Below are 57671 nucleotides of genomic sequence, written 5' to 3' on the forward strand. Positions count from 1 at the left end.
ATCCGTGACCAGGCGAACCAGCAGCAGGATGTCAGCGAGCTGAGCCGCGATGTTGAGCATGCGAATCAAAGTATTAGCCCAATCTTTGATAAGGCGAAGGAACAGCAGCGTCTGAGCCAGTTGCGGTTGATTAGCGATATCGCTAATCAGGCCGTCGATATTACTCTCAAGCAGGGTGAAATTATGGCTAACAATGCCGGCATTGAAGAAGCTGGTAAGTGGGATGGTAAAGAAAAGCGTGATGTTTACTGGAATCGTGTCAAAAATACAGACGCTTATAAAAACGTGAGTGACCAGTATAAGGCTGGAGGTGATCTTGACCGCGGAGTTCGCGCTGCTGCTGCTGCAATTACTGCTCTGGCTGGTGGCGACCCAGCGAAAGCACTGGCCGCCGGAGCTGCGCCTTATATGGCTGGAGTAGTAAAAGGCATGACAGTAGGCTTTGATGAAGACCCGACGGCCGGTCAAATTGCAGCAAATGCTATTGGGCATGCTGTATTAGGTGGTGTTGTGGCTGAATTGTCGGGAACAAATGCTGCTGCAGGCGCCATCGGCGCGGCGAGTGGAGAACTCGCTGCACGTGCTATTCGTGAATATTTATACCCTGGTGTTAAAACGGAAGATCTCAAACCGGAACAGCGTACTAAGATTAGCAATCTGGCATCGCTGGCAGGGGCTCTTGCTGGCGGACTCAGCACGGATACTTCTGCTGGCGCTGTCACTGCGCATGATTCCAGTAAAAATGCAGTGGACAACAATGATCTGTTAAGCCCTGGCATGATGTCTTGGGGCTCTGGTGCGGTGTCACTTGCCAAATATGAGATTGAGCATGGCAAAACGCCTGAGCAGGTCAGTGAATCATTACGCATCTACAACAGAGGCACCCTTTCCGAGAATCAGGATCCGGTAAGAGGATTACTGCAAGCCTGGGGCTTCTTTATGGTTAATGCCCTGACACTCGGTGGAGGGAGTACAGTGACGGGTGGAGCAATCACCGTCAATGGACTCATCGGTGGCGCAGCCAATATCAATAACCAGGTAATCACCATGAAACCGGGTGAAAGCATAAGTTACACTGATGCTTTAATTGCTACAGGCGTCAGCGCCGTCACCACAGGGAAGAGTTTCCTGGCAACCCAGGTTTGGGGGATGAGCGGAGCCTATGTTGGCAGTAAAATTAAGGGTGACCAAGACTCTACCGGCGCGGTTACCGGCGCTGGGATCGGTAACGTTGCCGGTGCCACTACGTCGACCATTATCAGTGGTGCAGCGGGTACGAAATTGCCGAAACCTGCAGCGGACATGCTGGGGAGTACTTTTGGAGCCGCTGTTTCTGAAGGTACAGGGACGGTAATCCAGAAAGCGATTGATAAGAAGCCGCAGGATCAACAAGGAAAATAAGCAGTGAGTACAAAAAAACCTGGTTTTAGTACGCTTTTCTATCTGATGGCAGGCTGCTTCCTGGCGCTCTCCTGCACGGTGGCACTCGTCTATTTTGGGGTATGGCTCTACTACCAGTTTATCCTGCAAATGCCATCAGGTATGTATTGGCAACCTTTACTGACTAAGGCTCTGCGAATTGGCATCGCTTCAGGGCCAGTCATTGGCCTGGGTGTCTGGATACATATGCGCATGGAATACAGTAAAGGAGATAAACGGTGAAACGGTTGCTGCGTTCTGCGAACGCAGCGGTCATTCTGACCGCTGCGGGCTGTGCCTTTATTCCAGACCATACTTTTTTCGTCCCCCCACCTCAAAGTGCTCATGCCCCATGGCTGAGGATTGTCGATAACACTGAGCAAACCAGCCTTTATCAAATGCTCAATGGTGAAAGCAAAGGTGGACTGATACGCTCCAGTGAGTGGGTATTACAGAATACAGTGGATCGGGGGATGCCAAAAGTTGCCGGAGAGAAATACAATATTGACTACTACGAAACGCAACTCATTGCAGGTGCAGAAACCGAAGTAGTCAATGTTTACGTTGAAGGTAAGCATACCTGCCTTGTGGATACTTATTTCACGCCCGAAGAAGGGAAGCTTTATCAGTTCCAGTTGGAAACCGATACATTGCGGTTCCGCTGTCGCGTTCATGCCAGTGAAATCGTGAAAGACAGTAATGGTATGTGGCAGTTGAAGCCATTAAATACGGTACGTTACACAGCCAAGGCAGGCAGTGGCTGGCATCCGATGCACAGTGGCATGTAATTTTTAAATATCAAAGCATAGTTGTACTGGATAAAAACTGGGTGCCTGAATTTGGCACCGTTTTCACCTGGTTTGCGATGGATAAACACGGCAGAATCGCCGTTATGGTAAATAACTGCTTTGGCAATTTACCTGATGCCATTCTTGCAATCGCTGATACTGAATCATTACTCGATCAACTAAATGATTACTTATGGGAAGAATCACAGATGAACTGCGTGACAGCCCTGTTCTGATGAAGTTTGTTTATCTCCTTTCAACCGAGCTTAAATCTAACCCTGAGTATGTCATGCAGGTGCAACGATTAACGCTGGATCAATCGAAACCGTTTATGGGACTCAAAGGGACACATGGTCTTTTTGGTTCCAAAGAGTGGTGGGAAAATATCACTCAGGGAAAAATGCGTTTACTGCACAAGTCTGGCACGATCACAAGAACCTATGTGGCGGGACAAGATCCCTCTCCGGTAGATAACTGTTTCAGTTTGCTGCTGGATGATGGTTCTGTCATTGAAGAAAGCATTTATAGCCATATTGATGATGAAGATAAAAAGCTGTTCCGCCCGGGAGCCAGGGTGGATATCGTTTATGCACTTGATGAACTGAAGAGAACATCAGCCAATGGCGATAAATGTTATTCTAATATCGTGCTGGAAATAGCGATTTCTTTACAACCCATTAAATGATAACGAAATACGCTAATTAAAATAATGACGCCTTTATAATATTGCACTCCCCACCTCTGGTGGGGAGCTTTTAGTCTTAAAATCTGAGCGCAGCGTTACTGTAAAATACCCATTACTTTTCAAACCCATTAGGAATGAAACAAGTGAAAAAGTTACTGCGAAATAATCTGGCAATGATAGCACTCCTCTCTTCAGGCTGTTCTATTATGCCAAACAACTCTTTTTTCATTCCGCCCCATGAAACCAATAACTCTCTGTGGGTACGTATCGTAGATAATACCGAACAGACGAGTATCTACAGGTGACGAAAGCGGTTCTGAACGCCAAACGTATCCGAGGTGACATAGCGTTCAATGCTGCGCAGGCGCTGTTCGCTGGCCTGCAAGGTCGCATCCGCCTCATTCAGCAGTTGGCTGGGTGTGCGAGCCGTCTTTTCATCCTCAAATCCCATTCCCGATGGAGCCGGATCGAGCATAAAGGTCAGAATGATGTAAGCCACCATGGTGAAAAAGAACAGGCCGAAAAACATCGACAGCACCACGATTATCCGCAGGAGCTTCACCGGCACGTCAAAATAACGCGCTAAACCAGCACAAACCCCTTTCAGCATGCCTTCTTCCGGTATGCGATATAACGTTTTACCTGACCACGTATTTTTCATTACGATTTTCTCCAGTCCGGGTGTTCTGCATCCAGAATGTCTTCCAGCGCCCTGATACGCTCACGCATACGGTTGGACTCTTCCGTTAAACGTGTCAGACGTTGCATATCGTTTTGTCCCAGTTGAGCACTGTTTTTACGCTGACTGTAATGTAGCCAAAGCCATATCGGTGCCACAAACAACATGAAAATGGTCAGCGGAATGGCAAGAAACAACGCACTCATTGTGTCTCCTTAGTTATTATTCACACGCCGGTGGCTGCCGTTTTCTAACGACAGCCCATCCGATGGCGTTTACGCGTTTATTACTCTGCTGGCTTAACTTTAGCCTTAAGTGCTGCCAACTGCGCGCTGATTTCATCGTCCGCTTTCAGTTCGGCAAACTGCTGATCCAGCGATTTTTGTTTCCCCAATCCGTGGCTTTCAGCTTCCGCTTCCATCGTATCGATACGGCGTTCGAACTGATCGAAACGCGCCATCGCTTCATCCAGCTTACCGCTGTCCAACTGGCGGCGCACATCACGCGACGATGCCGCAGCCTGGTGGCGCAGCGTCAACGCCTGCTGGCGAGCACGAGTTTCACTCAATTTGTTTTCCAGCTCACCAATTTCACGCTTCATGCGCTCCAGCGTTTCATCCACGCTTTCGGCTTCATGCTGCAACACCGCGATCAGGTCGGTCAGCTTCTGCTTTTCAATCAGCGCCGCACGGGCCAGATCGTCTTTATCTTTACGCAGCGCCAGCTCGGCTTTTTCCTGCCACTGATCTTGCTGACCGTGCGCTTGTTCAATACGACGGGCAATCTGTTTCTTTTCTGCCAACGCCCGCGCCGAGGTTGAACGCACTTCAACCAGCGTATCTTCCATTTCCTGAATCATCAGCCGCACCAATTTCTGCGGATCTTCAGCTTTATCCAGCAGTGAATTGATGTTGGCGTTCACGATGTCGGCAAAACGAGAAAAAATACCCATAATTACATCCTCTTCATGATTTCCAGCGTCTGATTACGCCTGATTTATCACCGTGACCAGCCGAGCCAGTCGCGATCTCCCTCTAGATATATCAATAAGCATGCCAACTTTTAATTCAGTTTAACTATCTGAAAATTAAAGAATAGATAATTTTGACTATTTCCCCTTTTCCGCTAGATTAGTCAAATAGACTAATAGTTAGTAAAAATAACACGGTGAAACATCATGCTTCAGGAAAAAGAGAACCTGCTGGGCGAAGCCAACAGCTTTCTGGAGGTTCTGGAACAGGTGTCGCAGCTGGCACAGTTAAATAAGCCCGTGCTGGTGATTGGCGAACGCGGTACCGGTAAAGAGCTGATCGCCAGCCGTCTACATTACCTTTCCCCGCGTTGGCAAGGGCCGTTCGTTTCCCTCAACTGTGCGGCGCTCAACGAGAATCTGCTCGACTCCGAGCTATTTGGTCATGAAGCCGGCGCTTTTACCGGCGCGCAGAAGCGCCATCTGGGTCGCTTCGAACGCGCCGACGGCGGAACGCTGTTTTTGGATGAATTAGCCACCGCACCGATGCTAGTGCAGGAAAAATTACTGCGGGTGATCGAATACGGCATGCTGGAGCGCGTCGGCGGCAGAGATCAGCTACAGGTTGATGTGCGACTAGTGTGTGCGACCAATGACGATCTGCCTGCGCTTGCCGCCAGCGGTAAATTCCGTGCGGACCTGCTCGACCGTCTGGCCTTTGACGTTGTGCAGCTCCCACCGCTGCGTGAACGTCAGCAGGACATCATGCTGCTGGCAGATAATTTTGCGATTCAGATGTGCCGCGAATTGCATCTACCGCTGTTTCCCGGTTTTACGCCTGCCGCGCGCGAAACGCTGCTGAATTACGACTGGCCGGGCAATATTCGTGAGCTGAAAAACGTGGTTGAACGTTCAGTGTACCGTCACGGCGACAGCGAACAGCCTCTTGATGCCATCATTCTGAATCCTTTCCGCCGAACTCCCGCCGTTCAGGAAACGCCACCGCGTGCGGCAACCGGCCAGCCGGATTTACCGCTGGAGATGAAACCGTGGCTATTAGAACAGGAGAAAAGCTTAATTGATCGGGCATTGAATCAGGCAAAGTTTAACCAGCGTAAAGCCGCTGAGCTGCTGGGATTAACCTATCACCAACTGCGTGGATTGCTGAAGAAACACGACATTGCGGTGAATGAGTAAGACGAGGGAAAGAAAATGCGGGCGAATTAACGCCCGCAGAGTAAATGAATTAATGGGTTAACAACACGCGATTACGGCTCCACGCCCCATACCAACGTGCCTTTATCGTGCACGGTGATCTTATCCCAGTTGGTGTAGCTCGTGACGTTAGCACCGTATGAATAGTCATTCGTTTCATTCACGTTGCTCCAGTCACCCGCGTGGATACGCACCTGCACTTCACCGGTTTCCGCGCCCGGCTGAAGGGAACCGGCTCCGCTGCTGAAGGTCACCAGAACGTAGCGGTTGGCTTTGTCGGTGCTGGCGGCTGGGGTTCCTGTGCTGGTCACGATGTTGTGAGGGCCAACGTTCGCCCAGTCAACAAAGAGGTTCGCACCCGGTTTGCCATCATCATGGAAGTAGTAGCGCACTTGCAGATCGCTCAGTTTGATCGGCGTACTTCCGGTATTTTTGATGTTGACGGCCATACGAATCGCATCATCGGAAGGGTTGTTATCCACATTACGATATTGCAGCACGACGTCTCCCGTGGTTCCGCTACCTGGATTGGTCGGTTCCGTTGGCGGAGTCGGCGTATCGCCACCGTTATCGCCATTGCTCAGATCCGCACCCGCGCGAATCTGCTCTCTGACAAATTTACCTGACGTCGACAGATTCTGCTCTGTCCAACCACCTGATTTGCTCGCTCCCGGTGCAAGCGCAGCGGATGCCTCGGCTTTGTCGGTAAGCGACCAGTTCACCCAGCTTACGCCGCGGTTATTCAGAAAATCGATCCAGGTCTGCGATTCAGGCAGGAACGGTCCGCCGTTACCGGACGCATCGCTGGTGCCCCACTCGCTGACGAAAATCGCCGCGCCACGGCTTTGTGCATAATCAATGCGGTCGCGCAGGAATTGTCCGTGCGTACCGGCATAGAAATGCAGCGCGTACATCGTATTCGGATCGGGCAGCTGATTATCTGCCGCGTCGTGGATATCCTGACTCCAGGTGCCCGTACCGACGATAATGAGGTTATCGGGATCTTTGCTACGGATAGTGTCAGTCACTTCCAGCGCATAAGGCCGAATCTGCCCGTTCCATGTCACGCCACCGTTTGGCTCGTTGGCGATTTCATAAATCACGTTCGGCGAGCTGCCATACAGCCCAGCCATTTCGGCAAAGAAGGTTTTTGCCTGTGCTTTATAAATATTAGGATCGTTATCCGACAAGATATGCCAGTCGATGATGATGTAAACGCCGAGGCTTTGCGCCGCTGCAACGGCCTCTTTTACCTTATTGGCGAGAGAGGGATTGGAAATATAGCCATCCGCCGCCGTGTACATGGCGACGCGAAATACGTTAATGCCCCAGTCATCACGCAGCCACTTCATCGAATCTTTGTTGACATAGTCGCCAAACCACTGCAAACCGTGTGAGCTCATCCCACGCAGTTGCACCCTTTTCCCCTTTTCGTCCACCAGTCGTCCGTTTTCGATGGACAGCTGACCATGCGTTTCTACCGGCGTGGCCGATAATGCTGAAAAGCTGAGCGACATCCCCAGCACCGTTGTTACCACTCCTAACGTCAATTTCCTGACGATTTGATTCCTTCTCATCCACATATTCCTTATCTCCATTGTGAACACCCATGATCTTGGGCACAGGCATGATAAGGGAGATTTTTGTTCCCGCCAACAATTTAGGAAACATCCTAACCATATTGATTTTATTAATTATTTATAGAGAAATAGAAAGCAAGGTAAGTATCTGGCGAGGTCATTTTTCAGGCAAAAAAAAGCCAGCACGTTGGCTGGCTAAAATAATACTGGAAGCAATGTGAGCAATGTCGTGCTCTCCTTCAGTGCCTGCGAGAAGCCACCGTCGAAGTGCGAAAGTGATGATAATAGTTATCAGTATCATCTGTAAAGCACTTTGTTGAGAATTTTTCTCATTACCATACTGACTATAGGGTTCCTGCCAGCTTCATTGCTGTCAATAGCAGGCTTAATGTCCTACCGGGTTAAACAGCCTATGACTGTAGAAATCCGGGATCGCCTCAATCAGACGTAGCTGGCTTAACGCGGGATGTAGCGGATTAATCAGCGCATTACGCATGCTGCCAAATGGCTTAACCGTGCTGGTCGGAACCCAGATCACCAGCGATTGTCCTGCGTTCAGGCGGCGCGATCCCAGCGCTTGCACGTCCGGCATAAACGGATAGCGATGCCAGTCTTCAGGCAGCATGTCCAACGTGATGGATTCTTGTGGGACGTCGTCCGGCAGTTCATATACGCCCAAACGATAGCTGGCGGGCAGCAACTGCGGCGAAGGAAGATAATTGCCCATTTCCAGCATTGCGACAGCGGGCGTTTCACTGAAATATAGCACCGGCGTGTTGGGCTGATTGAAACGCGCACCGTGCTGGAAACTTACGCCCGTTTGCCCTGAAAACGCCTCCAGCCAGACCGCTTTAGTAATGCGGTAAAGCCTCATATAAATTCGCCGTATTCAATACGATTCAGCGCGTTATCAACCAACTGACGCCCTTTGTGCGTATCCAGCATTTCCGCCGGCGCTTTCCCGCCAAAGGCCGGAATGCCGCTCTCCATCCACAGTTGCGCCTTCGCTTCATCTTCAAACGTCGTCATGGCTTTCAGCCATAGACGAAACGTCTCCAGCGCGGCCTCCCCCTGCTCCAGCGTTAAATGCTTACGGCGGAATAAACGAGAGATATTAGACGGATCGACGGACAGCGCCGAGCCAATCAGCTTACGGCTTAGCCCGCTGGCATCCGCACCGCGCTTCAGCATCGCACCGGAGATCCCACTGCGCACGACATTAACGAACATTAACGGGTCATGAAACACGCCATCAGGCAACTCGGCTTCACGAGCAAAGTTTTCAACTTTAAGACTGATTTCTGCATTCATAGTTATTTCCTCGTCATTATGACTTAACTATAGCATTCATTATGACGTTTTCAATCATTCGTCTGGTGGCTCAAACGGTTGGAAAGTCGCCAGACGCGCACAACAAGAGTGGGGAGGATGCCAAGAGTGCGATACACTCTGTATATAACCGTCTTGACTGAAAAATCCCGTATGTTCGGAAAAACCTGTTTCGCACTGGCACTCACCTGGCTGGCTTTGCCTGCACTGGCCGCACCACCGTCCGTGCTAACGCCGCCTGCTCCGCTGGAAAATATTCGCCAGAGCGGTTTTGTCTATTGCGTCAATGATGTCCTGAACACGTTTAACCCGCAGATGGCGCGCAGCGGTGTCACCATTGATACGCTGGCGGCGCAGCTTTACGATCGCCTGCTGGATGTCGATCCTTATACCTATCGTCTGATGCCAGAACTGGCTCAGCGCTGGGAAGTCTTGGACAATGGTTCGACATACCGTTTCTACCTGCGCCGCGATGTGCCGTTTCAGCACACCGCCTGGTTCAGCCCAACCCGTAATATGAACGCTGACGACGTGATATTCAGCTTCCAGCGCATGCTGGACAAAAAGCACCCGTATCATGATGTCAACGGCGGCGAATATCCCTATTTCGACAGCCTGCAATTCGCCGATTCGGTGCAAAGCATCCGCAAGCTGGGCGAGTACAGTATTGAGATCCGGCTCAACAGCCCGGACGCGTCTTTCCTCTGGCATCTGGCCACGCACTACGCGCCGATTCTGTCCGCAGAATACGCGCAGCGTCTGGCGCAAGAGGATAAGAAGGAGCTGTTGGATCGCGAACCGGTCGGCACCGGCCCTTATCTGCTCAACGAATACCGCAATGGGCAATATATCCGACTGACGCGCAACGGCGATTATTGGCGCGGCCTGCCACGCATGCGGCAGGTGGTTGTCGATCTCGGCTCCGGCGGGACAGGCCGCTTATCCAAGCTGCTGACCGGTGAATGTGATGTCCTCGCCTATCCGGCGGCCAGCCAGTTGACGATCCTGCGTAACGACCCGCGTCTGCGTCTCTCGCTGCGTCCCGGCATGAACGTCGCTTATCTGGCCTTCAACGTGCGTAAACCGCCATTGGACGACCGCCGCGTGCGGGAAGCCATCGCGCTGGCGATCAATAACGACAGGCTGATGCAGTCGATCTATTACGGCACGGCGGAAACAGCGGCGTCTATTCTGCCCCGCGCGTCGTGGGCGTACGACAATGAATCGCAGATTACGGAATATAACCCGCAAAAAGCGCGGCAAATCTTGCAGGAACTGGGGCTAACGAACCTCAATCTGCGCCTGTGGGTACCCAGCGCGTCACAGTCCTACAACCCCAGTCCGCTGAAAACGGCAGAGTTGATACAGGCCGATCTGGCGCAAATTGGCGTCACCGTGACCATCGTTCCGGTGGAAGGCCGTTTTCAGGAAGCGCGGCTGATGGAGCTTAGCCACGATTTAACGCTGGCAGGCTGGGCGACGGACAGTAACGACCCGGACAGCTTTTTCCGACCGCTGTTAAGCTGCGCGGCGATTCGCTCCCAGAGCAACTACGCGCACTGGTGCGATCCCACTTTTGATGAAGTGCTGCAAAACGCGCTTTCGTCACAGCAGCTTTCTAAGCGGATTGACTATTATCAGCAGGCACAGCGCATTCTGGCGGAACAGTTACCCGTTCTGCCGCTGGCGTCGTCATTACGACTGCTGGCCTACCGCTATGACATGAAAGGGCTGGTATTGAGTCCCTTCGGCAATGCCTCGTTCGCGGGCGTCTTCCGCGAGGACCAACAGGCGCAGCAGAAGCCTTCTGCACCGGAAACCGTGGAGGAAGCACAGCCGTGATTATCTTTACCTTGCGACGTCTGGTGTTACTGATAGTGACCTTGTCACTGCTGACGCTGGTTGGCTTTAGCCTCAGCTACTACACGCCTAACGCCCCGCTCAACGGCGCGGCGTTGTTTGATGCCTATCACTTTTATCTCACCAGTCTGCTTCAGGGGGATTTCGGTCGCTCCAGCATTAACGGACAGGCCATTAGCGAGCTGCTGAAAGAGGTGTTCCCGGCCACGATTGAGCTTTGTCTCTTGGCGTTTGCGCTCTCGCTGCTGGTCGGTATTCCACTGGGCATTACCGCTGGCGTAATGCAGAATCGCGGCGCGGACATTGTGATCAGCACGCTGGCGCTCATCGGATTCTCCCTACCAGTATTCTGGCTGGCGCTGCTGCTGACGCTCTTCTTCTCGCTGCACCTCGGCTGGCTGCCAGTTTCAGGCCGCTTCGACCTGCTCTATCAGGTGAAAACCGTCACCGGATTTGCACTGATTGACGCCTGGCTGTCAGATTCGCCACATCGCGGTGAAATGATCGTCAGCGCCATCCGCCACCTGATTCTGCCGATTACCGTGCTGGCCGTTGGGCCGACCACCGAAGTGATTCGCCTGATGCGCGTCAGCACTACGGAAATTATCAGCAAAAACTACATTAAAGCGGCGGCGACTCGCGGACTGTCGCGCTTTACGATCATTCGCCGCCATCTGATTCATAACGCGCTGCCGCCGATTATTCCCAAACTGGGATTACAATTTTCCACGATGCTGACGCTGACGATGATTACCGAAGTGGTCTTTAACTGGCCGGGTATCGGTCGCTGGCTGGTGAACGCCATTCGCCAGCAGGACTTCGCTGCCATTTCTGCGGGCGTGATGGTGGTTGGTGCAATGGTCATCACAGTCAACATCCTGTCCGATATTTGGGGTGCCATGGCAAATCCGTTGAAACACAAGGAATGGTATGCCCTACGATAACGTTTATAGCGAAAAGCGGCTGCCTAGCCGACTAGGCGATACCTGGCGGGCATTCCATCAGGATATGCTGGCGATGGTCGGGCTATACGGCTTTCTGATCCTGATCGGCTTGTGTCTGTTCGGCAAATTTCTCGTACCTTATGAAGTTGACCAACAATTCTTGGGCTATCAGTTGTTGCCCCCTTCCTGGTCGCACTACGGTGAAGTCTCGTTCTTTCTCGGCACCGATGATTTAGGCCGCGACCAGCTAAGCCGCCTGCTGAGCGGCGCTGCACCGACCGTTGGCGCCTCACTCATCGTCACTTATGCAGCCGCGCTGTGCGGCATCGTGCTGGGCGTTTTTGCGGGCGTCACGCGCGGGCTGCGCTCTGCGATGCTCAATCATATTCTGGATACGCTGCTGTCCATTCCGTCGCTGCTGCTGGCGATTGTCGTCATCGCCTTTATCGGCCCTAAGCTCGAACACGCGATGCTCGCCGTCTGGCTGGCGCTGTTGCCGCGCATGGTACGCACCATCTACAACGCTGTGCACGATGAAATGGACAAAGAGTACGTGATCGCCGCTCGCCTCGACGGCGCTTCCACGCTTTATCTGGTCTGGTACGTCGTGCTGCCAAACATCGCTGCGCTGCTGGTCTCCGAATTTACCCGCGCGCTGTCGATTGCCATTCTGGATATCGCTGCACTGGGCTTTCTCGATTTGGGCGCGCAGCTACCGACGACCGAATGGGGTGCCCTGCTTGGTAACTCACTGGAGCTGGTTTATGCCGCACCGTGGACCGTGATGCTGCCCGGCGCGGCTATCGCGCTGAGCGTGTTAATCGTCAACCTGCTGGGCGACGGCATCCGCCGTGCGCTCGTCGCGGAAACGGAATAAGAGGCGACGACTCCCTATGCCATTACTTGATATCCGTAACCTGACGATTGAATTTCTGACCGCCGACGGCGCGGTAAAAGCTGTCGACCGCGTCAGTATGACGCTGAGCGAAGGGGAAATTCGCGGGCTGGTGGGCGAATCAGGCTCAGGTAAAAGCCTGATCGCCAAAGCCATCTGCGGGATCACCAAAGAGAATTGGCGCGTGACCGCCGATCGCTTCCGCTTCGATGATATCGACCTGCTACAACTGTCGTCGCGCGAGCGGCGTAAGCTGGTCGGCCATAACGTCTCCATGATTTTCCAGGAGCCGCAATCCTGTCTCGATCCGTCCGAAAGTGTGGGCCGTCAGTTGGTACAGGCGATTCCGGGTTGGACGTACAAAGGCCGCTGGTGGCAGCGATTTAACTGGCGCAAGCGCCGCGCGATCGAACTGCTGCACCGCGTCGGGATTAAAGATCATAAAGACATCATGGGCAGCTACCCCTATGAGCTGAGCGACGGCGAGTGTCAGAAGGTGATGATTGCTATCGCGCTGGCAAACCAGCCGCGCCTGCTGATTGCCGATGAACCGACCAACGCGATGGAATCCACCACGCAGGCGCAGATTTTCCGCCTGCTGTCGCGTCTGAACCAGAACAATAACACCACGATTCTGCTCATCAGCCATGACCTGCAAACCATGAGCAAATGGGCCGACCGGATCAACGTGCTCTATTGTGGGCAAACGGTGGAGAGCGCCACCTGTGAAGATTTGATCACCGCGCCGCACCATCCTTATACGCAGGCGCTGATTCGCGCAATGCCCGATTTCGGTCGTTCTCTGCCGCACAAAAGCCGGCTAAACACCCTGAACGGGGCGATTCCGTCGTTAGAGCATCTGCCGATTGGCTGCCGGCTCGGCCCGCGCTGCCCGTATTCACAAAAACAGTGTATGCAAACGCCGCCGCTGCTTTCCGTTAAGAACCACTTATATGCCTGCCACTTCCCGCTCAACATGGAGGAACCGTGATGGTTGAGATGCTGCTTGAAGCCCGCAACCTGACCAAGACGTTCCGCTATCGGACCGGGCTGTTCCGTCGTCAGCATGTTGAGGCGGTGAAATCCGTCAGCTTTACGCTGCGTGAACGGCAAACGCTCGCCATCATCGGCGAGAACGGATCGGGGAAATCAACGCTGGCTAAAATGCTGTCGGGCATGATCGCGCCGACGTCCGGCGAGCTGGTTATCGATGACCATCCGCTGCACTACGGCGATTACCGCTACCGCAGCCAGCGCATCCGCATGATCTTTCAGGATGCGAGCAATGCGCTCAATCCGCGCCAGCGCATCGGGCAACTGCTGGATGTTCCGCTGCGACTGAATACCGATCTCAGCGCCGAAGCGCGTGAAAGAGCGATTAATCAGGCGCTGCATCAGGTCGGGCTACGTCCCGATCACGCCTATTATTATCCGCATGCGCTCGCGCCGGGGCAAAAACAGCGCGTCGGTCTGGCACGTGCGCTAATCCTGCAACCGAAAGTGATTGTCGCCGATGAGGCACTGGCGTCATTGGATATGTCTATGCGGTCACAGATTATTAATCTGATGCTGGAGTTACAGGAAAAGCACGGTATCTCTTATATTTACGTGACGCAGCATCTGGGCATGATGAAGCACATCAGCGACCAGATTCTGGTGATGCAGGCTGGCGAAGTGGTCGAACGCGGCAGTACCGCCGATGTGTTGTCCGCCCCGCTACATGACCTGACGAAACGTTTGATTGCCAGCCACTTCGGCGAAGCGCTCAGCGCCGACGCCTGGCGACGCGACGGCGCACAACGTTAATCTCCGCGCACCACGGCGGCATCCCCGCGACAGCCACAGGGCTGTGGAAAAAGGCGGATACTGCTCGGAGTACCCCTACCGTCCCCAACATGGTAGAATTGCGCGGTTTATTCATCTCGGTCGTCACTTGCCACGTATGTTTACGGGTATAGAGGTGGCGATCGCAGCAACAATGATCACAAGGATTACTGCTATGGGTTTTCTTACCGGTAAGCGCATTCTGGTAACAGGTGTTGCCAGCAACCGTTCTATTGCCTACGGTATTGCACAAGCAATGCAGCGCGAAGGTGCCGAACTGGCCTTCACGTATCAGAACGACAAATTGAAAGCACGCGTTGAAGGCTTTGCCAGCGAACTGGGTTCCAGCATCGTTCTGCCGTGTGATGTCGCTGAAGATGCCAGCATCGAAGCACTGTTTACCGAACTGGCTAACGTATGGCCGAACTTTGATGGCTTCGTGCACTCCATTGCTTACGCACCGGGCGACCAACTGGACGGTGACTACGTTGATGCCGTTACCCGTGAAGGTTTCAGCATTTCTCACGATATCAGCTCTTACAGCTTCGTCGCGATGGCGAAAGCCTGCCGTAAGATGCTGAACCCGAACTCTGCGCTGGTTACCCTGTCCTACCTGGGTGCTGAGCGTGCCATCCCTAACTACAACGTTATGGGTCTGGCAAAAGCGTCTCTGGAAGCAAACGTACGTTACATGGCGAACGCCATGGGTGCTCAGGGCGTGCGCGTTAACGCCATCTCTGCGGGCCCGATTCGTACACTGGCTGCATCCGGCATCAAAGACTTCAAGAAAATGCTGTCGCATTGCGAAGCCGTTACGCCAATCCGCCGTGTCGTTACCATTGAAGACGTGGGCAACTCTGCTGCGTTCCTGTGTTCCGATCTGGCTGCCGGTATCTCCGGTGAAGTTCTGCACGTTGACGGCGGTTTCAGCATCGCTGCAATGAACGAGCTGGAACTGAAATAAGTCATCAAAAGTAGCCTATCTCGGATAGGCTACTTTCCTCTCCGCTGCCTTCCCTTTTCTATTATTCCTCTGGTATCAAACCGCAATCCAGCAGTAACACACCGGGGGATGGCCTAACGGGATGATTATTTACATCCAGTTCAGTCCAATATTCACGTTGTTCCGTTTCGTGATCTTCAATAATACGGTATTCAGATGAGGGGGTTGTGGTCAGGGTGGCAGGTAGCTGAATCACAGTAGCAGCGGCAGTTATTTGATGCTGCTGACAAAATTGCAAACATTGAATGGCATCGTCGAGTTGCAGCTTGCTTTGTAAGGCAGAAGAATCACCTTGTGATAAGCGGCTAACGGCCTGTGTCCGTAAAGCCATTAGCGCATTGAGAGCCTCTGTGAAACGGCATGGTGTTTTATCTTCAGGCATCGTTATTTTTATCTTGCGGTAAACTGTTGCGGATGTGCTGCAATAGGGTAATAAAGGCCTGTTTATCCGCCAGATTATTCAGATAACTGCTGGATATCACAGTGGTATCCAGTAAGGTTATTTGCTCAATGGCGCAGTGTAATGTGTGGCTAAGTTCTGGGGCGTTCAGCTTGCGGGCTGCGGCATAAAGTGTATCCGCATAGAAATCAAAGGCATCAAAGCCACAGCAGGCGGCCACACACTCGGTTTCAATAATCTGCCATAAAGGTAACAAGCCTTCGAGCAAGTCATCAGCATTAACGGCCAAATGATGTCGCCCGGTTAAATCGGGTAAGGTAATACGATCGTTATCCCCTATCGGGATAAAATTTTCTTTAGCAAGTGCCATGTTAGCCTCCTTCCGGCTCCTCTCCATACATGAGGTATTCCCATTGAACGAATTCCTGAAAAGAACCGGTAAATTCTACACGGGGAAAGTTGGCAAATTCTTTTTGCATAGCCCACGTTAGGTGTACAACCGACACGCAGTCAGTCTCTTGGGTCTGTTTCAGCAGAATGTCATCATTACCATCACGATAGGCAATCACTTCAATATCAATGCTATGGAGTGGATGAACGGTTGGCAACTCAAGCTGATATTCAGTCAGTAAAGCCTGCTGTTTTTTGCCGTTGGCATATTCCCATCCGGCAGGAAGTTCTGGTGTAGAGGACATGGTACTTTTTTGTTTAATAGAGAAAAGGCTATTTTGCCGAAATACTGGGGAAATAGTGAGTTAAACAAGCAAATTACTCAGGAGGCACTCATACAATGTTCACGTTCACCGTATAGTCACCGAATAATCCTGATCCAACAACTCAAACACATAATGCTGCTGCGAAGAGAAAATAATCTCTTTATTTTTAGTCACAAAAATAGCTTCGATATCTGGCTGGTTTTGTAGGAAATTAATGCCTGCGCTAGCCCCCATGCCATAGAGCAGCGTGGTGTAGATATCGCCGTCGAGAGAGTCGTTCGAGATAACCGTTACGCTGTGCAATTCATTATCCAGCGGATACCCCGTCCGGGGATCGATAATATGATGATAAATACGGTCGTCCACGGTAAAAAAACGTTCATAGACGCCGGATGTCACCACGGATTTGTTCTTCACCTTAATAATGCCCAGCAGGCTATCGCGATCCGCGAAAGGCTTCTGTAACCCGACGCTCCATAGCCCCTGCTCATCCGTCAACGCGCTGCCGATAGCCAGCACGTTTCCCCCCAGATTGATCAGCGCATCCTGAATCGCATGTTGATGCAGGACGTCTCGGACGATATCGGCGATATAGCCTTTCGCAATCGCGCCCAGGTCGATCTCCATTCCCGCGCTTTCTAGCATCACGGCGCAGTCCTGCTCTCTGAGAATAATGCGCTCGGGGTGCGTTAATGCCAGCGCCCGTTGTATTGATTCGCTGTCAGGCACCGCGCTGCCGCTAAAACCGATTTTCCATAATTTCACGACAGGGCCAATCGCGACGTTAAAGCCGCTGTTTTCAATCAGACTCACCGCTTTGGCGCGTTTAATCAGCTCAAAGACAATTGGGCTGACCGAAACGTACGCTTTTCCCGCCGCATGTTTGATACTCATCACTTCCGACTGTGCCCGATTAACGGTTAGCAGATCTTCGAGCTGTTTGATGCGTTGGAAAACCTGCCTGACTGCGATTTCATCATGGACAAACAGCTTGAGCAGAATGGGGCTGCCCATCAGGTGAACGGAATAGACGTAAGCGTTATCGACAGAAGGCATACGGTGACTCCCATGATCGAATGGCGGTACAGAGAGGAAACGGTCGGAAAAATCGCGAGCGCCCTTTCAGACGCCCACCATTAGCACTACTCTTTTATCACGTTCTTTTCTATCACTTACTCGGCTACCAGCATCGGTTGATTTTCAGCCGTTTTTGCCGTGCTTTTTGACGTAGTTTTCGCAAACTTTGGCTTACGCGCTTTCGTCGGAAAAGCATCGGAACGACGCGGTGCCCGCGCATAGGCCGCTGCCTGAATCCCCGCCTGAATACCGAAGATAATGATATCCGCTACGGCGTTGCCGCCAATACGGTTCGCGCCGTGGATCCCACCAACCACTTCCCCGGCGGCATAAGCTCCAGAGATCGTCTCTTTATAGCGATTCAGCACTTCCGCTTTTTCGTTAATGGTCACGCCACCCATCGTGTGGTGCACGCCCGGTGCCACTTTAATCGCGTAGTACGGTGCCTGATTCAGCTGATCGCGCATCCCCGTGGTACGGCCAAAGTCTTCATCGTGTTTGTCGGCGATAAAGGCATTGTAACGTTCGAGCGTGGCGTGCAGCGCCGCTGGCGGCATATTGAGCTTGTCGGCCAGTTCAGCGACGCTGTCCGCGCTGACGGTCAGCCCTTGTGCAACATACTCTTCGACTGCCCGATTACGGTTTCTGACCTGCTCGTCGAACAGGATGTACGCGTACTCTTCCGGCAGATTGACGATGGCGGACGAAACGTTATCCCGCGTCTCCATTTCGTTAAAGAAACGTTCTCCACGCTGCGACACCAGAATAGCTCCGCCGCCGCGAATGGATTCGGAAATCAGATAAGACGTCGTCTGTTCAACCGTCGGATGGGTTTGAATTTCGCCCATGTCCACCGTATCCGCGCCGATCTGTTCCAGCAGGCGAATGCCACCGCCCATGGCACCTTTGTGGTTGGTGGTGACGAAGCCTTTCAGGTCTGGGCGGTATGACTCCACCATCGCCTGATTGGCACTAAAACCGCCCGTGGCGACAATCACCGTTTTTGTCGCAATCAGGCTCTCTTCCTGATCATCATTGACGACTCTGACGGCACTAACTTTGCCCTTCTCCTGCACAATTTCGGTCACTGACGTTTCCAGCAGCACCTCAATATTGTATTTATTGAGATTCTTAATCAGCCCGCTGACCAGATAGCCGCCCACCGCTGCGCCGTTGGCAGGGCGATGCGTTCTGTCAACGCTCATGCCGCCCGTCGTGGTGATGTCGCTCAGTTCAATCTCGTGCTGCGCCAGCCAGTTAATCGCATCAGAAGCATGATCGACGAAGTATTGCACCAGCGCAGGATTGTTCTTCTGTTTGCCGCTTTTCAGCGTTTCGTCATAGAACAGCGCCTGGCTATCTTCGATACCTTTATGTTGCTGGAAGACGGTTCCCGCCGCGTTCATACCGGCAGAGGCCTTGATGGTGTTACCGCCAATAACCGGCATCTTTTCAATGACGATAACGCGCGCGCCCTCTTCGCTGGCCTGAATCGCCGCCGCCAGCCCCGCACCACCGCTGCCAATCACCACCACATCCGCTTCGCGACGGGCATCTGGGTTACCGCCGTCGGCAATAATGGCGTCTTTGCTCGATTTCACCATCGCCTTGGTGACAGCCTTTTTAATCGCTTCACTCTGCGCCGTTGCACCCGTTACGGCATCAACGTGGGGACTATTGGTATCCAGAATGCGCTCGCGGATAATCTCAAAACTGATTTTCAGTGAATCATCAATCTCGCTATTCTCCAGCGCAATATCAGCGACCCGATTCTGCTCAAAATGAACATGAATTCGCAGCTCGCCACATTCATCCTGAACGTTTTCCTGATAAATCCCGGATTTAAATTTTTTACCGGTTAAATTCACGTCCCGAATCATGGCTTCAACCAATGAAAAGCGCCACAGCGGTTCAGGGATCGTTAATGCTTCACGTTTATCGCTGGCAATATAAAGATCGAGTTTTTCCTGCTCGGCAATGCGATCCGTCCAGTCTGGATAAGCAATACAGGCTCTGCCGACGGCAATCAGGTCATAACCATTTTCCAGCGCCGCATCGGCGTCTGCCTGATTGACAACATCCCCTACGCCAATAACCGGAACTGCCGCTAATGTCGCGGAACGGCGGGCAACATATTTTTTAATCAGCGGCGTCGGATCGTTTGTTTCGACAATGGACGAGCGCAGAATATTTCCCATAGAGAAATGAACGTAATCCAGCCCGCGCGTCGCCAATTTTTCCAGCAGATAGAGTGAATCATCAAAATGAATGCCGGGCTCTTCGATCTCTTCCGGCGAGAAACGATAACCGATGATGAACGAAGGATCGGCGTATTTATCCGCAACCTCGTGGGTGATATCCAACACCGCCAGCGGGAAGGCCGCGCGTTTGTCACGGCTACCGCCCCATTTATCTGAGCGCTGGTTAGAGTGCGGAGAATAGAACTGTTGGATCAGGTAAGTGTTCGCACCGTGAATTTCCACGCCATCGAAACCCGCCTGAATGGCACGATGAACGGCATCGCCAAACTTGCCAATCATGGCCTCAACCTCGTCGCCCGACAGCGCCACCGGAACGATGGCACCCGCGCGCGGCGCGGCAATGGCGCTCGGAGCAACCGGCGTCGCGCCACCGATAAAACGTGGTTCGACCATACGGCCGCCGTGATAAATTTGCAGGATCGCCGTCGAACCTTTTTCTTTAATCGCCGTCGCAATTTTGGTCAGCCCGGCAATTTTTTCGTCGTTGTCGATTCCTATCGCACCGGGAAAAGCCAACCCTTTGTCATCAATAAAACAGCATTCCACAATCACGGTGCCGATGCTGCCAGCTCTGGCCTGATAATATTCCACCAGCTCTTTGGTCACACTCCCATCGTAAAACCCACTACAGGTGGTCATGGGAGCCATAAGTACCCGATTTTTCAGCGTTGCGCCGTTGGGGAGTGTAAAAGCGGTAAATAGATCATGGTGATTATTCTTCATAGCGAATACTCCACTTAAAATAAAAACTCTGTTCGCAAATGAATCAGAAGCCGCCATGTTTGTTTTTATTAATTTTTCTGGCTGATAATTTGCGAACTTATTACTTACCAAGTATCTATTTTTTTTGATGTTATAAAATCTTTTCTTACTATTTAAACTATTTTGTAGATCCGCTTTTATTAAGGGTATTCGCACAACTCTTTTTTATATTTAATATTCCATTCACTTTATTAACATCTCTTTATCCTGAAGATAACCAATCGGATATTATTTATATTCTGCATAACAAAAAAAACGCCCCGGTAAACAATAATACCGAGGCGCAATATACGCGTCATACTTCAAGCCGCAGGTGCGTTGGCTGCATTCGCTCACCCGAATCACTTACCTGAGTAAGCTCATCGGGATTCCCTCTTTTGGCCGCCTTCCTGCAACTCGAATTATTTAGCGTATAGAGAAATGGAGATGATTATTGGTGTTGATAGGTATTCGTATGAACGCCGTTAATGTAGAGCTGGCGTTGCTCGCCCGCCGGCAGGCGCAACGTCGCATGCTGCCAAGCGGGCTGGTATCGCCCTTCCGATGTAAACGTCACGTCAATCCGTTGGCTATCCGTGCGGATTTCCCAGCGCAGCCACAGCGCGTTACCTTCACGCCATTGCCACGTCTCACCATCGTCTTCAAACAGCAGCCCGCTGTCCGTGCCACCCGCGACAGGCGGGAAGAGCAGGAATTCACGCTGATCATCTTCATGCGAACTGACGTGGGCCGTTCGCCCCGACAGCGGAATCATCGCCCCCGCGCGGACCAAAAGCGGCAGACGTTCCAACGGCGCATCCAGCACGACCGTCTGTCCCCCGCTGAACCATTGGCCGGAATGAAAATCGTACCAGCCTGACGTATTCGCCGGCAGGTACACCGTGCGCTGGCGCTGCCCCTGCTCAACCACGCTGGCGACCAGAATGTCTCGTCCCAGCATGAAATCGTCGGTTTCTGCCAGCGTCGCGCTGTCCTGCTCGTGGTCGAGGAACGTCGGGCGCAGCATCGGCTCATCGTCCGCACTGGCCTGCCACAGCAAGGTATAAAAATACGGCAGCAGACGGTAACGAAGCTCAATGGCGCTGCGTATTGCAGGCGTTACCGCGGGGTACATCCACGGTTCGTTCACCGTATGGTCGTCATTCCAGGAATGAATGGTGAAACGCGGGTGCATCACGCCGTTTTGTACCCAGCGCACAAAAAGCTCGGCGTCCGGCTTATCGCCCGAAAACCCGCCGACGTCGTGTCCGACATTAAACAGGCCGGACAGGCTCATTCCGATGCCCATCCGCGTGTTGTAACGCAGCGTCTGCCAGTTGGTGCGGTTATCGCCGCTCCAGGTCTGCACATAGCGCTGCATTCCCGCACAGCCGGAACGCGAGATCAAATAAGGACGCAGCGTCGGCGCAAAGCGCTGCTGCGCCTCCAGCGAGGCGCGCATCATTAACAGCGGCATCAGTGGGCGAATGTGTTTGATCGCCATCGTTTCGCCGAATCCGTGGCAGCGGGCTTCGCCATCCCAGACTTCATATTCGTTATTGTCATTCCACGTTGAATCAATCCCTTTCTCCAGCAGCTGTCGGGTGACGTTCTCCTGCCACCACGCCACCGTTGCCGGATTGGTGAAATCAAGGTGCGAGCCTTCATCATCCCAAAAGCTGGAGCGCTCTGGCACATCGGATTCAGAATCGCGGATAAACAGCCCCTGCGCCGACACCTCGTCGTATTTCGGGTGATCTTGCAGTAAACAGGGTTTGATATTGGCAGCCAGCTTGAGGCCCGCATCGTGGAAGGCCTGCGACATCACCTCCGGCTGGGGGACTTTGTCGTGGTTCCAGTTAAACACATAGCGCTTATTGTTGATCGACGTGTAGCCCGATGAGAGTTGGAACGAATCACAGGGGATATGATGTTCCCGGCACAGCGCGATAAATTTCATCAGCTGCTGCTGTGCATCCGGTGCGTCGGTGTAATGCATAGTGGAACCGCTGTAGCCCAGGCTCCATTTTGGCCCAAAGAGCGTTTTCCCCGTCAGGCGCACAAATGCTTTCGTGACATCCAACACGCGTGGCCCGATGAACAGGTAATAGTCGAGATCGCCCGCCTCCGCCTGATAGCGCCGATAAGCCAGATGATAATTATCGATCTCATTGCCGAGATCGAGCCAGGTCGTGCTCAGGTTATCGTAAAACAGACCGAAGCTGACATCGTCACGTCGGGTAATGGTAAACGGAACATGCTTATACAGCGGATCGGTGCTCGCTGCGTTGTAGCCCATCGCGTCCAGATTGCGGAACTCAAACCGGCGTCCAGTGCGTTCAAGATCGCCCGCCTTCTCACCCAGCCCGTAATAGCGTTCTGTCGGGAAACGGCGCTGATAGTGCGCCACGCCGTCACCGTGTGGGTTGAGCAGATAGGCGCTAGTAGGTCGATCGGCGGCAAACGGCTGCCATTCACCCTGTTCATCGCAATATTCCCACGCTAGCCACAGTGGCTGATGAATCGTAATTCGCATCCGTGCGGTGCTGATACGCAGCGCATCATCCAGCTGTTCCAGCGAGAATCCCGGCAGGCTGAAACCCTCGCTGCTCTCACGGCTGCGCCCCTGCCAGGGGACATCCTGCTGCGGCGCGATGCTCCAGGTGCGGTTCAGCTTCAGCTCGTCATTCTGTTTAACCAGCACGCGGGCCAACATCGGTTCCAGCACGTACAGGCGAAACACATGTTTGTCGTCCACCAGCAGTTCAACATGGTCGGCGCTCTGATGACGGAACACCCAATTTTTCAACGTTTTCATACAGCGTCCTTTTCAGGAAAAAATAAATGAGCCGTTATGCCTGCGACCGCGTTTTCCCACGACGTTCAGCAATAAATGCGATCAGGAAGATGGCACCGATCAGATCGAAGAATCCCATCGCGACAAACAGCGGGTTAAACCCGATTTTGTCGGCAGTGACACCAATCAACAGCGAGAACAGGAAGCTGGCAATCCAGGCAAACGAACCACGCATCCCGTTCACCGTGGCCATCTGCCCTTTATCAAACGATTCCACCACCAGAGCGCTCAACATGCAGGAAATCACCTGATGGCCAAATCCGCCGATGGAAATCAGCAGAATCGCCACCCACGGATCTTTACTGATGGCGACCAGCGCCAGCGACAGCATCAGAAACGCGCCCGTGACCGAACTCGCCACAATCGAGTTAACGCGCGAGCAGCCGAACCAGCGGGTATAAAGTCGGGTGAGATAGCCACTGGCGATACTGCCAAGATCGGCAGCAAGAAACGGCAGCCACGCGAACATCGCGATTTGTTTCAGATCCATACCGCGTTCATTCGCCAGATAGAGCGGTACCCAAAAACTGAGCACGGCCCACGCGGGCTCCGCCATAAATGCGGGAATCGCGATACCGTAGAAGCGTTTATTTTTTGAGACGGTTTTCAGCGCGGTGAAGAAAGGCAGTTTGACCGGCGGTGCCTCATTGTCCTGACGGATGAAATCCAGCTCCTCGCGGCTTAAATTGGGGTGATTTTCGGGGTTGTGATAGAACAGCCACCACAGCGCCACCCACAGCAGCGCCAGCCCACCGCTGAACATAAACGCGCCCTGCCAGCCCAGATAGGCATGCGCCACAACGATAATCGGCGGTGCCAGCATCGCACCGATGGAGAAACCAACACCGGCCCAGCCTGCCGCAATCGGGCGTTCTTTTTTAGGGAACCATTCGCCCAGCGTTTTGGCATTCGCCGGTGTCGCTGCCGCTTCAGACGCGCCCATAAAGAAACGCAAGATCGCCAGGTGCAGCCAGCTTCCCGCACCCGCGTGGAAGATGCACATCAGCGCCCAGATCACCGCGCAGATCATAAAGCCAATTTTCAGGCCGATGACATCGATCAGCCAGCCGCAAATCGGCTGGAAAATGGTATACGCCAGCTGGAATGCACCGACAATCCAGGAGTATTGCTCGGTGGTGATGCCCATACTGGTTTTCAGTTCGGGTGCCAGAATGCCCAATGAATTACGAGTGATGTAATTCACGGTAACGCCAAGCAGGAACAGGCTCAGCACCCACCAACGCAGGTTTCTGAATGTCCGTTTACCTTTGGTAGCGATGGGGGACGAATTGATGTCGAGACTCATGGTGACTCCTTTACAGGAAAGTAGGGTTACATTGGTCTGATATCTCGACGGCATTTTTGTATTTATCGCCTATCGAACGATCAAACCATTTTCATATCATTGTATTTATTGGGTTAAATCCCTTTTTATTGCATCTAATTACTGAAATTGGTTTACCAAATCGAGAGTAGAGCAATTGAAAATCGTGAAACACTCACTTTTTTGAAAACATTTTCATGCTATGGTCAAAATGCAGACAAAAACCTGCCTATAGCGCCTGAAAATAGGTAACAGATAGCAATGAAAACTTTGTCATTTTCGAAGGTGAACGGGATCACAAAATGAAAGGAAACCTGAAAATACGCGAAATTGCGCAGCGGACGGGCTACTCGATCAGCACAGTCTCACGCGTGCTATCTGGTCAGTCCAATACCAGCGAGCAGGCAAAAGCGGACATTCTCAACTGCGCCCGCCAGTGCGGCGTACTGGCCGATCTCGCCAACGGCCGCCTGCTGTTGAACGGGCTCACTATTTTCGCCCCACCGCGCGCTTTTGATATTCGGTCCGACATCTTCTATCACAAGGTGGTACAGAGCATCATTGATGCCCTGAAGCCACACGATGTGCGAGTGCGCTACTGCGGGCTGGAGGAAAATGACAGCGATGCGGCGCTATTTTTAGACAAAATGCGCGATCCGGCTACGGAGGCGGCGCTGCTGATAGGCATCGACGATCCCTATATTCACGCGCTGGCAGCGGACAGCGGTAAGCCCTGCATATTGATTAACTGCATCGACCGTAAGATGCGATTGCCGGGTGTGGCACCCGCACATCGCTTGATAGGCGAGTTCTCCGCCCACTATCTTTTTGAGCAAGGGCACCATACCGTGTTGACGCTGCTGTGCCTGCGTCGCTATACGATGGAGCTGCGTCTGGACGGGATTCGGGATGCCTATCAGCACCATAATCTACCGTTTTCCTCTGAAGATAATTTGCTGGCGTTAGATAATTTCAGCACGACGGATGCCGAACAGGCGATGACGGCCTTTTTAGCCCGCTGCCCGCCGGATAAGCGACCTACAGCGATCTTGGCCGGTGGTGATTTCATCGCGGTGGGGGTGGTCAATGCATTGACCAAAGCAGGATTGCGCGTGCCGCAAGATGTCTCGGTGATGAGCATGGATGGATTCAATCTCTCGGCCATTCACGACGTGCCGCTCACATCGGTACATGTGCCGCGTGAGGCGCTGGGCGAAGAGGCCGTCAGGCTGTTGCAATATCGCCTAATTCGCCCCGAAGCCCCCGTCGGCAACCTGCTACTAAACGGTACGCTGGTGGTTCGCCAGTCCGTCAGGCGGCTGCGCGCCAGTAAATCCGTTGCGCCGATACAGGATGAAAGCCTCTACGACTGAGCCTGCAACCACACCTGCGCCGCGTCAAAGAAGTTCTGCGCCAGCGGCGTCGCTCGGCCAGCTTGGGCGACGACGACAGCAGCACGGCGGCGCATTGGCGGAAACAGCAGCGGCCGCAGCGTTAATGCGGGTGTCATTTCTGGGATCAGGCTACCGTGAGGCACAATGCCGCACCCGAGCCCAACATAGGCACTTTGGATCAGTTGCAGGACGGAAGAGCTTTCCACCTTGACCCACGGCGAAACGCCCATTTCGCGGAAATGGCTATCGAGATAGCGACGGAAGTAGCGGCTGGCCTCCGCCAGACAGAGCGGAACCTCAGAAAGCGCATCGAGAGGCAGCGGCGTCTCCCCTACCAACTGTGGGAAATAGTGCGGATGGAACAAGAGATCAACGCCCTGCTCCGTCAGCGGCGACGCCTGAAAGTGCAGCTCCTCTAGCGTCGAGAATTCAAAAAAACCGATGCCAACATCTACCGAATGCGCATTCAGCGCTTCCAGCAGTTGATCCGCACTGAACAGCGAGATCTGAAAATCCAGCTGCGGGTAAACCTTGTTCACCGCTGCCAGCAGGCTCGACAGCGCGATACTACTTTGCGGCACCGCACCGATGCGCAATACGCCGCTCACACCGCGTTTCAGCGACGCGACTTCCAGCTTTAACCCCTGATAAACCGAGACGATTTCCCGCGCCCAGGCCAGCACGCGTTCGCCTTCGGCGGTAAAGCCTTCAAAATTGTTACCCCGATTGATTAACGCCAGATCCAGCTCTCGCTCCAGATTTTTCAACCGCATGGAGAGCGTTGGCTGACTGACAAAACTGGCTTCCGCTGCCCGGCCAAAATGGCGCTCTTTCTCCAGATTGCACAGGTATTGCAGTTGCTTAATATCCATCGTCAGGCTCGATCGTCAGACACAGTAGTGGGTAAGCCCGGAGTATATACCGATAAACCGCCTCTATCCCACCATAGCCGCATTTGATTAGACGCGAGCGCCGACGGCACCTAAACTTCATTTCAAGAGCAAATATTTAAACTTTTGTTCACATAAAAAAAACATTATCACCTGCGGAACATCTATGAAATTCAAACCATCCATCAAGCCATACCGCAATGCGGCTGGCGGCTGGGGCTCGTTGGAAGCCACCACGCGCTTTGTTCTCGACAGCAAGCAAGCGCTGAAAAATATCCGAAACTTGTTGCGGGTCAATAAATCGAAAGGATTTGACTGCCCCGGCTGTGCCTGGGGGGATGACAACAGCAGCACGTTCAGCTTCTGTGAAAACGGCGCGAAAGCGGTCAGTTGGGAAGCGACGCGCAAAGCAGTCGATCTGGATTTTTTCGCCGCCCATAGCGTCACGACGCTACGTCAGCAGAGCAACTATTTCCTTGAATATCAGGGCCGCTTAACTCACCCGATGCGCTACGACCGTGCCAGCGATCGCTATGTTCCTATCAGTTGGGACGCGGCGTTTGCGCTGATTGCTCACCATATCGGTAACATGGCACACCCCAATCAGGTGGAGCTGTATACGTCCGGTCGTGCCAGCAACGAAGCGTCTTATCTGTATCAGCTTTTTGGCCGCATGCTGGGTACCAACAATTTTCCTGACTGCTCGAACATGTGCCATGAGGCCAGCGGAATCGGTCTGAAACAGAGTATTGGCGTCGGTAAAGGCACGATCAGGTTGGATGATTTCGAACACGCTGACGCAATTTTCGTCTTCGGGCAGAACCCTGGCACCAATCACCCGCGCATGCTGCACAGTTTGCGCCACGCCGCCGATCGCGGTGCGCACGTCGTCTCGTTTAATACGCTACGCGAGCGCGGTCTGGAACGTTTTGCCAATCCGCAGAACCCGCTGGAGCTGCTCACGCCGCTGTCCGGCACCATTAGCGAAACCTACCTGCAACCCAATCTGGGCGGCGATATGGCTGCCGTGCGTGGCATGGTCAAAGCACTGCTGGAAACACATCGCCAGCGCCTGTCCGACGGACAAGCGGGCTTATTCGATCAGGATTTCTTGTCTACGCATACCCAGCAGGTGGACGAGTATCTGGCCGTTGTCGACGCGACAAGCTGGCAGAAAATCGAACAGCAGTCTGGTCTGAGTGAAGCGCAGCTGCGCTATGTTGCGGCGATTTATCAGCAGTCGCCGCGCGTAATTTGCACCTGGGCGATGGGGATTACCCAGCATAAGCATTCCGTCGCCACCGTGCGGGAAATCGTGAACCTGCAACTGCTATTCGGGCAGCTAGGGAAGCCGGGCGCGGGGCTGTGTCCGGTACGCGGCCATAGTAATGTGCAGGGCAACCGCACCATGGGGATCGATGAGAAACCGACGGCCGCGTTTCTCGATCGTCTGGCTGCACATTATGACTTCACACCGCCTTACGCCGCAGGCCACAACACGGTAGAAGCGCTGGAAGCGATGCTGCGCGATGAGATAAAAGTGCTGATCGCGCTGGGCGGTAATCTCGCTGCCGCCGCACCGGATTCAGCCCGTACTGAAGAAGCGCTCAGCCGCTGCGATCTCACCGTGCACATCAGCACTAAGCTCAACCGCAGCCATCTGGTGACGGGCAAGGTCGATGCATTGATTCTGCCGACGCTCGGCCGTACCGATCTCGATATGCAGGCCAGTGGCGCGCAGTTTATTACCGTCGAAGACTCCTTCAGCATAGTGCACGCGTCGCAAGGCGTCGGGCAGCCGCTTTCGCCGTTGCAGCGTTCGGAAACGGCGATTGTTGCCGGGATTGCCAATGCAGTGCTCGGTCATGAAAAGCTCGACTGGCTGGCGCTGGCGGACGATTACTCACGTATCCGTGACCATATCGCCGCGACTATTCCCAACTTTACCGATTTCAATGCCAACTGCGACCTGCCGGGTGGGTTCTATCTCGGTAACGCCGCCGCTGAACTGCACTTCAATACCCTCAACGGGAAAGCGCAATTCAGCCATACCGCATTGCCCGACACGCTGTTTCCGCAGCTACAAGGCAGCGATGTGCCCTTTACCCTGCAAACCCTGCGCTCGCACGATCAGTACAACACTACGATTTATGGTCTGGATGACCGCTATCGCGGCGTGTACGGGCAGCGGGAAGTGCTCTTCATGCACCCGGATGACATCAGCGCGCTGGGGCTGGAAGATGGCGATCTCGTCGATATCGAAACGCTGTGGAATGACGGCATTACCCGTATCGTCAACGGTTTCAAGCTGGTGAGCTACGCGATTCCGCGCGGCAATCTGGCCGCCTATTACCCGGAAACCAACCCGCTGGTGCCGCTGTCCAGCTTTGGGGATGAAACGCACACACCGACCTCTAAATCTGTACCGGTTGTCGTTCGTCGTAGTACGCAAACTGAGTCTCTGTTGCGTATCGCCTAAGAACTTGCTCAGTAGGCTATTTTATTTGCCATTTTGAACCTGGGCAGTGCTCAAAATCCTCACGTACTACGTGTACGCTCCGGTTTTTCCGCGCTGTCCGAGTCCAAACTGGCTGCACCAATAACGCCTACTGAGATAAGTTCTACATCACAACTCGCATTGCAACACCAATGGCATGCACGGCAGGTGGATACATTCCAATCAGCGTTGACTTTACTCGGGTTTCTCCGCGCTTCTGCTGTCGATCTGCGACCACACTTTCCCCGATTATTCTTGCCGCCAGCACCCGATTCGAGTAAAACTGTGAATTGCTAATTGAGCTACTCACAACCGTATTTCTGGACGCTATGTTTCAAGATAATCCGCTGCTTGCACAGCTAAAACAGCAACTTCACTCTCAGACACCGCGTGTTGAAGGTGTCGTCAAAGGCACCGATAAAGGATTTGGCTTTCTTGAAGCTGACGGACAAAAAAGCTATTTCATTCCCCCTCCGCACATGAAAAAAGTGATGCACGGTGACCGGATTACCGCCACCCTGCATACGGAAAAAGAGCGGGAAATTGTCGAGCCAGAAACGCTGATCGAACCCTTCCTGACCCGATTTGTTGGGCGCATCCATAAAAAAGACGACCGCTTATCCATTACGCCTGACCACCCGCTGCTGAAAGATGCCATCCCTTGCCGCGCCGCGCGCGATGTCACGCACGATTTTCAGGAAGGCGATTGGGCCGTAGCCGAAATGCGCCGTCACCCGTTAAAGGGCGACCGTGGATTTCATGCTGAGCTGACGCAGTACATCACCACGGGCGATGACCCGCTGGTGCCGTGGTGGGTGACATTGTCACGTCATAATCTGGAGCGCACGGCCCCAGAGGTTGAAGCGACTGAGCGCCATGATGGCGAACTCGTCCGTGAAGATCTCACCGCGCTGAGCTTTGTCACTATCGACAGCGCAAGTACGGAAGATATGGACGATGCGCTGTACGTGCAGGACAACGGCGATGGTTCGCTGCAATTAACCATCGCTATCGCCGATCCGACCGCGTATGTCGCGGCGGGTAGCGAGCTGGACAACATTGCACGCCAACGCGCCTTCACCAACTATCTGCCTGGCTTCAACATCCCGATGCTGCCTCGCCCGCTGTCGGACGATATCTGTTCTCTGCGCCCGAACGAGCGTCGCCCTGTCCTCGCCTGCCGCGTGACGATTGCCGCCGACGGTGCGCTGGGTGACGACATTCACTTCTTTGCCGCCTGGATCGAATCCAAAGCCAAGTTAGCGTATGACAACGTCTCTGACTGGCTGGAAGATCAAGGCGAATGGCAGCCGCAAAACGACGCTATTGCTGAACAAATTCGTTTGCTGCAACGTCTCTGTCTGGCTCGTAGCGAATGGCGCACCACTCACGCGCTGGTGTTTAAAGATCGCCCGGATTACCGCTTCCTGCTGGGTGAGAAAGGCGACGTGTTGGATATCGTGGTTGAACATCGCCGCATCGCCAACCGTATCGTTGAAGAATCCATGATTACGGCCAACGTCTGTGCGGCCATTGTGCTGCGCGATAAGCTGGGCTTCGGCATCTATAACGTGCATAACGGCTTCGATCCTGCCTCGATCGAACAAGCGGTTGCCGTATTGGATACCCACGGCGTTCAGGCCGACGCGCAAGCATTGTTGACGTTGGATGGCTTCTGTACGCTGCGCCGCGAGTTGGATGCCCAACCGACGCAGTTCCTGGACAGCCGCATTCGTCGCTTCCAGTCCTTCGCGGAAGTGAGTACCACGCCGGGGCCGCACTTTGGTCTGGGGCTGGAAGCCTATGCCACCTGGACATCGCCGATCCGTAAATACGGCGACATGGTGAACCACCGTTTGTTGAAAGCGGTTATCACCGGACAGGCCGCGGAAAAACCGCAGGACGACGTCACGGTACAACTGGCCGAACGCCGCCGCCTTAATCGTATGGCTGAGCGTGATGTCGGCGACTGGCTGTACGCCCGCTACCTCAAAGATAAAGCCGGTACGGATAGTCGCTTCAATGCGGAAATCATTGACGTCACGCGCGGCGGCCTGCGCGTTCGCCTGCTGGATAACGGCGCAGTCGCATTCATCCCGTCCTCCTTTATCCACGCTGTGCGCGATGAGCTGGTGTGCAGTCAGGAAATGGGTACCCTCTCAGTGAAAGGCGACGTAGTTTATCGTCAGGGGGATACGCTGGACGTGGTCATCGCTGAAGTTCGTCTGGAAACCCGCAGCATCGTGGCAAAACCTGCCGCCTAAGTGCCATGCCGCCGAGTCATCTCGGCGGACGTGCAACCCTCATCACAGGAGTGTTCCCGATGAAGAAAATGACAATCGGTACATCCGCGATACAGGCTTCCAACATTGCGTTGGGCTGTATGCGAATGGCGAAGAAAAGCACGAGTGAAGCGGCTGATATCCTCAATGCTTCCGTCGAGGCGGGCATCGATTTCTTCGATCACGCTGATATCTATGGCTCCGGTTTGTCGGAAGAGATTTTCGCCGCCGGTTTACAGAAGACCGCCATCCGCCGTGAATCAATTTTTCTTCAATCCAAATGTGGCATTCGTCAGGGCTTCTTTGACTTCTCTAAGGCGCACATCATCGCCTCCGTCGAAGGTAGCCTACAGCGTTTAAAAACGGACTATCTTGATACGCTGCTGCTGCACCGCCCGGACACACTGTTTGAACCCGATGAAGTCGCGGCCGCTTTCGATGAGCTGGAAAACAGCGGAAAAGTGCGCCATTTCGGCGTCAGCAATCAGAATCCGTTGCAGATTGAACTGCTGAAAAAATCCGTACGCCAACCGCTGATCGCCAACCAGTTGCAGTTCAGCATCATGCACACAGGTATGATTGATGCCGGCCTTAACGTGAATATGACGAACCCGGCATCGGTGAATCACGATGGCGCGATTCTGGAATACAGCCGTCTGAATAACATGACGATTCAGGCCTGGTCACCCTTCCAGTACGGCTTTTTTGACGGTGTTTTCCTCGATAACGAGAAATTCCCTAAGCTGAACGCCACCCTTGATCGCATCGCCGAGCAGCATAGCGTCACCAATACCGCGATCGCCACCGCGTGGATCTTGCGTCACCCTGCCGCAATGCAGGTGATTATCGGCACCATGAGCCCGGAACGTATCCGTGACATCGCGGCGGCGTCTACCCTGTCGCTCAGCCGCGAAGAATGGTACGAAATTTACCGCGCCGCCGGGAACGTTCTGCCTTAAGACGCGTGTTGCACAGCCCCTGCGTCTCTGGCAACAGGGACGCGTTACAAACTCGGGTCAGGGCCGCGTTCAACGAAGGTCGACAGAACGATATAACTACGCGTGCTGTCGACGCCTTCAATCTCTTGTAGCTTACCTAACAGTTCCTCTAGCCCTTCGGTATCCCGAGTGCGAACCTTGAGCATGACGCAGCTATCCCCTGCAACGGTATGAAATTCCTCAATTTCCGGCAAATCACTTAATATCAGCAAACGCTTGGTGCTCAAGATACTCTTTGTGTTTACCAGGACAAACGTTAATAAGCTCCGACCGACCTTACACCCATCGATCTTGGCAATAGTCGCTTTGATGACCCCGTCCTTCTTTAGCCGCTTCACTCGCTCATGCACGGACGGCGCGGAAAGATGCAGCGCTTCCCCTAAGTCGGCATAGCTCCGACTGCTGTCGGCTGAAAGCAGGGCTAATATTTTTCGGTCCACGTCGTCCAGTTTTGCCGGGATAGGCTTTTCTTGCCTAAGCGTATTCGTTTTTTCTAATTCATTAGCCATTTTATTTCCTTACCCTAATACCATTAGGCATAATTTAGCACATGCAAAAATTGTCAGACATAGGGGATATCATGCCTATCGCTTTATGGGCCCTGGTTATTGGTGCCTTTGGGATTGGAACAACGGAATTCATCATTGCAGGTCTCTTGCCTGCCATCGCGACGGACTACGGGGTGACGATCCCCGTGGCGGCTTATATGGCCACCAGTTACGCGCTTGGGGTTTTTGTGGGCGCGCCGGTACTCATTATTCTGGGTTCCCGATTACCCAAAAAAACCATGCTGCTTTTTCTTGCCGGGATCTTTGTGCTGGGGAATTTGGTCACCGCCCTCGCGCCGTCCATCGGTATGGCGATCGTCGGTCGGGTTATCACCTCTCTGACTCACGGTGCCTTTTTCGGCATTGGCTCTGTGCTCGCCGCGGAGATGGTGCCCAAAGAGAAACGCGTCAGTGCTATCGCCTTTATGTTCTCCGGCCTTACGGTAGCTAACCTTATTGGCGTGCCAGTGGGAACCTGGATTAGCCACCAGTTCTCCTGGCAAACGACGTTCTACGCCATCACGCTGATTGGTATCGCCACTGCGGTCGGCGTACTGGTGCTTATCCCTTCCACCGCCAAACCCAAAGCACAGCATATCGGGCATGAGTTTGCCGCATTCGGCAACTCAAAAGTATTGCTATCCATGGGCATAACCATCCTTGGACCCGCGGCCTTCTTTACTTCAATTACGTATATCGCGCCCATGATGACGGAAGTAGCCCACTTCTCAGAAGGCTCGATTACCTGGCTGTTGATGGTATTTGGTTTGGGCTTGTTCGTTGGGAATTGGCTGGGTGGGCGTTTCGCTGACAGAGCGCTCATGCCGATGCTGTATATCACGCTGTTTGGGCAGGCTGCTATTTTGTTCATCTTCCATTTGACGGCCAGCAGCCAGATTGCCTCGGTATTGTGTATCTTCCTTATGGCGGCGTTTGGATTTGCGACCGTTTCTCCTATTCAGAAACTGGTGATGGACAAAGCAAGAGCAGCAGGCGCGCCCACGCTGGCTTCAGCGGTCAATATTGGCCTCTTTAATCTTGGTAATGCCCTCGGTGCCTGGGTCGGTGGGAGTGTTATCGCCAGCGGCTTCGGTTTCACTGCACCAAACTGGGCGGGCGGAATTCTGTCGCTCAGTGCGCTGGTTCTTGCTATCGCCGTTGGTGTGGTCGATAAACGAAGCAGCCCGTTGACAGAATCTTTAGAATGCCACTAATGAAATAGACGTAGCACTCAGAAATGCGCGGGTTACATCGCCGCGCATTTCGTTAGCCCTTGTTTACCCTTTAAGTTTCTTTACAAAAATTCACCTTCGCTCACATTTTCTCATCCATTCCCTTCTCTTCGCCATTAAACCCACTATTGTTAAATTGCATTAACACCCGCGCCATATACCTCAAATAATTCGAGTTGCAGGAAGGCGGCAACCGCATGAATCCCCAGGAGCTTACACAAGTAAGTGACTGGGGTGAGTAAGGGAAGCCAACGCACATGCAGCTTGAAGTATTACGGTATACCTTTTCTGAATAACGAAGGAGCCGTTGTTATGAGTAACGTAAAGAGCATTGTGATCTGGCTGCTAGTCGGCCTGGCGGGCGCCTTTTCGTTCGCCACGCTGGCGCTAAGCCGCGGTGAACACGTCAATGCCGTGTGGTTGGTTATCGCGGCAGTATCGTGTTACAGCATCGCCTATCGGTTTTACAGCCTGTTTATCGCCAAAAAAGTGTTTGAGCTCGACGATCGCCGACTGACACCGGCGGAGCGTCATAACGACGGTCTGGATTACGTTCCCACCAATAAATGGGTTCTGTTCGGCCACCACTTCGCCGCCATCGCCGGGGCCGGGCCGCTGGTCGGGCCGATTCTTGCCGCACAGATGGGCTTCCTCCCCGGTACGATCTGGATCTTGGTCGGCGTCATGCTGGCGGGTGCGGTGCAGGATTTTCTGGTGTTGTTTATCTCAACCCGCCGGGACGGTCGTTCTCTGGGTGAGATGGCAAAACAGGAGCTGGGCACGTTCGCGGGTATTATCACGATGCTCGGTGCGCTGGGCGTGATGATCATCATTCTCTCGGCGCTGGCGCTGGTTGTCGTTAAAGCGCTGGCAGAAAGTCCGTGGGGATTGTTCACCATTGCCGCCACCATCCCTATCGCGCTCTTCATGGGCGTTTACATGCGCTTTTTACGTCCGGGCAAAATCGCTGAAGTCTCTATCATCGGTTTCGTGCTGATGATGCTGGCGATTGTCTACGGTGGTAACATCGCGGTACACCCTTACTGGGGACCATTCTTCACATTGAAAGGGACGTCACTCACCTGGGTCCTGGTGATTTACGGCTTCGTGGCCTCAGTTCTGCCCGTCTGGCTGCTGCTGGCACCGCGTGATTATCTCTCTACGTTCCTGAAAATCGGGGTTATTGTCGGGCTGGCCTTCGGTATTGTGTTCGCCATGCCGGAAATGAAAATGCCTGCCGTTTCTCGTTTTATTGACGGCACCGGCCCTGTCTTCTCCGGTACGCTGTTCCCCTTCCTGTTTATCACTATCGCCTGCGGCGCGATTTCCGGCTTCCATGCGCTGGTTTCCAGCGGCACCACACCGAAACTGGTTGAACGTGAAAGCCATATCCGCTTCATCGGCTATGGCGCAATGTTGATGGAATCCTTCGTGGCGATTATGGCGCTGATTTGTGCCTCGGTTATCGAACCGGGTATCTACTTCGCCATGAACTCACCTGCTGCCTTGATCGGCACCACGGTTGAGAGCGCCTCACTAGCCATCAATAACTGGGGATTTGTAATTACCCCGCAGGAATTGAGCGCCATTGCCAATGACGTTGGCGAAGCCTCTATTCTTTCCCGTGCCGGCGGTGCGCCGACCTTCGCGGTAGGTATGGCCTACATCATCACCGAAATCTTTAACAGCCGGGCGATGATGGCATTCTGGTATCACTTCGCGATTCTGTTTGAAGCCCTGTTCATCCTGACCGCGGTTGACGCCGGAACGCGCGCCTGTCGTTTCATGGTGCAGGATCTGGTCGGTATTGCGATTCCCAGATTAGCAAACAGCCGTTCCTGGCTGGGAAACCTAGCCGGTACAACTGTCGCCGTTTCCGGTTGGGGATTCTTCGTCTATCAAGGCGTGATCGATCCGCTGGGCGGCATCAACACGCTTTGGCCGCTGTTCGGTATCGGTAACCAGATGCTGGCCTCGATGGCGTTGATTCTCGGCACGGTGGTGTTGTTTAAGATGAAGAAACAGCGCTATGCGTGGGTGACTATCGTGCCTACCGTCTGGCTGTTTATTACGTCGATGACGGCGGGTTGGCAGAAAATTTTCCATGAAAAACCGAGCATCGGCTTTCTGGCTCAGGCAAAACGCTTCGCGGCGGGTATTGAACAGAACACGCTGATTGCACCTGCCAAATCGATTAAAGACATGGAAACCATCGTCTTCAGTAATCAGATCAACGCCGCGCTGTGCGGGTTCTTCATGCTGGTGGCGGTGACAATGCTGATTTCCGCCTTCTTCGTCATTCGTCGTGCGATGAATAGCGATGTCCCAACGGCAAAAGAGAGTCCGATTGTCTTACGAGACGGCGCTCAGCCTTAAACGCCATCGGCGTATATTCTTCAATACCTCCTGCGTGGAGTAATGCTGATCGGTTAAGGATCAATTGAACGATCCACTAGCTATGTAAGAATCCGGAAATGCTCTTCATTTCCGGATTTTTTTATGCGTATTTCTCAGGCCATTGACCTCATTTCACGTGACGACTCGCCCCGTAACCCTTTGACTTATCTTGGCGACTTTAATTAAGCCAGTAGCTTGCGGTACTGAAGGAAGCCCGAGCGGTCGGCAATTCGATCGTAAAGCTGCATGGCGTTTTGATTGCTCTCGTGGGTCAGCCAATACACGCGGGAGGCACCGCACTGTTTAGCTTCGGCATAGACGTGCTCGATCAATGCACGCCCAATACCTCCGCCTCGCGATTCGCCTGACACGAACAGATCCTGTAGATAGCAGTAATCGCCCGTCGTCCAAGTGGAGCGGTGGTATATCCAGTGCACAAACCCAAGTGGTTTTTCGTCCACGACCGCTAGCGCAGCGTTCATAGGTTCTGCCGGAGTTAAAAGACGTTCCCAAGTCTGGGACGTGACCGACTCTGGAATATTCACGTTGTAAAACTGCTGATAGTCTTTCCAAAGAAAAAGCCAGGCATCAAAGTCGCTCTGGTCTATAGCTTTGAGTTCTACAGGTTGCATAAGGTCCTCCTAGTAAATAGGTGTGTTGAAAAAATGAAAGGAGTGACTTTTTCTTTGAACATCCTTTAAGGCATCCCATAATTTTTGTGCCAACGTGATGCCGGCTTCTTGACCTTCAATATTGGTGAACCCCAGAAGCAGACCGCCGGGTTGACAGGGGCCGACATGCCAGTCCCCTCGATAGCCTGACGTAATGAATACCTGCGCAGGTGAGCAATTGATGCTTAGAGCCATGCAAAGGTAAGAGGCGATCGCTCGTCGGAGCGGCTCATAGCCACTGGCATCAGGGTGGGTTCATGGCAGCAACGTCCAAGGCTCGAAGCGTACGGCATGCCAGGCGCACCCACGTTGTGCGCGGAAATGCGTCTAACGCCGGTAAGCCAAGCTCAATCGTGCCACGCGCGAGTCCTAACTCGCTTGCCAGGCTGCGCATGGACGGTACACGGTCACCGGGACGAAGCTTTCCGGTGATGATTGCCTCGCGAAAGCTTCGGTAGAGCTGCTGGTAGATCGGCTCGTCCGAAGCAGCACTTGGCTGTAAGTGTTGAAGATCCAACTTGAATGTCCTAGTCATTTTTGAAAAATATGACCCTTTTTAGTATGACTAAATTCGCCTAGTATTGTGCACTTTAGACAAGGAAAATCTAGAGTGAGCAAGTTGCGAGTGCCGTATCAGCACCTCTCGTCGGAAGCTTACAAAGGGTTGAATGCTACTCGTCAGGCACAGGAAAAGAGTCCACCAGGGCAACAGTTGATCGAACTCACGCACCTGACGAGGATTTTGAGCCACTGCGCGTGCATTTCAGTGAGACAGAGATTTCAGGCCTCTGCTTTGCCGTTTCGCTAATGAGCGCCTTCAATCGCCTAGCTATCGGTGTCCGCCAATGAATGATCTCTTGAGGGGAAATAAATGAACCATCACATCAATGAATATGCTCAACCCATTGGGGCTCCGTTGCCTGCTTGGTCGGAACGGCCTCTTCCCACAGGTGTTGTTTTGCATGGTCGGTTTTGCAGTCTGGAGCCACTCAATGCGGAACTTCATGCCAGTGATCTCTATGATGCCTACGCCTCAGCGAAGGACGGCCGTGACTGGACTTATTTGCCCGTGGGGCCGTTTCACGAAAAGAATGCGTATCGGCGCTACGCAGAAGCAGCCTCAAACAGCATCGATCCCAAACATTATTCGGTCATTGATACCAGGCTAGGAAAAGCTGTCGGCACGCTTTCGCTGATGCGCGCCGATGCCAAGAATGGCGCTGTAGAGGTCGGTTGGGTGACGTTCTCGCCGCTGCTTAAACAGAAGCCCGCTTCGACCGAGGCGCAATTCTTGTTAATGCAGTATGTCTTCGAGGAACTGGGCTATCGTCGCTATGAATGGAAGTGCGATAGCCTCAATGAACCATCTCGCAAAGCGGCGCAACGCCTTGGATTCAGCTTCGAGGGCATCTTCAGGCAAGCCTCGGTCTATAAGCAACGATCCCGTGATACAGCTTGGTTCGCCATCACCGACAAGGAATGGCCACAGCGTAAACAGGCTTTCCTGGCATGGCTATCACCGGAAAACTTCGACAGTAATGGACGGCAAATTAAGCCGCTTTCGACTATCTTATAGACAGCGAAGGGACGAAATCATCAAGCCCCACAAATAACAATAGCGCCGCATTTGCGGCGCTATATGGCTTAAAGGTAACAAGAAAGGAATGGCTGCGGTTTATTGTCCGTAATACGCGTTCTTGCCGTGCTTGCGTAAGTAGTGTTTATCCAACAGCGTTTGCTGCATCTCGCCCAACTGAGGCGTTAGCTGGCGTGAGAAAATCCCCATGTAGGCAAGCTCTTCCAGAACAACGGCGTTATGTACCGCGTTGTCTGCATCTTTCCCCCACGCAAAGGGGCCGTGCGAGTTAACCAATACGGCAGGCACATCTACCGGAGAAATTCCACGTTGGCGGAAAGTTTCGACGATCACCCTTCCCGTTTCCCACTCATAGCGCCCGTTGATTTCCGCATCCGACATCAGACGCGTGCAGGGAATCGGACCATAAAAGTAGTCCGCGTGCGTCGTTCCCCAGGCGGGGATATCTTTACCGGCTTGCGCCCAGATCGTGGCATGGCGGGAATGGGTATGCACAATACCGCCGATATCGGCAAATTCCAGATACAGCACGCGGTGGGTATCGGTATCCGACGACGGTTTCTTCGTCCCCTCCACCACCTTGCCACTTTCAAGCTCAACGACAACCATATCCTCCAGCGTCATGGCCGAATACTCCACGCCGGAAGGTTTGATCACCATCAAGCCGCGCTGTCGATCGACCGCACTGACATTTCCCCACGTAAACGTCACCAGATTGTGCTGCGGCAAGGCCAGATTGGCTTCCAACACCTGTTTTTTTAGCGTTTCTAACATAATCAGCCTCCCCTCGGCGCGATGACACCATTCTCGCGGCCTGACGAGATCGTCGCTATGGGCTAAATCGCTAAAGACCTAGCGGTGTTCTGCTATGGGAAAAAGAAAGAGACACCCCACAGAGTTGGGCAAAAAACAGCCAACTTTATCAATTATTGCTATCGTTAACATAACGCTGGGGAATTAAGATTTTTTACCTGTTGCAGTTTTTTCCGATGATTATACTTGTCATCAAGCAGTAGAAGGCCTGTTTCTTTATTTAATACCGTAAAAAGCACGTTGTTCGATATTTTCCTCACAAGAAACGTGAGGCCAAGAGCAGAAAGGGGAATAAAATGAAATTAAACAAACGTTTTGCGACAGCCACGCTGGCAATTACGCTTGCTGTAACGCTCGCGGGCTGTTCAAACATGTCCAAACGTGACCGTAATACCGCGATTGGTGCCGGTGCGGGTGCAGTTGGTGGGGCTATCTTAACGGATGGCGGAACATTAGGAACGCTGGGCGGTGCAGCTATCGGCGGGCTGATTGGCCGTCAGGTCGATAAATAACGAATTATGGGCAGCAGGTTCACGGGAGTAAACCTGCTGCTTTTATCTGCATTATCCTTTAGCCGCCAGCCAGCTTAACCTTCATGCCTTTTGCTTCCAGAAGCTGTTTTAGCAGATCGCGTTTATCGCCCTGAATTTCGATCACGCCGTCTTTCACTGAGCCACCGCAGCCGCATTTTTTCTTCAATTCCGCCGCCAGCTTATCCAGCGCAGCATCATCAAGATCGAGACCGCTAATCAGGCATACGCCCTTTCCTTTACGCCCGCTGGTCTGACGCTGGATACGCACGATGCCATCACCTTTTGGCCGAGCGACTTGTTCTTCTTCGGGCTTAATACGCCCGGTTTCCGTGGAGTAAACCAGTTGGCTATTTTCGTCACGACGCATGTTCATGATGCCGCACCGTTTAATAATGAAGCGCGAATCTCACGCAGCGTCTGTGCCGGATCTGCTGATTGGGTGATCGGACGTCCAATCACCATATAATCGACGCCAGCCTGCTGCGCCTGAACCGGCGTCATGATGCGGCGCTGATCGCCAACGTCGCTGCCCGCTGGACGAATTCCCGGCGTGACCAGCTTAAATGCCTGACCACATACCTGCTTCAACCGCTGCGCTTCATGCGCGGAACACACCACGCCATCCAGCCCGCTATTATGCGTTAACACCGCCAGACGTTCCGCCTGCTCCGCTGGGCTGACGGTAATGCCGAGCCCGCGCAGATCGTCTTCGTCCATGCTGGTTAACACGGTCACGGCAATCAGCAGTGGCGCATCGTTACCAAACGGCACCAGCGCTTCTTTCGCCGCTGTCATCATGCGTGAACCACCGCTGGCATGGACATTCACCATCCACACGCCAAGATCGGCCGCGGCCGCAACGGCGTGAGCGACAGTATTCGGAATATCGTGGAATTTCAGATCGAGAAACACATCAAAGCCGCGCTGTTGTAGCGTTTGCACGAACTGTGGGCCGAATAAGGTAAACATCTCTTTGCCTACCTTCAAACGGCAATCCTGCGGATCGATACGGTCAACAAACGACAGCGCCGCCTGCTGACTGGCATAGTCCAGCGCGACCACAATCGGGGATGATACCGTTTGATTCTTTTGCTGTAGATTCTCGTTTTTCATTCGTCACCCAGTCTCTTGCGAAGCCAAAATTCCCGCCGCATTCTACATGCCTCGCCCCTGAAATCCCAGCGCCTGAAGACCAATGCGATTAAAGAAGCTAGCTGGAACCGAAATCACATGCAGTCATTAGTATGTTGTAACTAAAGTGAGTTAAACAACACCAGCTCGATATCGTGAAACGTTACTGGCCGTCGAGCCCACGGATCGGCTTGATGCTAGCCCAGGTGCGGCAGGAAGGACATTGCCAATAGAGCGATTGCGACGTGAAGCCACACTTACGGCAGTTATAGCGCGGTTTGGTGCGAATCTGTTCGCCGACCATGTCACGCAATCCCTGAAGATTTTCTTTTGTTCGTCCATCTTCCGCTTCATGCAGGTGAAAATCCATCAGGCGATGGAACACACGCATTGTGGGGTGGCGTTGCAACTGACGGTTAATATAAGCCTGTGCAACCTCGGCACCCTCTTCTCTTTCGAGGATGTCGGCCAGCATCAATTCCGCCGTCGCACCGGTATTTTCTTCTACGCAGCGTTTGATGAAATTCGCCCAATCCAAGGGCTTATCTAAATGCTGATAGCACTCTTGCAGCATCGGCAGCGTTTCGCTAACCAGCTCTTTATCCTGATCGAGAACCTGTCGTAAGGCTTCCACGGCACGCGCATAATCCTGCTGTGCCATGTAGATGCGTCCCATCATGATAGACGCACGGGCACATTGACTGTCCGCCGCCGCCCCTTTTTTCAGGAGCGTGAGCGCCTTATCCAGATCGTCGCTACCCATCGCCAACAACGCCAATTCACAGTAAAAATGCGCGATGTCCACGCGAAGCTGGTCTTTTCCCATCTTGACCAGTTTTTCCGCCACATCGATTGCCGTCGGCCAATCACTGGTCGCCTGATGGATCTGCAAGAGCTGCTGCAAGGCGCTGCGGCGAAAATCTTCTTCATCCACCAACTGGTTGAAACTTTCTTCGGCGCGGTCATACAGCCCTGCGGCCATGTAGTCACGGCCCAGCTGTTGCACCGCTAGCAGGCGTTGTTCAAAGGTTAGCGATGCGCTTTCGGTCAGCGCCTGATGGATGCGAATCGCACGGTCAACTTCGCCGCGCGAACGGAACAGGTTACCGAGCGTGAGGTGGGCTTCAAAGGTGTTGCTGTCATCCTTGAGCATGTCGAGGAACAGCTCAACCGCCTTATCCTGCTGATTGGACAACAGGAAGTTAACCCCGGTGACATACTCACGGGACAGGCGGTTGGATTCCTGCTCTTTGTCCTGCTGCGCACTTCTGCGACCCATGTACCAACCGTACGCGGCGGCCACGGGCAGCAACAGAAACAGCAGTTCTAACATAGAGAGAATTCCTTAGTGGGTGACCGTCTGCACTGGCGCCACGTTCTCCTCGGTGGAGGTAGAAAGCTGTTGTTCCAGACGCTTGATTTTACGTTGTGCACGGCCAAGCGCAATGCGCTGACGCAGATAAAACAGACCACAGATAACCCAGCCAAGAGCAAAACCCAAGGCAAACAGCGTGGCGAGCAGTGTGGAGATACGATACTCCCCCTGTGCCAGCAGGTAGTTAAATGTCACAACCTGATCGTTGTGCGCACCCAGTGTGACAGAAATGATGAATATCGCCAGCACGAGTAAAAAAATCAGCAAATATTTCACATTGTCCTTCCTGTGATATCCATTAACCGGATGAATTATGCCAAATTTTGGCGACAAACCCCATTAAATTACCATGTCCGACGCAGACAGGGAAATCAAGAACCGCACTCCACTGCCGTCTGCGCTTGTTATTTATTCTGTGCTGAATAAAAATGACAGCAGCAAGTCAGCAAGGGGAAAAGTCATGTCAAAGCAGGACGAACAGCGATTATTGGTCAAGATCGCTACGCTCTATTATAGCGAAGGGATGAAACAAGCAGAAATTGCTGCCTCACTCCATTTGTCACAGTCTTTTGTCTCCCGCGCGATCACGCGCTGTGTTAAAGAAGGTGTGGTCAAAATCAGCGTAATTCAACCCCCGAACATGTTCATGGGGCTGGAAGCGGCGATTCAGAAGCGCTACGACATCGATCAGGCTATCGTGGTGGATGTTGCCGATAACGCCACGCTGGCGCAAATCAAGCAGGCGATTGGCTCTGCGGCCGCACACTATGTCCAAACCAGTATCCGCCCTGACGATCTGGTCGGAATCTCGTCCTGGAGCAGCACGCTGCGGGCGATGGTGGATAGCCTGCATCCGCAAAGCGTCAAGGCGCAGGGCGTCATCCAGCTGTTAGGGGGAGTCGGGCCGAACGGCAACGTGCAGGCGACCATCCTGACGCAAACCTTAGCCAATCAGCTCAGTTGCCCCGCTTACCTTTTGCCCGCGCAGAGTATCGAACGGTCGGTAGAAGATCGCGCCCGTTTGGTGACCAGCGATGAAGTTTCCAGCGTGGTTGATAAATTCAGCGAGGTGAGTCTGGCGCTGGTCGGTATTGGCGTGCTGGAGCCGTCGCAACTGCTGAAAAACTCCGGTAACTACTATCACGAAGCGATGCTGCAACAGCTGGCCGAACGCGGTGCCGTGGGCGATTTATGCCTGCATTACTACAACGCGGAAGGCGAACCGGTGTTGCAGGACGATGAAGATCCCGTGATTGGTATGGCGCTGCCGCAGCTGCGTCAGTGTCCACGCGTGGTGGCGTTAGCGGGCGGTGTCGAGAAAAGTGCCGCGATTCGCGGAGCATTAACCGGGCACTACGTTGATGTGTTGATTACCGATCGATTAACCGCTGAGACGTTGATCTAAACACTCATCACCCAGCGGTTAGCAAATAATAGTCACGTCAGGCGCGGAATACTTCCCCTGCTCCGTGCCTGACGTAGCGTGACGTGATTACTCGTCAACGTTAATGGATGACAGCAGCGCATCCTGCACAATCCGCTGCGCCTGTAACGGATTTTGTGCTTCCTGCGCCGCCTGAAGCGCCGGGATATCCAGCTTATCCAGCGCACGATAGATATGCTTCAGGAACCGGATAGACAGCTGCGCCGCCTCAACGTGGTTCTCACGGAACGGGAACTGATCAAGCTGCCAGACGCCCTGCCAGTTGTTGATTTTCAGCACGTAGAAGAATTCGAAGATCTCGGTCATATGCACCGTGCCGACCACCAGATCGTCATCCCATCCGCGCAGGTTATCGTTCACATCCATGCCGAACAGCCGACCACGATCGATAATCAACTGAGCAGAATCGGCCGGTGATTCGCCGCCATACAGCGCATGCCCGAAGTCCAGCAGCACGCCCACGTTATCCAGCCCGATATCTTCGATGCCCAGCAGTGTTCGTGCGGCAGAATCCCAGGTCATTTTCACGCGCGGCTCACGCGGTTTGTATTCGATAGCAAATTTCACATCGGGGTTAGCTCCGGCCAGATCGCGCATGCCGTCAACCGCCAGCTTCCACAGGTTTTTATGGCTGACCTGGAACGGATAATCCCAGCCATCCTGACCCGGCCAGACTTTGACGTAATTCGCGCCGAGTTCACGCACAATGCCCGCAGATTCGTGCATTAATTCAAACGCCGCCGCTCGGGCCGCTGGATCGGGGTTGGTAAAAGCACCGCGCGACCACTTTTGCAGATAAATTTCCGGCGTGATACCAATCGCCTTCAGTCCCGCATCTTTCAGCGCATCCTTCACTTCGCTGAGCGTCACGCCCGGCGTGAAGGGATAGGGCAAGTCGACATAGGAAAGTTCGCCGACCTCTTTCGCGGCTTTGATCTGATCGATCGTGCTCAATGCCGGGCCGTAGCCATCTACGGCATAGCGGTCGATATAATTCGCAAAATGCCACAAACCGGCACCAAACTCAGGGTAGTTATACGTTGCCATAAAAGTCACCTCATTGATTTCTGATGGTATTGAGCTGCTTATCTTTTCTTTCTTTCGTATCGGATAAGTTCTTACTGCTAAAAATGTCTTACAGCTAAAAATAGTTATGGCTCGGGCCGCAGACGCGTACGCGCTACCGCCGTGCGCCACTGTTGATAGCTCTCCAAAACCCCGTGATTAGTCGTCGACGGTTCGATAACCTCGACTTCTCTGGGCAGTGCGGCAATCTGTTCGCGGTGTTCCCACCACCCCAGCATTTTTCCGCCCAGATAAGCCGCTCCCAGCGCCGACACTTCCGCGTTATGGTTGCGAATCAATGGGCGCTGCAAAAGGTCGGCCTGAAACTGCATCAGCCAGCGGTTTTGTGTCGCGCCGCCGTCCACGCGCAGCGCGGGTAACGCAGCCTGCGATGCCTGTTCCATCGCGAAAAAGACGTCGGCGATTTGATACGCAATGGCTTCAAGTCCCGCGCGGGCGATGATGGCGGGCGTAGTGGCATCACATAATCCACACAGCAGGCCACGCGCTTGCACATCCCAATAGGGCGCGCCTAGCCCGGATAACGCAGGAACAAAGAAGACGCCCTGATTAGCGTCGGCGCTGAGCGCCAGCTCGGTAAGTTGTGTAACGGAAGGAATGCCCAGCATCTGACCAATCCAGGCAAATCCCGAACCGGTGTGGGTAATATTGCCTTCCAGCGCGTAGCGCAGTTCGCCATCGTGCCAGGCAATTGTGGTGCTAAGCCCTGCGGCCTGTTGATGCGGCGTGTTGATGGTGGTCATCAGCGACGAGCCAGTGCCGTATGTCGCCTTGATTTCACCGCTTTGAGTAATGCCCTGACCGTACAGGGCTGCATGAGAATCGCCAATCAGCGCTACAATCGGTACGCCAGCGGCAAGCCCCTTGATGCCCGTCACGCCGGTGTGACCATGTAACGCCGAGGACGGCGTAACGGCAGGCAGGCACACGCTGGGAATACCGAACAGCGCCAGCAGATCCTCATCCCAGCAGCCGCGGTGGATATTAAACAGCTGGGTTCTTGCCGCGTTGGAATAGTCGGTGGAATACGCCCGTCCACCGCTAAACTGCCAGTTAAGCCAGCAGTCCACCGTTCCGATGCACAGTTCCCCCTGCATCGCCCGGACGACACCATCCGGCAGTTCTGCCAGCATGGCATGCAGTTTGGCGGCGGGAAAAAGTGGATCGACCTGTAGACCGGTACGGGATTCGATCAGACGTGCTTCCGCACTGCCCTGCAATGCCTGACAAAATTTCTCGGCGCGGCGATCCTGCCAGCTGACCAGCGGCGTCAGCGGCTTTCCGGTTCGCCTGTCCCAAATCAGTACCGACTCACGCTGATTGCTGATCGCAATGCCCACCACCTGGGCCCGATGTAATGACGACAGACAGGCCTCTGCTGCCTGACAAACCGCATGCCAGATCGCCATCGCGTCCTGCTCGGCTCTGCCCGGTTGCGGGTGCGTCACCTGCAAAGCGACTGCCGCTTTAGCCAGAATGCGCCCCCGCTCATCAACGGCAATCGCCTTGGCGTTCGTCGTCCCTTCATCGATTGCCAAAATAACCGGCGTAAACATCATCAGCCTCCCGGGCAAAGACGCAGTGCTGCGTTGACAATGCCCGTCGCGTCCAGCCCGTGATGCGCTCGCATCGCGCTCCGATCGGCGGCAATCGCGTATTGACCATCGGGAATTCCCAACCGTACAAGAGGAATTCCGCTGCCCGCTTCCGCCAGCACTTCCGCTACCAGACTGCCTGCACCGCCGTTGACGTTATGTTCCTCGACTGTGATGACTCGAGGTGTTTCACTCAGAATTTCAAGCAATTGCTGAGTATTGCACGGGCGGATAGAGGAAAGATTAACCACTGTAGCGGAAAGTCCTTTTTCTGCTAATAATTCAGCCGCCGTCACAATTTCATGCACGGTCGACCCCAGCCCGACCAGTGTGATATCGCGACCTTTGCGCAGCACATCGATCTGTCCTGGCACAAAGCGATACTGCTCATCGTGCAAGGCAGGCAGCGGTTTCCCATCGAGGCGGATATAGACCGGCCCCTGATGTTCAAACGCATAATCGATAATCTGACGGCACTCTTCCGGGCTGGATGGCGCGTAGATCTCAATATTGCCAAACCCTCGCAGCACCGCGATGTCGTCAATACTGTGGTGCGTGCTGGCGAGCGGGCCGTAGCTACAGCCCGCATTCAGCCCAAACAGCTTAACGTTGCTGTTGTTGTAACAGACGTCGACTTTGAGCTGTTCATTCGCACGGGAGATCAAAAACGGAGCCGCGTTACAGGTCACCGCAATCTTGCCACCGATGGACAGCCCTACCGCCGTCCCAACCATCGTTTGTTCTGCGATCCCCACGTTGACGATGCGGTCGGGGAAACGCTGTATGAACGGTGAAATCTTCGCCGTAGAGGTCGAATCCGCCAACACCGGAACGACATCAATCCCCTGTTCGACGGCCTTGATGAACTGCTCGACCATAACGGTTGCCAGATGCTCTGCGTTACTCATCTTTTAATTCCTCCAGCGCCAGTGCAATTTCCTCGCCTTTCGGCACGCGGTGATGCCACTCAGCCCGCCCCTGAATAAACGACACGCCCGCACCTTTCTCCGTATTCGCAATCACCACATTCGGCTTGCCGTTGCGCGGCAGATTCTCCAGCGTTTCCACCACCGAGCGCATGTCATTACCCGCGCATTCCGTGACCTGTAGGCCAAAAGCCTGCCACTTTTCCGCCAGCGGATCGGTGTTCATGATGGAACAGGTCGTTCCCGCCAATTGCAGCTTGTTCTTGTCGTTGATGATGATCAGGTTATCCAGTTGGTAATGTGCCGCCGCCAGCGCCGCTTCCCAGTTGCTGCCTTCCGCCAACTCACCATCACCCGTCAGGACAAACACCCGGCGCGGGCTGTTATCGCGCTTCGCCGCCAGCGCAATGCCGACGGCAACCGGCAACCCATGCCCGAGCGCGCCGGTGTTCAGTTCAATCCCTGGCGTTTTGTGCTTGACCGGATGTCCCGGTAAATGCGAATCAGGGTGCTGATAGGTCGCCAGCCACGCTTCCGGGAAATAGCCTGCTTCCGCCAGACAGCAGTAATATCCGCCGACCGCATGACCTTTTGACTGGATGTAAATATCCCGCTGCGGATCCTGAAGGCGATCCGGTGCACAGTTCAGAATGCGAAAATACAGCGCCGTCAGTATCTCAACCTGTGACAGATCGGCGCCCGTGTGCCCGCCAGCCGGGCTATTGGCATTCAGATGAATAATGCGGCGACGAATGGCGCGGGCTTTGTGCGTCAGCGCCTCCACCGACAATGCGTACGGATTCATACTTCACCTCGCTTGAATTTTTACTCAAAAACGAATATTTATTCATATCGAATCAAAAAAAATTGCGCTCAAATCGGGCCTCGGTATACCTACCGACATCGTTCTCGCCACAACTCAACGCCCCGTGCTAGTTACGCTTAACGTACGATTTATGCTTAATGTGTCTCTACACTTAACTATGTACCTTCCGCCGCGGCCTTCTGGGACACGATTGCGGCCTTGTGCTGCATACGGTTTTGCATCTGGTCGATAATCACCGCCACTATGATGACGATGCCTTTAATCACCATCTGCCAGAATTCACTTACGCCCATCATCACCAGCCCGTCGGCAAGGATCCCGATAACAAACGCGCCAATCAGCGTGCCTAGAATCGTGCCGCGCCCGCCCGCCAGCGACGTTCCACCAAGCACCACAGCAGCAATCGCGTTCATTTCAAAAGCGGTGCCGGTTGCCGGATGACTGGCGACCAACTGAGACGACACCACGATGCCCGCGATAGCGGCACAGAAGCCGGAAATGGTGTAGACCCAGACTTTGACCTGACGCACTTTGACGCCGGAAAGTTCAGCGGCACGTTCGTTGTCACCAATCGCATAGACATGGCGGCCGAACGGCAGGCGGCGTGCCACGTAGGCAATCACCACGGCCAGCACCAGCATCAGCCAGATAGCCAGCGGTAATCCCAGGATCGTGGCGGAACCAATCAGCTCAAAACCAGTGTTGCCCAACTGCGGGTTACCGCCCAAGCCGGGGAACGTCTCCCCACCGGAAATCAGCATTGATGCCCCACGCACGATGTACATCGTTCCAAGCGTGCAGATAAAAGGCGCAACGTTATACCGCGTGATGATCCAGCCGTTGATGGCACCGATAAGCGCGCCAATCAACAGCACGACAGGAACGATGACCCACACGCTGGGGAAAATCGCGACGCCGAACATCGGCAGCACAATTCCCTGAGTAATCATGTAGCCGGCCACCATGCCGCACAGCCCTAGCGTGGCACCGATTGACAGGTCAATCCCGGCGGTGATGATGACAAACGTGATCCCCAGCGCCAGAAACGCATTGATGGCAATGTGCTTCACCATGATGATCAGGCTGCCGGTTGCCAAAAATCCGGGCACCGTGAAGGCAAAGAACCCCAGAATCAGGAACAGCGCGATAAACGTGCGCAGCCTGAGAATCAACAGCAGGATGCTCTCTCGTGAGCGTACAAACTTACCCGGTGATAGCGCGCCTGACGCCGCCGGAAGGTGAGTCGTTTTCATGTCAGAACCCTTGTGCACTTGCCGAAACTAATGCCGACTCGCTGGCCGACTGACGCACGATATTCGCCGTCAGCTTGCCATTCGACATCACCAAAATACGGTCCGATACCGCCATAATTTCTTTCAGATCTGAAGTGGAAAACAGCACGCCGATGCCCTGTTCGGACAGCCCGACCATCATTTCAAACACATCGGCCTTGGCACCCACATCGATGCCTCGCGTTGGTTCATCCAGCAGCAGCACCTTGGGGCTGGTCAACAACGAGCGGCCAATCACCACTTTTTGCTGATTGCCACCGCTGAGCGCCTGAATTTCCACCTCGGGCGAAGAGACTTTGATCGCCAGTTGCCCAATCGTGCTGACAACCACCTCCTGCTCCTGCCGCTGGAAGATCGCCATGCCGTATTTCAGCCGTCGCCACAGACTGGCAATGGTGAGATTGGAAGCCACCGACGAAAGCGGAAAGATGCCGGTTTTTTTACGATCTTCCGGCACCAGACTCATGCCCATACGAATGCGCTGCGCGGTAGCAAGCCGTGGATTAACCGGTTTGCTATCGAGATAAATCTTGCCCAGATAGTCATTCTGAATACCCAGCAGACACTCGAAGAGCTCGGTGCGACCCGCGCCCATCAGCCCGTAAATGCCGACGATTTCCCCTTCACGCACCATCAGCGACACATCATTGACCACCTGATGCCCGGCATCATTGAGGCAGGTAAGGTGTTCCGCTTCCAATATCGGCGCACCAAACGTTCTGCCCGGATGCAGGAAGCTGGTGACAGGGTCACCACCGAGCATTTCCCGCACGATCCACGGCACATCAATGTCGCTAACGGCCGCTTCCGCCTGAAAACACCCATCGCGCAGGATGGTGATGTAGTCGCCGATCGCCATCAGCTCTTCCAGCCGGTGTGAAATGTAGATAATCGACACATTCTGGCGAGTCAGCTCGCGGATCACACGGAACAGAATCTCTACCTCAGTTTTGCTCAACGCAGAGGTGGGTTCGTCCAGAATCAGAATGTCAGCCTGATCCGCCAGCGCCTTGGCAATTTCCACCAACTGCTGTTGGCCGACTTTCAGGCTGGCGACCTCGGTACGCGGCGAAATATCCTGATCGAGACGCGCCATCAGCTCCGCCGCAATCCGCTCCTGTGACAGATAATCGATAGGCGCAACGCCCTTTTGCAATTCCCGGCCCAGGAAGATGTTCTCAGCCACGCTCAGGTTCTCGGACAGGTTGAGTTCCTGATGCACCATGCCGATGCCTTTTGCCGCTGCATCACGCGTATCCGCGATGCGCACCACTTCGCCATTCAGTAGAATCTGGCCGGACGTCGGCTGCTGCACACCGGCCAGAATCTTCATCAGCGTCGATTTACCCGCGCCGTTTTCACCGATAATCACGTTAACCTTGCCGCGATAAACGTTGTAATCGACGTTATCCAGCGCTTTTGTGCCGGGAAACAGCATGGTGATGCCGCGAGTCGCCATCACGATATCGGGTCGGCTCACCGCATTTGATTGCAGAGAAGCGTCTGGTTTTTCCATCATTGCGCCCCTCCGCCGCTCGTTTCAGTCAGGTTTAGCGTCATCGGCACCGCTTCGCTGATGCTCTGTTTCGTTATCACCAGCGCCGCCAGTACGTTGACAGATTTACCCTGCACGCCCGCATTCAGCTCCGGCAACGACGCAAGCGCTTTGTTATTCAGCGCACGGGCCAGTTGGGCAAACTGAACCTGATTTTTGAAGTCATCAAAGCGAATAAACCCAGCCGCATCGCGAATGGCATTACCTTTAACGATGGGCCCTAATTGAAGCGTGACGGCGTCACCTTGCACATCAAGCGTCAATTTTCCTTCGCGACTTTCCCGGTCAATCCCGCTGACCGTGCCCTGAAGCCGTGCGTAGACAGCTTTACGCCCTGAATCCTCCAGCGCGGCCTGCGTTTTCTCCACCTCATCCCAGGACAGTGCCTGCTGCTGCGCAGCTGGAAGCAACGTTGGCTGCCACAGCGCTGTCGCGATGTTCTCTGGCGTCATGGTGCTATAGCCCGGCGTAGCCGTGGGGTCGACCGGAATGATCGGCTTACCGTTTTCATCCAGATCGACCACCGTACAGGCCGACAGCAGCAAGGCACAGAGCCCAATCCAACTGGCGCGGTATCGTTCATCGAACAGCATAACGACTCCTTTATCAGCAGGAGCTAACGCTCCTGCCGCCTCGATTACGGTTTCAACGCAAAGGTGTTGAGTTTGGTCGCGTTAGATTCGTCGATCAGAATGCAGTCCATCAGCTGTTTTTCTTCGTGCTGTGCCTTGCCGTTCTTCAGGTAGTAATCCGCCTGTTCGACCGCCATCTGCGCCTGTTGCCAGCCGGGTTGCAGCACCGTGGCCTTGATGTTGCTTTTATTGATGATGGAATCACGCACATAGTCGCTGCCGTCAAAACCCACCACAATCACGTCGTGACGCCCCGCCGCTTTCAGCGCGGCTTCCGCCCCTAACGCCATGGTGTCATTGCCGGAAATCACGCCAGTAATATCTGGGTTTGCCTGCAAGATGGCTTCCATGCGGGTAAAGGCTTCCGTCTGGCTCCAGTTTGCCGTTTGTCTGGCGACTCGCTTCATGTCGCTATATTGGTCGATCACATCGTGGTAGCCCTGTGAACGGACGTGCGCATTGGTGTCTGACTCGCGGCCAATCAGCTCGACGTATTTGCCCTTCTGCCCCATCAGCTCGACGAATTTCTCCGCCCCGAGCTGCGCGCCCTGATAATTATTGGAAACGATCTGCGCCACGGCCACGCCGGTTTCATTGATTTCACGGTCGATAAGGAAGGCAGGAATACCGGCAGCTTTCGCTTTTTTCAACGGGCCAATGGTCGCATCGGCCCCGGCATTATCCAGAATGATGGCTTTCGCCTTGCGGGCAATGGCGGTTTCAATCAGCTGGTTTTGTTTGCTGACATCATCGTCATGCGATGCCACCAGCGTGGTGTAGCCCAGCTCGATGGCTTTGGTTCTGGCGCCTTCGGCTTCGGCTTTAAAGAACGGGTTGTCGTGCGAAGGGGTAATTATGGCGATCAACCCGTTATCTGCGGCAAACGCGCCAGCAGAAAAGGAAAACATGATGGCCAGCAGGGAGGATTTCAGACGGTAAGGTTTCATTGTTATTCTCCTGTTTGAATATATATTCAATATTGAATTAACATTCAAATGAAGTTTTACAACCAACCGAAAAATTGTCCAACAGCAAAAACAGGAATAGCGAAGCAGCTCACAAATTGTTTACATTTTGCGCGAGGCGATAGCGGTGAGAATCAGGAAGGAACAGAGACGGGAGAAATTTTTAACGTTGTGTCAGCAACGGCCCGCAGGGTGACGGACAAAACGGCGTCATAAAAAATGCGGATGACGAATGCCATCCGCAGATTACGTGCTACTGGTGATTAACTATGGAGTACAACCTACAACAGGAACAACAACTCAAGGGCTACGAGGATTTATTTTCGGCGGCATCCTCCTCCGCCTGTTCTTTGATTTCTTCATATTGGAGCGATAGCGGGCCGCACCAGCGCTGCGCCAGCCAACTGGCGACCACCACCAGCAGCCAGCTAATTAACGTCGCCACCACCAAATCCTGCGGCCAATGCATGCCGAGTACCAGACGGCTACCCATCACGCCGCTAGCCCACAGCATCAGGATCACCACCGTTTTATAATGCCGACGTGCCCACAGCAGTCCGACACCCAGCAGCGCCCAGGTTGCGGCAAACATGGTGTGCCCAGAAGGGAAAGCAAAGCCGGTTTCAAACTGCCAATGGCTGCGCAGCCATTGTGGAATCTGCGTTTGGTCCTGCAACTGCGTTTTCACCAGTTCCGAACGCTCCTTACGCGGCAGCGAATAGAAATAGCTGTCGTCCACCTGATGATTTTTCTCCAGCCAGACGACATAGGGCCGTGACTCCTGCACCCACTCTTTAATCGCCGATTTGATTCCCTGCCCAATCAGCACCGTAATCGCCATGATGACCAACAGACCGAGCGCAGGCTTCAGGCGAAAACGCAGACACCAGAGAAACCAGAGGCTTAGCACAATGCTGGTCAGAATGCCCCACGGCGATGTCACCGTTTCGGTAATCCAGAAGAGTACGCGTAACCAGAGTCCGTCATACTCCGGTTGCCACTGCCAACCGCTCATCCAGATAATCATTGGCATAATCAGTAATAGCGCGGCGCCGATGGTGGTTCGTTTGGCAATTTCGTACATAGTCTCTTCCCATAATGCAGATAGTTTCTTCCCATAATTCAGTATGATGCTTTGCAACAAAACTTTCACAATTCTATCAGAAAATCCGACACGGACTGTCAGTATGGCGTAAAATAGCGCTCAGTTCTGTCAACGAACCTGAAACCAAACGGCGGTCAGGCCACGTTGTAATTCAATTTTTATGACGTTCTTAAACAGGCTTTTTTGCTGGTCAAGCACGATGGGCAGCAGTAGGATTCGCCTCAGCATTCTTGTTTTTGAACATGGTTTTTTAGACACAGCTTTTTTGGATACAGATTTTTTGGAGAAAAGTATGCAGCTAAAACGGGTGGCGGAAGCCAAGTTACCCACTCCGTGGGGCGATTTTCTGATGGTGGGTTTTGAAGAGATCGCCACGGGTCACGATCACCTTGCACTGGTTTATGGTGATATTTCCGGTTCAGTTCCCGTACTTGCCCGCGTGCACTCCGAGTGCCTGACAGGGGATGCTCTGTTTAGCCTGCGCTGCGACTGTGGTTTCCAGCTTGAGGCCGCCTTGGGCCACATCGCTGAAGAAGGCCGCGGCGTGCTGCTATACCACCGTCAGGAAGGCCGTAATATTGGGCTGCTCAATAAAATCCGCGCGTATGCGTTGCAAGATCTGGGGGCTGATACGGTGGAAGCGAATCACCAGCTTGGGTTCGCCGCCGACGAGCGCGATTTCACGCTGTGTGCCGATATGTTCAAGCTGCTCGACGTTGATGAAGTTCGCCTGCTGACCAATAACCCGCAGAAAGTGAAAATACTCAACGAAGCGGGCATCAATATCGTTGAGCGCGTGCCCTTAATCGTCGGGCGCAACCCGAAAAACGAGAACTATCTGGCGACCAAAGCGGCCAAAATGGGTCACTTGCTGGATATGAAGTAACGATCCCGCTTCACGTCAGGATCGTTTCTTTCAATGCTGACAGCCGGTTTTTAACCGGCTGTTTTATTGGGATCAGTGCTTGAGGATGTACATGTCTTGCGTGTAATAATCACCACGCACATTGGGGGAAAAACCACCGATGTAGGTCTTAACCATCTGCGGCTGGACATAGTAGTAGATGGGCAACAAAGGGATATTGCTATCTAAAATATCCGAAGCTTGTTGATAAATAGCCTCCTTCTCCTGCTTATCCTTCGCCGTCAGCGCCTTTTTCAACAACGCATCATAGTGTGCATTACTGAATTTACCGTTGTTGTTGCTGTCATTCGTTTCCAGAGTATTCAGGAACGTACTGGCTTCGTTGTAATCCCCAGTCCAGGACTGTCTGACCACCTCAAAGTTACCGGTACGTACGGTATCCAGCATCGTTTTCCATTCCTGATTTTGCAACGTCACTTCCGACCCAAGATTCTTCTTCCACATTGAACTGGCGGCAATCGCCACGCGTAAATGCGACTCGGAGGTGTTGTAAAGCAGGTTGAATTTCAGCGGATGCTTGTCATCAAACCCAGCCTCTTTTAACAGTTTCTTCGCTTCGTCATTACGCTGCTGCTGCGTCCAGTTTGCCCACTCAGGATCCTTGCGCTGGAAACCGCCTACGTTTTTGGGAATCAAGCTGTAAGCCGGCGTCTGCCCCATACCTAGCACATTGTTTGCGATAATATCTTTATCCAAACTGAGATCCAGTGCACGACGGACGCGTGGATCGTCAAAAGGCGCTTTTTGCGTATTGAAGCGATAAAAATAGGTTCCGATCTGTGGTGATACTTTCACCTCCTGCGGATACTCTTTTTTCAGCGATGCAAATTGAACGGGCGACAAAATGCCCGTGACATCAATTTCACCGGATTTATAACGGTTCAGCTCCGCCGCCTGCGAGCTGATCGGCAGGTACGTCACTTTGTTAATGACGGTATGCGCGTTATCCCAATACTGGCTATTGCGCTTGCCGACGATACGTTCGTTAACCACCCATTCGCTCAGCGTATAGGGGCCGCTGCTGACGAAATTCCCGACCTGCGTCCAGTTATCAGGATGTTTTTCGATAACGGCTTTCGGCAGCGGGACCAGAACATGGTACGCCGACATTTCCAGGAAATACGACAGCGGGTGTTCCAGAGTGACTTCAACCGTGTGACTATCCAGCGCTTTCACGCCCAGCGAATCCGGCGCTTTCTTGCCTGCCAGAATATCCGCCGCGTTCTGCACATACATGCTGGAGACGTAAGTGCCGTAAGGCGACAACGTTTTAGGGTCGCTAAGGCGTCGCCAGCTGTACACCACATCATCCGCAGTAATCGGTGAACCATCGGACCATTTGGCATCAGGCCGCAGGTGGAATGTCCACACCGTGTTGTCTTTATTATCCCAGCGCTCGGCCAGCCGCGGCTGAATGGTGCCGTCATCGCCCACGCGAACCAGATTATCGAAGAAGTCGTTAATAATGTGGCCTTCCACATCGCTTTCCACCTTATGTGGATCCAACGACGCAGGTTCTGAGCCATTGCCTCGCACCAGCTCTTGTTTATCCGCCAGCGCCGTCCCGGCAGGAACCTGAGCAGCAAAAGCCGATGTCATCGCGCCTGTTGCACACAGCGTGAGAAACAGCAGCGAATGTTTAAAGCGTTTTTTGATCAACTCATTCATATAACCTCCTGTTATATCCCCGTCATTCTCAAGCGGCATTAGCGTTGTATTCGGGGCGTGGCTGGGCAATAGTTTTTACTTATTCCCCATATAGTTAGCATCACGACAACATAACCACAATTCATCGGAGGATTCGAGTATTTAATGTGAAGAAACGTGTGCTGGTGCAGAGGACGAAATGCACCAGCACGGTAGGAGTATGCGGAGTAGCGTTACAGCATATTGCGGATAACGTAGTGCAGGATGCCGTCGTTCTGGTAGTAGGTCAGTTCGTTACGGGTGTCGATGCGGCAGCGAGTGCTGATGGTCTGCGTGTTGCCGCTGGCATCCGTGATGTTGACCTCAACCGTCGCCCCCGGCGTCAGCTGATTTAGCCCCGTAATCGAGATTTGCTCGTCGCCGGTTAATTGCAGCGTCTTACGCGTCACGCCGTCAGGAAACTCCAGCGGCAGAATCCCCATCCCGATCAGGTTAGAACGGTGAATACGTTCAAACGATTCGGCAATCACCACGCGGACGCCCAGCAAGCGCGGGCCTTTCGCGGCCCAGTCGCGGCTGGAACCGGAGCCATACTCTTTACCAGCAAACAGCGCCAGTGGGACATTTTCGTCCTTGTAGCGCATCGCCGCATCATAGATCGTCATCTCATTCTGCGACGGGATGTGGCGGGTATAGCCGCCCTCTTTACCGGGCACCATTTCATTGCGGATACGAATGTTGGCAAACG

54 protein-coding genes and 1 pseudogene (2 of these 55 cut by a window edge) are annotated in these 57671 nt (G+C 53.6%); 22 read left to right on the forward strand and 33 right to left on the reverse strand.

Going from position 1 to position 57671, the window contains the following annotated elements; genetic code table 11:
- The 4 genes from QWJ20_RS10830 to QWJ20_RS10845 all read left to right on the forward strand — a co-directional run.
- Positions 1-1401: the end of a hemagglutinin repeat-containing protein gene (locus QWJ20_RS10830; protein ID WP_433992537.1), read on the forward strand. 5973 nt of this gene lie to the left of the window's left edge; 1401 of the gene's 7374 nt are visible here — the last part of the coding sequence; the start codon falls outside the window, past its left edge; the stop codon is at positions 1399-1401.
- A gap of 3 nt (positions 1402-1404) precedes the next feature.
- Positions 1405-1662 carry a hypothetical protein gene (locus QWJ20_RS10835; protein WP_039467702.1) on the forward strand — a complete coding sequence of 86 codons (258 nt, stop codon included), beginning with the start codon at positions 1405-1407 and terminating at the stop codon, positions 1660-1662.
- Positions 1659-2207, forward strand: a complete 549-nt coding sequence (locus tag QWJ20_RS10840) for a hypothetical protein (RefSeq protein WP_239005568.1) — start codon at positions 1659-1661, stop codon at positions 2205-2207. Before QWJ20_RS10835 ends, QWJ20_RS10840 begins: the two co-directional genes overlap by 4 nt.
- Before the next feature lie 193 nt (positions 2208-2400).
- Entirely contained in the window at positions 2401-2892 is a 492-nt protein-coding gene (locus QWJ20_RS10845; RefSeq protein WP_433992538.1) for a hypothetical protein, read from the forward strand.
- Positions 2893-3187: 295 nt separating this feature from the next.
- On the opposite strand, the gene pspC is transcribed toward QWJ20_RS10845, so the two are convergent.
- The 3 genes from pspC to pspA form a co-directional block, all read right to left on the reverse strand.
- Positions 3188-3553 carry an envelope stress response membrane protein PspC gene (gene pspC / locus QWJ20_RS10850; RefSeq protein ID WP_039496625.1) on the reverse strand — a complete coding sequence of 122 codons (366 nt, stop codon included), beginning with the start codon at positions 3551-3553 and terminating at the stop codon, positions 3188-3190.
- Complete coding sequence (gene pspB / locus QWJ20_RS10855; protein ID WP_010276759.1) at positions 3553-3777, reverse strand: envelope stress response membrane protein PspB; 225 nt, start codon at positions 3775-3777, stop codon at positions 3553-3555. Before pspB ends, pspC begins: the two co-directional genes overlap by 1 nt.
- Positions 3778-3857: 80 nt before the next feature.
- On the reverse strand, positions 3858-4523 hold the full coding sequence (pspA, locus tag QWJ20_RS10860) for a phage shock protein PspA (RefSeq protein ID WP_010276756.1): 666 nt from the start codon (positions 4521-4523) through the stop codon (positions 3858-3860).
- Positions 4524-4748: 225 nt separating this feature from the next.
- Between pspA and pspF the strand changes: the two genes are divergently transcribed.
- Complete coding sequence (gene pspF / locus QWJ20_RS10865) at positions 4749-5738, forward strand: phage shock protein operon transcriptional activator (RefSeq protein ID WP_014915694.1); 990 nt, start codon at positions 4749-4751, stop codon at positions 5736-5738.
- 71 nt (positions 5739-5809) lie between these two features.
- Here pspF and QWJ20_RS10870 read toward each other — a convergent pair whose 3' ends face one another.
- The 3 genes from QWJ20_RS10870 to QWJ20_RS10880 all read right to left on the reverse strand — a co-directional run bounded on the left by QWJ20_RS10870 (position 5810) and on the right by QWJ20_RS10880 (position 8647).
- Positions 5810-7339 (reverse strand): cellulase family glycosylhydrolase, encoded by a 1530-nt coding sequence (locus tag QWJ20_RS10870; protein ID WP_433992539.1) that lies wholly within the window; start codon positions 7337-7339, stop codon positions 5810-5812.
- Positions 7340-7721: 382 nt separating this feature from the next.
- Positions 7722-8210 carry an RES family NAD+ phosphorylase gene (locus QWJ20_RS10875; RefSeq protein WP_010276746.1) on the reverse strand — a complete coding sequence of 163 codons (489 nt, stop codon included), beginning with the start codon at positions 8208-8210 and terminating at the stop codon, positions 7722-7724.
- Positions 8207-8647, reverse strand: coding sequence for an antitoxin Xre/MbcA/ParS toxin-binding domain-containing protein (locus tag QWJ20_RS10880; RefSeq protein ID WP_433992540.1), 441 nt, complete (start codon positions 8645-8647; stop codon positions 8207-8209). The genes QWJ20_RS10875 and QWJ20_RS10880 overlap by 4 nt, the downstream gene beginning before the upstream one ends.
- A 171-nt stretch (positions 8648-8818) precedes the next feature.
- Between QWJ20_RS10880 and sapA the strand changes: the two genes are divergently transcribed.
- From sapA to fabI, 6 genes are all read left to right on the forward strand, one after another.
- Positions 8819-10507, forward strand: coding sequence for an ABC transporter substrate-binding protein SapA (sapA, locus tag QWJ20_RS10885; protein WP_433992541.1), 1689 nt, complete (start codon positions 8819-8821; stop codon positions 10505-10507).
- Positions 10504-11469 (forward strand): putrescine export ABC transporter permease SapB, encoded by a 966-nt coding sequence (gene sapB, locus QWJ20_RS10890; RefSeq protein ID WP_014915699.1) that lies wholly within the window; start codon positions 10504-10506, stop codon positions 11467-11469. Before sapA ends, sapB begins: the two co-directional genes overlap by 4 nt.
- The gene (sapC, locus tag QWJ20_RS10895; RefSeq protein WP_039480947.1) at positions 11456-12346 is read left to right on the forward strand and encodes a putrescine export ABC transporter permease SapC; all 891 of its coding nucleotides are present in this window, start codon (positions 11456-11458) and stop codon (positions 12344-12346) included. Before sapB ends, sapC begins: the two co-directional genes overlap by 14 nt.
- A 16-nt stretch (positions 12347-12362) precedes the next feature.
- Positions 12363-13355 carry a putrescine export ABC transporter ATP-binding protein SapD gene (gene sapD, locus QWJ20_RS10900; RefSeq protein ID WP_095994748.1) on the forward strand — a complete coding sequence of 331 codons (993 nt, stop codon included), beginning with the start codon at positions 12363-12365 and terminating at the stop codon, positions 13353-13355.
- Complete coding sequence (gene sapF / locus QWJ20_RS10905; protein WP_010276730.1) at positions 13355-14170, forward strand: putrescine export ABC transporter ATP-binding protein SapF; 816 nt, start codon at positions 13355-13357, stop codon at positions 14168-14170. The genes sapD and sapF overlap by 1 nt, the downstream gene beginning before the upstream one ends.
- Positions 14171-14363: 193 nt before the next feature.
- Complete coding sequence (gene fabI, locus QWJ20_RS10910; RefSeq protein ID WP_010276729.1) at positions 14364-15152, forward strand: enoyl-ACP reductase FabI; 789 nt, start codon at positions 14364-14366, stop codon at positions 15150-15152.
- A gap of 61 nt (positions 15153-15213) precedes the next feature.
- On the opposite strand, the gene QWJ20_RS10915 is transcribed toward fabI, so the two are convergent.
- From QWJ20_RS10915 to QWJ20_RS10945, 7 genes are all read right to left on the reverse strand, one after another.
- Positions 15214-15573: a hypothetical protein gene (locus QWJ20_RS10915; RefSeq protein ID WP_433992542.1), complete on the reverse strand. Its 360-nt coding sequence runs from the start codon at positions 15571-15573 to the stop codon at positions 15214-15216.
- Positions 15566-15961 (reverse strand): DUF6331 family protein, encoded by a 396-nt coding sequence (locus QWJ20_RS10920; protein WP_433992543.1) that lies wholly within the window; start codon positions 15959-15961, stop codon positions 15566-15568. The genes QWJ20_RS10915 and QWJ20_RS10920 overlap by 8 nt, the downstream gene beginning before the upstream one ends.
- A gap of 1 nt (position 15962) precedes the next feature.
- The gene (locus QWJ20_RS10925) at positions 15963-16286 is read right to left on the reverse strand and encodes a hypothetical protein (protein ID WP_109411183.1); all 324 of its coding nucleotides are present in this window, start codon (positions 16284-16286) and stop codon (positions 15963-15965) included.
- A 105-nt stretch (positions 16287-16391) separates the two neighbouring features.
- A complete protein-coding gene (locus QWJ20_RS10930; protein ID WP_433992544.1) occupies positions 16392-17363 on the reverse strand; it encodes an FAD:protein FMN transferase in 972 nt (323 codons plus the stop codon).
- 116 nt (positions 17364-17479) lie between these two features.
- Positions 17480-20368 (reverse strand): flavocytochrome c, encoded by a 2889-nt coding sequence (locus QWJ20_RS10935; RefSeq protein WP_433992545.1) that lies wholly within the window; start codon positions 20366-20368, stop codon positions 17480-17482.
- 469 nt (positions 20369-20837) lie between these two features.
- Positions 20838-23204 (reverse strand): TIM-barrel domain-containing protein, encoded by a 2367-nt coding sequence (locus tag QWJ20_RS10940; RefSeq protein ID WP_433992546.1) that lies wholly within the window; start codon positions 23202-23204, stop codon positions 20838-20840.
- A gap of 34 nt (positions 23205-23238) precedes the next feature.
- Positions 23239-24549, reverse strand: coding sequence for an MFS transporter (locus QWJ20_RS10945; protein ID WP_095699680.1), 1311 nt, complete (start codon positions 24547-24549; stop codon positions 23239-23241).
- Positions 24550-24869: 320 nt separating this feature from the next.
- Between QWJ20_RS10945 and QWJ20_RS10950 the strand changes: the two genes are divergently transcribed.
- Positions 24870-25940, forward strand: coding sequence for a LacI family DNA-binding transcriptional regulator (locus tag QWJ20_RS10950; protein WP_039480987.1), 1071 nt, complete (start codon positions 24870-24872; stop codon positions 25938-25940).
- Here QWJ20_RS10950 and QWJ20_RS10955 read toward each other — a convergent pair.
- Positions 25931-26833, reverse strand: a complete 903-nt coding sequence (locus tag QWJ20_RS10955; RefSeq protein WP_433992547.1) for a LysR family transcriptional regulator — start codon at positions 26831-26833, stop codon at positions 25931-25933. The two genes, QWJ20_RS10950 and QWJ20_RS10955, sit on opposite strands and share 10 nt — an antisense overlap.
- A gap of 184 nt (positions 26834-27017) precedes the next feature.
- Between QWJ20_RS10955 and QWJ20_RS10960 the strand changes: the two genes are divergently transcribed.
- From QWJ20_RS10960 to QWJ20_RS10970, 3 genes are all read left to right on the forward strand, one after another.
- Complete coding sequence (locus QWJ20_RS10960; RefSeq protein WP_433992548.1) at positions 27018-29330, forward strand: FdhF/YdeP family oxidoreductase; 2313 nt, start codon at positions 27018-27020, stop codon at positions 29328-29330.
- 347 nt (positions 29331-29677) lie between these two features.
- Positions 29678-31612 carry an exoribonuclease II gene (locus QWJ20_RS10965; protein WP_433992549.1) on the forward strand — a complete coding sequence of 645 codons (1935 nt, stop codon included), beginning with the start codon at positions 29678-29680 and terminating at the stop codon, positions 31610-31612.
- Between the two features lie 59 nt (positions 31613-31671).
- Positions 31672-32589 carry an aldo/keto reductase gene (locus QWJ20_RS10970; RefSeq protein WP_233967030.1) on the forward strand — a complete coding sequence of 306 codons (918 nt, stop codon included), beginning with the start codon at positions 31672-31674 and terminating at the stop codon, positions 32587-32589.
- A 44-nt stretch (positions 32590-32633) separates the two neighbouring features.
- Here the strand turns inward: QWJ20_RS10970 and QWJ20_RS10975 are convergent, their stop codons facing one another.
- Positions 32634-33137 (reverse strand): Lrp/AsnC family transcriptional regulator, encoded by a 504-nt coding sequence (locus tag QWJ20_RS10975; RefSeq protein WP_109411191.1) that lies wholly within the window; start codon positions 33135-33137, stop codon positions 32634-32636.
- A 71-nt stretch (positions 33138-33208) separates the two neighbouring features.
- Between QWJ20_RS10975 and QWJ20_RS10980 the strand changes: the two genes are divergently transcribed.
- The 3 genes and pseudogenes from QWJ20_RS10980 to QWJ20_RS10990 all read left to right on the forward strand — a co-directional run.
- Positions 33209-34390: an MFS transporter gene (locus tag QWJ20_RS10980; RefSeq protein ID WP_224073605.1), complete on the forward strand. Its 1182-nt coding sequence runs from the start codon at positions 33209-33211 to the stop codon at positions 34388-34390.
- A gap of 330 nt (positions 34391-34720) precedes the next feature.
- Positions 34721-36784 carry a carbon starvation CstA family protein gene (locus QWJ20_RS10985; protein ID WP_010276693.1) on the forward strand — a complete coding sequence of 688 codons (2064 nt, stop codon included), beginning with the start codon at positions 34721-34723 and terminating at the stop codon, positions 36782-36784.
- 123 nt (positions 36785-36907) lie between these two features.
- A pseudogene (locus QWJ20_RS10990) lies at positions 36908-36985 on the forward strand (hypothetical protein); the annotation flags it as partial.
- Between the two features lie 2 nt (positions 36986-36987).
- On the opposite strand, the gene QWJ20_RS10995 reads toward QWJ20_RS10990, so the two are convergent.
- Entirely contained in the window at positions 36988-37437 is a 450-nt protein-coding gene (locus QWJ20_RS10995; protein ID WP_174869717.1) for a GNAT family N-acetyltransferase, read from the reverse strand.
- A gap of 283 nt (positions 37438-37720) precedes the next feature.
- On the reverse strand, positions 37721-38011 hold the full coding sequence (locus QWJ20_RS11000) for a GntR family transcriptional regulator (RefSeq protein WP_254593004.1): 291 nt from the start codon (positions 38009-38011) through the stop codon (positions 37721-37723).
- A 336-nt stretch (positions 38012-38347) separates the two neighbouring features.
- Here QWJ20_RS11000 and QWJ20_RS11005 point away from each other — a divergent pair, with 336 nt between their 5' ends.
- The gene (locus QWJ20_RS11005; protein WP_174869718.1) at positions 38348-39052 is read left to right on the forward strand and encodes a GNAT family N-acetyltransferase; all 705 of its coding nucleotides are present in this window, start codon (positions 38348-38350) and stop codon (positions 39050-39052) included.
- 99 nt (positions 39053-39151) lie between these two features.
- On the opposite strand, the gene araD is transcribed toward QWJ20_RS11005, so the two are convergent.
- Positions 39152-39847, reverse strand: a complete 696-nt coding sequence (gene araD, locus QWJ20_RS11010; protein WP_111778482.1) for an L-ribulose-5-phosphate 4-epimerase — start codon at positions 39845-39847, stop codon at positions 39152-39154.
- A 335-nt stretch (positions 39848-40182) separates the two neighbouring features.
- Between araD and osmB the strand changes: the two genes are divergently transcribed.
- A complete protein-coding gene (gene osmB, locus QWJ20_RS11015) occupies positions 40183-40398 on the forward strand; it encodes an osmotically-inducible lipoprotein OsmB (protein ID WP_137739872.1) in 216 nt (71 codons plus the stop codon).
- A 58-nt stretch (positions 40399-40456) separates the two neighbouring features.
- On the opposite strand, the gene yciH is transcribed toward osmB, so the two are convergent.
- From yciH to QWJ20_RS11035, 4 genes are all read right to left on the reverse strand, one after another.
- Positions 40457-40792 carry a stress response translation initiation inhibitor YciH gene (gene yciH, locus QWJ20_RS11020; protein WP_010306267.1) on the reverse strand — a complete coding sequence of 112 codons (336 nt, stop codon included), beginning with the start codon at positions 40790-40792 and terminating at the stop codon, positions 40457-40459.
- On the reverse strand, positions 40789-41532 hold the full coding sequence (gene pyrF / locus QWJ20_RS11025; RefSeq protein ID WP_040031594.1) for an orotidine-5'-phosphate decarboxylase: 744 nt from the start codon (positions 41530-41532) through the stop codon (positions 40789-40791). Before pyrF ends, yciH begins: the two co-directional genes overlap by 4 nt.
- A gap of 181 nt (positions 41533-41713) precedes the next feature.
- The gene (lapB, locus tag QWJ20_RS11030) at positions 41714-42883 is read right to left on the reverse strand and encodes a lipopolysaccharide assembly protein LapB (RefSeq protein WP_095994765.1); all 1170 of its coding nucleotides are present in this window, start codon (positions 42881-42883) and stop codon (positions 41714-41716) included.
- Positions 42884-42895: 12 nt separating this feature from the next.
- Positions 42896-43201: a LapA family protein gene (locus QWJ20_RS11035; RefSeq protein ID WP_010276674.1), complete on the reverse strand. Its 306-nt coding sequence runs from the start codon at positions 43199-43201 to the stop codon at positions 42896-42898.
- Positions 43202-43385: 184 nt separating this feature from the next.
- Between QWJ20_RS11035 and QWJ20_RS11040 the strand changes: the two genes are divergently transcribed.
- A complete protein-coding gene (locus QWJ20_RS11040) occupies positions 43386-44330 on the forward strand; it encodes a sugar-binding transcriptional regulator (protein ID WP_433992550.1) in 945 nt (314 codons plus the stop codon).
- Positions 44331-44417: 87 nt separating this feature from the next.
- On the opposite strand, the gene QWJ20_RS11045 is transcribed toward QWJ20_RS11040, so the two are convergent.
- The 9 genes from QWJ20_RS11045 to pgpB form a co-directional block, all read right to left on the reverse strand.
- A complete protein-coding gene (locus QWJ20_RS11045) occupies positions 44418-45416 on the reverse strand; it encodes a sugar phosphate isomerase/epimerase family protein (RefSeq protein ID WP_095699692.1) in 999 nt (332 codons plus the stop codon).
- Positions 45417-45520: 104 nt separating this feature from the next.
- Positions 45521-47011, reverse strand: coding sequence for an FGGY family carbohydrate kinase (locus QWJ20_RS11050; RefSeq protein ID WP_433992662.1), 1491 nt, complete (start codon positions 47009-47011; stop codon positions 45521-45523).
- Between the two features lie 2 nt (positions 47012-47013).
- The gene (locus QWJ20_RS11055) at positions 47014-47958 is read right to left on the reverse strand and encodes a transketolase family protein (RefSeq protein WP_174869720.1); all 945 of its coding nucleotides are present in this window, start codon (positions 47956-47958) and stop codon (positions 47014-47016) included.
- Positions 47951-48781, reverse strand: coding sequence for a transketolase (locus tag QWJ20_RS11060; RefSeq protein WP_095699695.1), 831 nt, complete (start codon positions 48779-48781; stop codon positions 47951-47953). Before QWJ20_RS11060 ends, QWJ20_RS11055 begins: the two co-directional genes overlap by 8 nt.
- A 176-nt stretch (positions 48782-48957) precedes the next feature.
- Complete coding sequence (locus QWJ20_RS11065; RefSeq protein WP_039481026.1) at positions 48958-50055, reverse strand: ABC transporter permease; 1098 nt, start codon at positions 50053-50055, stop codon at positions 48958-48960.
- Position 50056: 1 nt separating this feature from the next.
- Entirely contained in the window at positions 50057-51610 is a 1554-nt protein-coding gene (locus QWJ20_RS11070) for a sugar ABC transporter ATP-binding protein (RefSeq protein ID WP_433992663.1), read from the reverse strand.
- Entirely contained in the window at positions 51610-52242 is a 633-nt protein-coding gene (locus QWJ20_RS11075; RefSeq protein WP_433992551.1) for a DUF2291 family protein, read from the reverse strand. The genes QWJ20_RS11070 and QWJ20_RS11075 overlap by 1 nt, the downstream gene beginning before the upstream one ends.
- A 44-nt stretch (positions 52243-52286) precedes the next feature.
- The gene (locus QWJ20_RS11080; protein WP_039481035.1) at positions 52287-53228 is read right to left on the reverse strand and encodes a D-ribose ABC transporter substrate-binding protein; all 942 of its coding nucleotides are present in this window, start codon (positions 53226-53228) and stop codon (positions 52287-52289) included.
- 325 nt (positions 53229-53553) lie between these two features.
- A complete protein-coding gene (gene pgpB, locus QWJ20_RS11085) occupies positions 53554-54330 on the reverse strand; it encodes a phosphatidylglycerophosphatase B (RefSeq protein ID WP_010302322.1) in 777 nt (258 codons plus the stop codon).
- Positions 54331-54643: 313 nt separating this feature from the next.
- Between pgpB and ribA the strand changes: the two genes are divergently transcribed.
- Positions 54644-55237: a GTP cyclohydrolase II gene (ribA, locus tag QWJ20_RS11090; protein ID WP_010302319.1), complete on the forward strand. Its 594-nt coding sequence runs from the start codon at positions 54644-54646 to the stop codon at positions 55235-55237.
- Positions 55238-55309: 72 nt separating this feature from the next.
- Here the strand turns inward: ribA and QWJ20_RS11095 are convergent, their stop codons facing one another.
- Positions 55310-56944 (reverse strand): ABC transporter substrate-binding protein, encoded by a 1635-nt coding sequence (locus tag QWJ20_RS11095; RefSeq protein ID WP_433992552.1) that lies wholly within the window; start codon positions 56942-56944, stop codon positions 55310-55312.
- Positions 56945-57156: 212 nt separating this feature from the next.
- Positions 57157-57671, reverse strand: partial view of an aconitate hydratase AcnA gene (gene acnA, locus QWJ20_RS11100; RefSeq protein ID WP_433992553.1) — the final stretch only. It continues 2158 nt past the right edge of the window; 515 of the gene's 2673 nt are visible here — the last part of the coding sequence; the start codon falls outside the window, past its right edge — the gene reads right to left on this strand; its stop codon occupies positions 57157-57159.

It is taken from the genome of Pectobacterium sp. S5, assembly GCF_051707265.1.
GTDB lineage: Bacteria > Pseudomonadota > Gammaproteobacteria > Enterobacterales > Enterobacteriaceae > Pectobacterium > Pectobacterium polare.

Bases quoted from the DNA above. Each gene is read 5' to 3' on its own strand.
- QWJ20_RS10960 (WP_433992548.1), top strand. From the start codon at position 27,018: ATGAAATTCAAACCATCCATCAAGCCATACCGCAATGCGGCTGGCGGC.
- QWJ20_RS11095 (WP_433992552.1), bottom strand. From the start codon at position 56,944: ATGAATGAGTTGATCAAAAAACGCTTTAAACATTCGCTGCTGTTTCTC.
- QWJ20_RS10980 (WP_224073605.1), top strand. From the start codon at position 33,209: ATGCCTATCGCTTTATGGGCCCTGGTTATTGGTGCCTTTGGGATTGGA.
- QWJ20_RS11000 (WP_254593004.1), bottom strand. From the start codon at position 38,011: ATGACTAGGACATTCAAGTTGGATCTTCAACACTTACAGCCAAGTGCT.
- araD (WP_111778482.1), bottom strand. From the start codon at position 39,847: ATGTTAGAAACGCTAAAAAAACAGGTGTTGGAAGCCAATCTGGCCTTG.
- QWJ20_RS10975 (WP_109411191.1), bottom strand. From the start codon at position 33,137: ATGGCTAATGAATTAGAAAAAACGAATACGCTTAGGCAAGAAAAGCCT.
- QWJ20_RS10935 (WP_433992545.1), bottom strand. From the start codon at position 20,368: ATGAAGAATAATCACCATGATCTATTTACCGCTTTTACACTCCCCAAC.
- QWJ20_RS11050 (WP_433992662.1), bottom strand. From the start codon at position 47,011: ATGTTTACGCCGGTTATTTTGGCAATCGATGAAGGGACGACGAACGCC.
- QWJ20_RS11005 (WP_174869718.1), top strand. From the start codon at position 38,348: ATGAACCATCACATCAATGAATATGCTCAACCCATTGGGGCTCCGTTG.
- yciH (WP_010306267.1), bottom strand. From the start codon at position 40,792: ATGAACATGCGTCGTGACGAAAATAGCCAACTGGTTTACTCCACGGAA.
- QWJ20_RS10870 (WP_433992539.1), bottom strand. From the start codon at position 7,339: ATGTGGATGAGAAGGAATCAAATCGTCAGGAAATTGACGTTAGGAGTG.
- QWJ20_RS10950 (WP_039480987.1), top strand. From the start codon at position 24,870: ATGAAAGGAAACCTGAAAATACGCGAAATTGCGCAGCGGACGGGCTAC.
- QWJ20_RS11070 (WP_433992663.1), bottom strand. From the start codon at position 51,610: ATGGAAAAACCAGACGCTTCTCTGCAATCAAATGCGGTGAGCCGACCC.
- QWJ20_RS10940 (WP_433992546.1), bottom strand. From the start codon at position 23,204: ATGAAAACGTTGAAAAATTGGGTGTTCCGTCATCAGAGCGCCGACCAT.
- QWJ20_RS10925 (WP_109411183.1), bottom strand. From the start codon at position 16,286: ATGTCCTCTACACCAGAACTTCCTGCCGGATGGGAATATGCCAACGGC.
- lapB (WP_095994765.1), bottom strand. From the start codon at position 42,883: ATGTTAGAACTGCTGTTTCTGTTGCTGCCCGTGGCCGCCGCGTACGGT.
- QWJ20_RS11075 (WP_433992551.1), bottom strand. From the start codon at position 52,242: ATGCTGTTCGATGAACGATACCGCGCCAGTTGGATTGGGCTCTGTGCC.
- QWJ20_RS10920 (WP_433992543.1), bottom strand. From the start codon at position 15,961: ATGGCACTTGCTAAAGAAAATTTTATCCCGATAGGGGATAACGATCGT.
- pgpB (WP_010302322.1), bottom strand. From the start codon at position 54,330: ATGTACGAAATTGCCAAACGAACCACCATCGGCGCCGCGCTATTACTG.
- fabI (WP_010276729.1), top strand. From the start codon at position 14,364: ATGGGTTTTCTTACCGGTAAGCGCATTCTGGTAACAGGTGTTGCCAGC.
- ribA (WP_010302319.1), top strand. From the start codon at position 54,644: ATGCAGCTAAAACGGGTGGCGGAAGCCAAGTTACCCACTCCGTGGGGC.
- pspB (WP_010276759.1), bottom strand. From the start codon at position 3,777: ATGAGTGCGTTGTTTCTTGCCATTCCGCTGACCATTTTCATGTTGTTT.
- QWJ20_RS11065 (WP_039481026.1), bottom strand. From the start codon at position 50,055: ATGAAAACGACTCACCTTCCGGCGGCGTCAGGCGCGCTATCACCGGGT.
- QWJ20_RS10845 (WP_433992538.1), top strand. From the start codon at position 2,401: ATGGGAAGAATCACAGATGAACTGCGTGACAGCCCTGTTCTGATGAAG.
- QWJ20_RS10985 (WP_010276693.1), top strand. From the start codon at position 34,721: ATGAGTAACGTAAAGAGCATTGTGATCTGGCTGCTAGTCGGCCTGGCG.
- QWJ20_RS11055 (WP_174869720.1), bottom strand. From the start codon at position 47,958: ATGAGTAACGCAGAGCATCTGGCAACCGTTATGGTCGAGCAGTTCATC.
- QWJ20_RS11080 (WP_039481035.1), bottom strand. From the start codon at position 53,228: ATGAAACCTTACCGTCTGAAATCCTCCCTGCTGGCCATCATGTTTTCC.
- QWJ20_RS10945 (WP_095699680.1), bottom strand. From the start codon at position 24,549: ATGAGTCTCGACATCAATTCGTCCCCCATCGCTACCAAAGGTAAACGG.
- sapA (WP_433992541.1), top strand. From the start codon at position 8,819: ATGTTCGGAAAAACCTGTTTCGCACTGGCACTCACCTGGCTGGCTTTG.
- osmB (WP_137739872.1), top strand. From the start codon at position 40,183: ATGAAATTAAACAAACGTTTTGCGACAGCCACGCTGGCAATTACGCTT.
- pspC (WP_039496625.1), bottom strand. From the start codon at position 3,553: ATGAAAAATACGTGGTCAGGTAAAACGTTATATCGCATACCGGAAGAA.
- QWJ20_RS11045 (WP_095699692.1), bottom strand. From the start codon at position 45,416: ATGGCAACGTATAACTACCCTGAGTTTGGTGCCGGTTTGTGGCATTTT.
- QWJ20_RS10880 (WP_433992540.1), bottom strand. From the start codon at position 8,647: ATGAATGCAGAAATCAGTCTTAAAGTTGAAAACTTTGCTCGTGAAGCC.
- QWJ20_RS10930 (WP_433992544.1), bottom strand. From the start codon at position 17,363: ATGCCTTCTGTCGATAACGCTTACGTCTATTCCGTTCACCTGATGGGC.
- QWJ20_RS11060 (WP_095699695.1), bottom strand. From the start codon at position 48,781: ATGAATCCGTACGCATTGTCGGTGGAGGCGCTGACGCACAAAGCCCGC.
- pyrF (WP_040031594.1), bottom strand. From the start codon at position 41,532: ATGAAAAACGAGAATCTACAGCAAAAGAATCAAACGGTATCATCCCCG.
- sapD (WP_095994748.1), top strand. From the start codon at position 12,363: ATGCCATTACTTGATATCCGTAACCTGACGATTGAATTTCTGACCGCC.
- QWJ20_RS10995 (WP_174869717.1), bottom strand. From the start codon at position 37,437: ATGCAACCTGTAGAACTCAAAGCTATAGACCAGAGCGACTTTGATGCC.
- QWJ20_RS10965 (WP_433992549.1), top strand. From the start codon at position 29,678: ATGTTTCAAGATAATCCGCTGCTTGCACAGCTAAAACAGCAACTTCAC.
- QWJ20_RS10915 (WP_433992542.1), bottom strand. From the start codon at position 15,573: ATGCCTGAAGATAAAACACCATGCCGTTTCACAGAGGCTCTCAATGCG.
- QWJ20_RS11040 (WP_433992550.1), top strand. From the start codon at position 43,386: ATGTCAAAGCAGGACGAACAGCGATTATTGGTCAAGATCGCTACGCTC.
- sapF (WP_010276730.1), top strand. From the start codon at position 13,355: ATGGTTGAGATGCTGCTTGAAGCCCGCAACCTGACCAAGACGTTCCGC.
- QWJ20_RS10955 (WP_433992547.1), bottom strand. From the start codon at position 26,833: ATGGATATTAAGCAACTGCAATACCTGTGCAATCTGGAGAAAGAGCGC.
- pspF (WP_014915694.1), top strand. From the start codon at position 4,749: ATGCTTCAGGAAAAAGAGAACCTGCTGGGCGAAGCCAACAGCTTTCTG.
- QWJ20_RS10875 (WP_010276746.1), bottom strand. From the start codon at position 8,210: ATGAGGCTTTACCGCATTACTAAAGCGGTCTGGCTGGAGGCGTTTTCA.
- QWJ20_RS10970 (WP_233967030.1), top strand. From the start codon at position 31,672: ATGAAGAAAATGACAATCGGTACATCCGCGATACAGGCTTCCAACATT.
- sapC (WP_039480947.1), top strand. From the start codon at position 11,456: ATGCCCTACGATAACGTTTATAGCGAAAAGCGGCTGCCTAGCCGACTA.
- pspA (WP_010276756.1), bottom strand. From the start codon at position 4,523: ATGGGTATTTTTTCTCGTTTTGCCGACATCGTGAACGCCAACATCAAT.